Origin of the sequence: Salmonella sp. HY31 (assembly GCF_042604575.1) — a bacterium.
Classification (GTDB): Bacteria; Pseudomonadota; Gammaproteobacteria; order Enterobacterales; family Enterobacteriaceae; genus Salmonella; species Salmonella diarizonae.
Genome location: NZ_CP170479.1, coordinates 687,015 through 744,685, shown reverse-complemented (window position 1 = coordinate 744,685; position 57,671 = coordinate 687,015). Strand labels below are relative to the sequence as shown.

The window sequence follows — 57,671 nt, the reverse complement described above, 5'->3', positions numbered from 1 at the left end:
CTTCTTCTATCTGCCGGTGGGGATCTGCTGGTCGGCGGTGAAAAAAATGGGCGGTACGCCGATTCTCGGTATCGTCCTCGGCGTGACGCTGGTGTCGCCGCAGTTGATGAATGCGTATCTGCTGGGCCAGCAAACGCCGGACGTCTGGAACTTCGGCTTGTTTAGCATTGAGAAAGTGGGCTACCAGGCGCAGGTTATCCCGGCGCTACTGGCAGGGCTGGCGCTTGGGTTTATTGAAACACGGTTGAAGCGCATCGTGCCGAATTATCTCTACCTGGTCGTCGTCCCGGTCTGTTCGTTGATACTGGCCGTCTTTCTCGCCCATACCTTTATCGGTCCCTTTGGCCGTATGATCGGCGACGGCGTGGCCTTTGCGGTACGTTATCTGATGACCGGCAGTTTCGCCCCGATAGGCGCGGCGCTGTTCGGCTTCCTGTATGCCCCGTTGGTCATTACCGGCGTCCACCAGACAACGCTCGCTATCGATATGCAGATGGTCCAGAGCATGGGCGGTACGCCAGTCTGGCCGCTGATTGCGCTGTCGAATATCGCGCAGGCCTCCGCCGTGGTGGGCATCATCATCTCCAGCCGTAAACACAATGAACGCGAGATCTCCGTTCCTGCCGCCATTTCCGCTTATCTTGGCGTAACCGAACCGGCGATGTACGGTATCAACCTGAAGTATCGTTTTCCGATGCTGTGCGCGATGATAGGCTCTGGTCTGGCGGGACTGCTCTGCGGCCTGAACGGCGTCATCGCTAACGGTATCGGCGTGGGCGGCCTGCCGGGCATCCTGTCTATACCGCCGCGCTACTGGCAGGTGTACGGCATGGCGATGGTTATCGCGATCGTTATCCCGATGATTCTGACCACCTTTATCTATCAGCGTAAGCATCGTCAGGGCACATTACAAATTGTCTAATTCTTCTTCGGGGCGCAGTTGCGCCCCAACGCACTTGCAGGAAACTACAATGACTATTCCCCTCTGGTGGCAAAACGGCGTTATTTATCAGATCTACCCGAAAAGTTTTCAGGACACGACCGGCAGCGGCACCGGCGATTTACGCGGCGTCACGCAGCGCCTTGACTATCTACAGCGACTCGGCGTGGATGCCATCTGGCTCACGCCGTTTTATATCTCACCGCAGGTGGATAACGGTTATGACGTCGCAAATTATACGGCTATCGACCCGACCTACGGCACTCTGGATGATTTTGACGAGCTGGTCGCGCAGGCGAAAGCACGCGGTATTCGCATCATCCTGGATATGGTGTTTAACCATACTTCTACCCAGCATGCCTGGTTTCGCGACGCGCTGAACAAAGAGAGTCCATACCGTCAGTTTTACATCTGGCGCGATGGTACACCAGATGTCTGCCCGAATAACTGGCAATCCAAATTTGGTGGTAGCGCCTGGCGCTGGCATAGCCAGAGCGAACAGTATTATTTACACCTTTTCGCGCCTGAGCAGGCCGACCTGAACTGGGAAAACCCCGCCGTGCGCGCCGAGCTGAAAAAGGTCTGTGAATTCTGGGCCGATCGCGGCGTGGATGGCCTGCGTCTGGACGTAGTGAATCTGATCGCCAAAGATCAAGATTTTCCTGACGATCCGGCGGGCGACGGACGCCGTTTTTATACCGACGGACCGCGCGCGCATGCGTTTTTACGCGAAATGAACCGTGACGTTTTTACGCCGCGTAATCTGATGACGGTAGGCGAAATGTCCTCTACCACCCTGGAAAACTGCCAGCAATATGCCGCGCTTAGCGGCAACGAACTCTCGATGACCTTCAATTTTCATCATCTGAAGGTGGATTACCCCAATGGCGAAAAGTGGACGCTGGCAAAACCTGATTATGTGGCGCTGAAAGCGTTGTTCCGCCACTGGCAACAGGGGATGCATAACGTCGCCTGGAACGCGTTATTCTGGTGTAATCACGATCAGCCGCGCATCGTTTCCCGCTTTGGTGACGAGGGTGAATACCGGATTCCGGCCGCGAAAATGCTGGCGATGGCGCTGCACGGTATGCAAGGGACGCCTTATATCTATCAGGGCGAAGAAATCGGCATGACCAACCCGCGCTTTACCCGTATCACCGATTATCGCGACGTGGAAAGCCATAACATGTTTGCCGCGCTACGCGCCGCCGGGCGCGACCCCGACGAACTGCTGGCTATCCTGGCCAGTAAATCCCGCGACAACAGCCGCACGCCGATGCAGTGGGACAACGCTAAAAACGCCGGTTTCACCCAGGGCGAGCCGTGGATAAACCTGTGTGATAACTATGCGGAGGTTAATGTCGCGGCGGCATTGAGCGATGAAAACTCGGTGTTCTACACCTATCAAAAACTGATCTCGCTGCGTAAAACACAGCCTGTACTGATCTGGGGCGATTATCAGGATCTCCTCCCGGATAGCCCATCGGTATGGTGTTATCGCCGCCAATGGCAAGGGCAAACTCTGCTGGTCATTGCCAATCTGAGCGATCAGTGTCAGGAGTGGCATCCGCCGCATATCAAAGGACAGTGGCAGGCGCTACTGCACAATTATGGCGAGGTCGCCAGCCAGCCAGCCACGATGACGCTCCGCCCATTTGAAGCCATCTGGTGGTTACAACGCTAGCACGACGTCCCTATACGGATAAACGCCGCAGTCCTATTGACACGGACTGCGACATTGCTCCAACTTACCTTACTGTTTTTGTTGAATAATTAATCAGATTTTTCTTGCTATCCTTTACAAACGCTACAGTGCCCGCCATCTGTACGCTCTGATTTTTACCTTGTTCTACGTCAATAAAATTGCAAACATCCTTGATGCAAATCACTACATATAGACTTTAAAATGCACGCCGACCCAATATATTGTATTAATTGACTACAATTGCTACAACACCCGTTCACCCGATACAAGGTGAATTGTGGATAACCTGGGTCAGGATTGCGGGAAGTCATTGGAAAAGAGATGAATAAACCTGGTATGGCTTCCCCGGCCTCTGTGGATAACCTGTTCTTATAAATATGGAGTGATCATGACACCGCATGTGATGAAACGAGATGGCTGTAAAGTGCCATTCAAATCAGAGCGCATTAAAGAAGCCATTCTACGTGCAGCTAAAGCAGCGGGAGTCGATGACGCAGATTACTGTGCCACCGTCGCAGAAGTCGTTAGCAGCCAAATGAACGCGCGCAGTCAGGTCGATATTAACGAGATCCAGACTGCGGTTGAAAACCAACTGATGTCCGGCCCGTACAAACAGCTTGCCCGCGCCTACATCGAATACCGTCACGATCGCGACATCCAGCGTGAAAAGCGTGGTCGTCTGAACCAGGAGATTCGCGGCCTGGTCGAGCAAACTAACTCTGCGTTGCTCAATGAAAACGCCAACAAAGACAGTAAAGTCATTCCAACCCAGCGTGATTTGCTGGCCGGGATTGTCGCCAAACACTATGCCCGCCAGCACCTGCTGCCGCGTGACGTAGTGCAAGCGCATGAGCGCGGCGATATCCACTATCACGATCTCGACTATTCGCCGTTCTTCCCGATGTTCAACTGTATGTTGATCGACCTGAAAGGCATGTTGACCCAGGGCTTTAAGATGGGTAACGCCGAGATCGAACCGCCAAAATCTATCTCCACCGCCACTGCCGTTACCGCGCAGATTATCGCTCAGGTTGCCAGCCATATTTATGGCGGCACCACGATTAACCGGATTGATGAAGTACTGGCGCCGTTTGTTACCGCCAGCTTCAATAAACATCGTCAAACCGCCGCGGAGTGGCAGATTCCGGATGCCGAAGGGTATGCGCGCTCCCGTACCGAAAAAGAGTGCTACGACGCCTTCCAGTCGCTGGAGTACGAAGTTAACACGCTGCACACCGCTAACGGCCAGACGCCTTTCGTGACCTTTGGTTTTGGCCTCGGCACCAGTTGGGAGTCGCGTCTGATCCAGGCGTCTATTTTGCGTAACCGTATCGCCGGTCTGGGTAAAAATCGCAAAACCGCCGTGTTCCCGAAACTGGTCTTCGCCATCCGCGACGGTCTGAACCACAAGTTTGGCGATCCGAACTACGACATTAAACAACTGGCGCTGGAGTGCGCGAGCAAGCGCATGTATCCGGACATCCTCAACTACGATCAGGTGGTCAAAGTCACCGGTTCGTTCAAAACGCCAATGGGCTGCCGCAGCTTCCTCGGCGTGTGGGAAAACGAAAACGGCGAGCAGATCCACGACGGGCGTAACAACCTGGGCGTGATTAGCCTTAACCTGCCGCGCATCGCGCTGGAAGCAAAAGGCGACGAAACCGCATTCTGGAAACTGCTGGATGAGCGTCTGGCGCTGGCGCGGAAGGCGCTGATGACCCGTATCGCCCGCCTTGAAGGCGTGAAAGCCCGCGTCGCGCCTATCCTGTATATGGAAGGCGCCTGCGGCGTGCGGCTGAAAGCGGACGACGATGTATCTGAAATCTTTAAAAATGGTCGTGCGTCCATCTCTCTGGGCTACATTGGTATCCATGAAACCATTAACGCGCTGTTCGGCGGCGAACACCTGTACGACAGCGAGCAGCTTCGCGCTAAAGGCATCGCGATTGTGGAGCGTCTGCGCCAGGCCGTGGATCAGTGGAAAGAAGAGACCGGCTATGGCTTCAGCCTGTACAGCACGCCAAGCGAAAACCTCTGTGACCGCTTCTGTCGTCTGGATACCGCCGAGTTCGGCGTGGTGCCGGGCGTAACCGATAAAGGTTACTACACCAACAGCTTCCACCTCGACGTGGAGAAAAAGGTCAATCCGTACGACAAAATCGATTTCGAAGCACCGTATCCGCCGCTGGCGAACGGCGGTTTCATTTGCTACGGCGAATACCCGAACATTCAGCATAACCTGAAAGCGCTGGAAGATGTCTGGGATTACAGCTATCAGCACGTACCGTATTACGGCACCAACACGCCGATCGATGAATGCTACGAGTGCGGCTTTACCGGTGAGTTCGAGTGCACCAGTAAAGGCTTCACCTGCCCGAAATGCGGCAACCACGACGCGTCTCGCGTGTCGGTCACCCGCCGCGTGTGCGGTTATTTAGGCAGCCCGGATGCACGTCCGTTTAACGCCGGCAAACAGGAAGAAGTGAAGCGCCGCGTTAAGCATTTAGGCAACGGGCAGATAGGTTAATTTCGACAGTATTATTGCCTGGCGATGCGACGCTTTTCGGGCCATTTTTTCCGCAACGCAATTCACGTCATAGCAAGGCAGCAAATGAGTGGGTCCCGGGGAGCTTACATGAGTAAGTGACTCGGGCGCATGAATGCAGCTAACGCAGCTATGGCGCGAATTGATAAGCGGATGAGAAGCAAAAATGAGATTTCACCAATATTACCCCGTCGATATCGTTAACGGCCCCGGCACTCGCTGCACCCTGTTTGTGTCAGGATGCGTGCATGAATGCCCAGGCTGCTATAACAAAAGCACCTGGCGGCTTAATTCCGGCCAGCCGTTCACCAAAGAGATGGAAGATCGGATCATTCACGATCTGAACGATACACGGATTAAACGCCAGGGGATCTCGCTTTCCGGCGGCGATCCGCTCCATCCGCAAAACGTGCCGGATATCCTGACGCTGGTACAACGTATTCGCGCCGAGTGTCCCGGGAAGGATATCTGGGTATGGACTGGCTACAAGCTTGATGAACTCAACGCCGCGCAGATGCAGGTGGTAAATATTATCAACGTGCTGGTGGACGGTAAATTTGTCCAGGATCTGAAAGACCCTGCGCTTATCTGGCGCGGCAGCAGCAACCAGGTGGTGCATCACCTTCGTTAGTCCAGCGTTCTAAAGCCGTTTGTCTGCCTGGCGATAAACGGCCGATTTCTCTCTCTTGCCGATAGCAATCACCACCACCAATACCACGTCGTCCTGCACCTGATACACTAAACGATAGCCTGAGGTCTTCAGCTTGATTTTGTAGCAATCTGGCAGTTCACGCAGCCGCGCAGACTCAACCCGCGGATTTGACAACACGTCGACAAGTTTCTTGCGGAACTGTTTTTTTACCGTTTCACCCAGCTTTTGCCACTCTTTTAGCGCGCGTGGATCAAACTCCAGCTCATAGGTCATCCAGACTAACTCTGATTCCTTTCTGTGGGTTAGCCAGTCGTTCCCGGACTGTCTGTAGCAATGCGTCTTCGCTGTCGCTAATCGTAACGGTTTTAACAGGCATACGCCCGTTTTCCGCCACATATTGAAACAACAGCCGGACAGCTTCTGTGGGGGTAATATTGAGTTTTTCCAGCACGGCATAAGCCTCGTTTTTGAGTTTGTCATCCAAACGGACGTTAAGTGTGGCCATTATGTCTCCAGAGCATAATATTATTGTAATGCATTATAGCATTACATATGTATTACATTCGATTCTGGAAAACGCCTCTCAAAAGCGGCCTCACGCACTCCATCGCCACCGTTTTAAATTGCGTAAAATTCTGACATGCGCAGAGGCGCGTCATGGCGCGTTCGCGTAGAAACGTGACGAAAATATCGTAGATAGCCATCGCCTCTTCATATTCGCTTTTGCTGATGGCGAGTAAAAAAATAACGTGCGCCGTTTCGTCACCCCAGACAATTCCTTGCGGCGCGAGCACCGTATAAACCACCGTTTTCTTCGCCAACAGCCCCAGCGCGTGCGGCAAGGCAATCCCGTCGCCTAATAACGTACTGACAATAGCTTCACGTTCAATAACCGAATCGAGAAACGCCGCATCAACAAAGCCTTCCTCGTGTAACTGATCGCACAACGTTTTAAACAGCGTCTGTTGATCTATTTCCCCTTCCACGATGCGAAAATGCGAGGCATCGAAATATTTATCCAGCATCCACGGACGGGTTCTGTCCACCAGCACCAGCTTACCGATCTGTTCCAATTGATAGTCGGTGGGAAAAGGCGCGATCATAATGACCGGTTTATCTTTTTCGCCGATCCGCGCCGTGGAAATCACAAAATCCTCCACAATACTTTCCCGCGCCTCATAATCGCGTAGCGTCAGAGTGCGGGCAATCTCAATCTGCGGGTATTTCCGCGCCAGTACCGCTTCAATCATCCGCACCATCGCATTACCGGCGTCACACACCAGCAGTACCTGCGGCTGCCGCTGGTAGCCAATGTTGTAACTACGTTCCAGCCCAACGCCAATATGCAGCACCAGAAAACCGATTTCGTTTTCGCTAATGGTATACGGCGTGTATTTTCCCCAACTCGATATCGCCGCCAGCGTCATATCCCACGCCATCGGATAGTGCTGCTTAATATTTTCCAGTAGTGGGTTGGGGATCATGATCTGGTAGCGCACGCGGGTAATCATCGTTTTGATGTGGGTCAGCAAGTCCGCATGAAGCTGTTTATCATTCAACAGGTTATAGTTGTACTGGGTATTAATAAAATTGAGGATATAGTGCACCAGCGCCTCTTCATCATCGGCATTAATGGCGCTGGGGGCAATCTCCTGTACCTGGCGGGCGGCAATATGCACCTTCAGCCAGCTTACTTCCGGCTCCGACAGCGGCTTGTCGGCCAGTTGTTGTAGTAGCTCCGCAATCTCATGCGCCGCATAGCGCACCTTTTCATCCACTTCCTCCGCCACGCATTCCGATAACGGATAACCCTCGCCAATACGCCGTACCGCCACCGCGCAGTATAAACGCAGAAACAGCTCGCCCTCATCGGTCAGGCGAATTTGAAAATGAGAGAAAATATCCGGCAAAAGAGACCGCAGCCGTTGAGACACATCGGTGTTCAGCGTGGTATCAACGATTAACGGATGAGACGGCTCCTGCTGCGCCAGCGTCCATAAAAGATCGGTCAGGCAGGCGCGAATCGCCATCTCTCCGCCAAACAGTTTCATGCCATGACGCGGACGCGTTTCCAGCGTCAGATGATAACGCAGCAAATACTCGCGCACGTCCGCCATGTCGTTCTGCAGCGTCGCACGGCTGACGAACCATTCATCTGCTAAATCCTCCAGCTTCAGCGAGAAGGCGGAGGTTAAAAAACGCGCCAGCAAATAGTGTATCCGCTCCTGGCTGGTGCGCGGACCGCGCGCCAGCGCGGGAGATTGCTGCGTTTGCAGGGATTGATAACGTGCCGGATCATCAATTTTGAGCTGATACCCGTTGCCGCGGCTGAGAGTAAATTGCGCGCCATGCGGCGTCAGCAACATGTTCAGCGCGGCGATATCCGCCCGAACGGTCCGCGTGGAGACCGACAACCGCTGCGCCAGCTCGTCCTGCGGCAGCGTCTCGTTTTGCAGCATCGCAAATAGCTGCGCTAAACGTTGGTTGGGGAATCGCACGTCTCTCTCCTCATGATTAGCCGACACGCGACCGGACGATAGCGAGTAACTGACGCACATCGTCCGCACGGGTGTTGCCGCTCACCTTATCAATAATCGAACTATAAATGTGAGGAATGATTTTGCTTACACCGGCATCAAGGGCGATGTGCAGAATCTCGGCAATGTTTTCCAGATCGATACCGCCCGTCGGTTCCAGCCAGAAATCATGGCGGGCACAGGCGTCAGCCACCGCTTTATACTCGTCGCGACAGGTGAGACCTCCCATCGGAAAGTATTTAACGGAGCTGCCGCCCATGTCTTTGAGCAGCGCAATCGCCGTTTCTATGGGTACGATGCCGTCCGGCGCGCGACGGCTTAGTGGGCCGGTAGAGATCTTCACCAGCCCCGGCGTACCGGTCGGCGAGATCAGTCCGTTCACCACCGTCTCGTTTTGCCCAAGCAGCGCCCGGCTGGTCCCTACGCCGGTAAACACCTGGTTGACATGCTGCGGCTGTACCTGACGGGAGATTTCGCTCACCATCGCCGACTGGTGCGGATCGCCCGCCCCCAGTCCTATGGAGAGCGCATTATCGATAAGCCCCGCATATTCACGCATATCCGCGACTGCGCTTTCCACATCCGAATAGTTTTTGGAGAGCACGCCAACCAGCACATGACCTTCCGCCGCCGCGTAGATTTCCCGGGCGTTATCTTTCGAACCGGCCAGTACGTTCAGGCAAACGCGATCGCGGTAAAAGTTAGGGGTCAGTTTCATGCTTTTTTCTCCTGATTAATCACCTCGCCAATACGACGCGCCACAATTGCTAACTGCGCGCGATCGACGCTGCGGACATCCGCTTCAATAATCCCTTCGTTGGCTTTGTATCCGCGGAAGTAAATCGCATAGTCGCCCTGTTTGAGCGCCTCCACCAGGTCGCCAGTGGCGATGCCGGTAACGGCTTCATCAAACGTCATTTCCGCACGCGCGATATCGCGTCCGGCGCTGTCCCACACCACGCGGGCGCTGACGCCGTTAAACGTGTTCAACGTGTCGATAAAGGGCGCCATTTTTTCTACCATCTCCGCGCCGCTCTCTTTTTGCGCCCGCAGGTACAATTCAATGGCGCAGGTCAGGCCAACAATTCCCTCTTTGCCGACCTTCATCGCCCGGCCAATGCCCGCTGACTGACGTTTTACCCACTCAACATACTGCGTTTTACCAATCACCAGTCCGCTGGTCGGCCCTTCAATCGCTTTCGCGCCGCTGTAAATCACCAGACTCGCCCCGGAACGGTAGTAGCATTGCAAATCTTCCTCCGCCGCAGCATCCACAATAAGCGGCAGATGGTGTTTACGCGCCACAACGACTGCCTGTTCCACACTAAGCATACTTTTCTGTACGCAGTGGTGAGATTTGATATAGAGAATAGCCGCCGTGCGCGGCGTGATGGCCGCCGCCAACTGCGCGGCGGAACATTCGTTGGCGTAACCAGCTTCCACCAGTTTGCCGCCGCCCAGCGCCACCATCGTTCCCACCGGCGCGCCAAAGTTGACGTTGTGGCCCTTTGGCAGGACGATTTCGTTATTTTCAATCGGTGTAACGTGCAGGTTTTCCAGCAGCCAGTCGCTGTCCTGAACCAGTACCGCGGCAACCGACTGGGCAATGCCCGCACTAGCGCAGGAGACTACCGTTGCCCCTTCCACCTCCAGCAATTTCGCAATGTACTCGCCGGTTTTATTCACCAGATCTTTCATCTCGAAATACTGACTCATTCCGGCCATCGCCGCCTCTATCACTTCCGGGCGCGGCGTGGAGACGCCAAGCGCCGTCATACGTCCGGAGGCGTTAATCACCTGTTTTAATCGATACTTCTCAAAAATCGAAGGCATATTCCGCGCTCCCTTGTTCAGTCATATAGCCCTTGCCTGCGCGTATCGCGGCAAGCGGCGTCAGCAATTCCTCAGCCTGTAAGCTGTCGTTTTCCGTGTCTACCAGCACGGTGGGCTGGCGTTTAAGCGTAAAGAGGGTCAGGTCGGCATCCAGGCCGGGCTGAAGACGACCTTTGGTTTTCAGATTCAGGCTATCGGCGGCATTGGCCGTCACGCACGCAATGACCTGCGGCAGCGACATGCCGATGGCGAGGAATTTCGACATCACATTAGCCAGCGAATGCACCGGGCCGTTGATGCGGTTACGGCAGTAGATATCGGAACTGATGGTATGCGGTAAAATCCCCAGGCTAATGGCGCGTTTTGCCACCGCAAAGCTCAGGCTGGCGGTGCCATGTCCGACGTCCAGACGCACACCGCGCGCCAGCGCCCGTGTCACCGAGGCACGCAGCTCGCCGTCAGGCCGAAGAATACGGTTCGGCTTACCGTTGTAACAGTGGGTAATGATATCGCCCGCCGTCAGACGCTCCGCTATTTCGTCCAGATCCGGCGGGTTATTGCCAATATGTACCATCAGCGGCAGGTTGCCGTTTTCTTGCTGCATGGCTTTAGCGCGTTCCAGCGGCGTGATGCCGTTAACGCCTACCACGCTGCTGCTCATCCGCGCCTTGAGGCCGACGATAAAATCCGGGTGGCGTTTTACCGCCAGCGTTACCGCTCCGGCATCAATGTTGTTCATGTCCGCCAGTTCATTCTGAGCTATCAGCCCGACGCGGGAAATATTCAATAGCGCATAAACGTCGGTGGTCGCCTGACGGGTCAGGGCATAGAAATCATCAATGTCGTCTGCGCCGGTGCTGCCTGCATCAATCACCGTCGTCACCCCCGTCGCGATGCCGATACTATCCGGCTCATCGAAATAAATCGGCGATTTTGGGTAACAGTGGACGTGCGAATCAATCCAACCTGCGCTGACAAAACAGTTGCCGCGTAGATCGAGGGTTTTTACCGCCGGCGCGGAAATGTCGCCCAGCGCGGCAATTTTGCCGTTTTGTAGGGCGATATCGCAGACCGTATCGTCGACCAGCCGCGCACGGCGCAGGAGTAAATCAAACATAACGTTCTCCTGAAGAGGCGGGCGCCGGAGCGCCCGTAGGGATTAAAGGGCCACCGGGAACAGCCAACCTAAAATCATCGCGCCTAAAATCGCGCCGCCGGTAATCGGTTTCTGCCAGATATAAAACAGCAGCGCGCCCACCAGCGAACCCAGGCCAATCGGAATAGACGCCGTCATGGCGCTGAGGATAATCAGCGGTCCCAGAAAACGGCCTGAAGCGTTACCGGCCCCCATCATGACGTCCGCCCCGTACGTGGAGTCGCTCTGATTGATGGTGAACTTACGCGCCAGAATAATGATGTAGCCAATCGCCAGGCCAATCACCAGACCGGTTATCAGCGAGGCGATAAAGTTCGCCACCGGGAAGACAAAGCCAGCCCCCAGCAGTAACGCCGGAACCCCTAAGCCCACGCCGGTCTGAATTGCCCCGCCGATATCCAGAATCCCGACCAGCGAACCTTCGATAATGCGGGCAAATAAAAAGCTGGCGCCGAAAGCGGCGACCGCACCATAGACGCCGGTATCCATCCCCGCTTTCAGCATCGCCACAAAAGCGACTTCGTTAAATGCGCCGATACCGTACAGATAGTACATATGCGTCCCGGCGAAAACGCCGGATGAGAGCAGGCCAACAAAGATCGGGAACGACCAGTCGGCATACCAAAAACCTTTATTCTCTTCCATTGTGGCCTCCGTTATTTGCCGCTGAGCGAGTTGTGGATCAGTTCAAGCCAGTTCGGGACCGTCATGTTGAAAGACTCGATCATTTTCATGTCGAAGCCGCGGAAGAAGCCGCTCAATACAAACAGCAACACGATGGCAACCATCATCACTCTGGTGACATGGTTCCAGCCGCTCTCTTCTACGCCTTTACCGATCAATATACCCAGCACCAGCCCCGGTACGGCGTTCCCCATGATGAGCTGCGCCGCGCCGCCGAAAACGGTGGCCCAGAAGCCCGATTTTTTACCAGCGTCGATCGCTGCTAACCAGAAGATCACAGGCATGACGATGTTGACCAGCAGGTTTGCCGCTGGCACCAGCACCTTAACCGCCGTTACCTGTAGCGCTTCTGGTACGGATGAGGCGGTCAGGTTAAGGAACGTCACGACAATCATGCCGATGACGGCGCAGGCAATCGCCATTTTCTTCGGATCGTGCAGCGTCTCGCCGACGTTACGGTTTTTGATCATTAGCGCCGCCGCGCCCCAGTTCGGGATGATGCGGTGATCGACATCCTGGGTGAACGATCCGGCCGCTACGGACGACGCCCAGGCGTTAAAGAAGAAACCTAACCCAAAGGAGAAGTGAGATGCCGGGTCGCCTTCACAAGAGTTGAGTTCGCCCAGCGTACGGAACGCGCCCATCCCCTGCGTGGTTGGCGCGTGAAACATGCGTGCAGCCCCAGCGCCCACTCCTACGCCGACCAACGCGCCGATAATGAGCGATTTAATTAGTATTATCAGGAACATAACTATGCCTTTTTAACAAAAATCAGCGTTTCGCGACAAAATCCACCCTGTCGAGATTGATGGCGGTCACGTTGACGGTCACATCCAGCTCCACGCTGTAAGTGCGTCGTTCCCGGCGCAAAAAGAAAAACAGAAAGGCCTCTTTACGCACCGACTCATGCGCCTGAACAATCCGCACATCCTGTGGCTCAATACGCAGTAAGATATACGGCGACTTTCTCATCACCGTCGATTGAACATGGTTCAGCGCATCGGCAAAGGCGCGTGCTTTGGCGTCGCCCTTGCCTTTTACTCTCACCGTGGTGGTGAATTGCTCTTTCATCATCAGGCGCCGTATTTCTTTTGCCACGCCTGCACCAGGCGCTCACCGAGCTCTTCTTTATCCATAAAGCCGAAACCCAACACGTTGCAGCCCTCATTGATAGCGGTGACGCCTTCATCCACTGACCGCATCCCATATTTGGCTTTGTAGCCATGCTTGTTTTGCGCGGTGATAGCGCCCGCGCCGCCGCTGCCGCAAAATGAAATGCCGAAGGTGGCGTTTTCCGCTTTCATCACATCGCCCAGCTTCATGTCTGCCGCGACGCCCGGTACAACAACCGCACGTCCGCCCGCTTTTTCCACGCCTGCCGCCACTTTCTGGCCTTTACCCAGGCGATCGCCAATCACGACGGTAATCTGTTCCATTTTTTGCTCCTTAGAGGTTGTCTTTCGCGACTTCAAAATGTACCGATAATAGCCAGGCTTCTTCGTCAGGAAGGTTGCCAAACGCCGCTACGATTTCGCGGGCGAGCGCCATTGATTCGGCTGAGATTTCATCAAACAAGCTGGCATCGACCTCCGGTAAAGGCTCGCCGGTAATTGACCGGTGCGCCATGGCGCGAACGTGCGAGGTCAGCATTTGCGTCTGTACCGCATTGGGGACAATGTGATGCCGCCCCAGCAGGCCATCCACCTGTGTTAACACCTGTTCAGCCAGTTCGTTAATTCGCTCCCCGGCGTTGTGTTTTACTGCTCCGTTATCCACGCGTCTCACCCCGTTAATGGCAATGAGATAAAACTAGCGACAAGGGTTAAAAGTTTGTAGCGAGTCATTTTCCACCTCGAAGTGGAAAGGTGAGTGGGGAGGGTGATCTGCTGCACAGAAAAGGCGGCCTTGATGAGTTAGCGCCGGGAAAGTGTGAGGCGTATCGTGGCGTAAAGAGAAAATGGCGCGGCAGAAATCAACAACGGCGTGGTCGTATAAAGTGAGAAAGTGTGATGAGTATTACATTTTTCCGGATGGCGACCTACGGATAAAGCAAAGCCGCCATCCCACAAAAATTAACGATACTTCTTGTGATATGTATTGCGGGTGTTTTTTAGCGCTTCCGCCGCGGCTTTCGCTTCTTTGACGTTACCTTCGTTCGCCAGCTTCAGCGCGCCATCAATTTGGCCGACCAGAATGTCAAAACCGTGACGAAAATCCTTCATTTCCGGGCTATCCGGCGCTTTATCCTCCAGCTTCGGCGGAGTAGCTTTTTGAGCATCCAGCGCGGCCGCGCGCATTTTGGTTAACGCCGCTTTCAGTTCAGGGGCGTTATCCGTTTTCTCAACGACTTTCAGGTTATCATTGAGAATATCCATATTATCTTCAAGATCGGCAGCAAAAGCAGCCGAACCGAACACCAGAGATGACACAGCAAGAGCAGCTAACAGGCTTTTACGCATTGTTCACTTCCTTTTTATTATTAACGATAAGCTGAATACCCTAAATAATTCGAGTTGCAGGCAGCCGGTAAGCACGTGCCCCCGGTCACTTACATAAGTAAGTGGCCGGGGTAAACGGACGCAGCCAGCACACCCGCAGCTTGAAGTATGACGGGTATTATTGTCCGGCGATTTTCATCTCCGGTAACAGTACCGAACCACACTGTATATTACTACGCGTTTCAATATCGTCGCCGACGGTGACAATATTTCGCCACATCTCTTTTAAGTTGCCGGCAATGGTGATTTCACTCACCGGGTACTGGATTTCACCATTTTCAACCCAGAATCCGGCAGCGCCACGGGAGTAGTCGCCGGTAATACCGCTGACACCCTGGCCCATCAGTTCTGTCACCACCAGGCCGGTGCCCATCTCTTTAAGCAACTGCTCAAAGTTCAACCCCTGCCCGGCGATACGCCAGTTATGGATGCCGCCCGCATGACCAGTACTTTTCAGCCCCAGTTTGCGGGCAGAATAGTTGGTCAGTAACCATTGAGTCAGCACGCCATCCTTCACAATGTCACGGCGCTCCGTGCGCACGCCTTCGCCGTCGAACGGTGAAGACGCCAGCCCTTTTAGCAGATGCGGGTGTTCTTCGATGGTTAACCATTCCGGCAGAATTTGTTTGCCCAGCGAGTCAAGCAGAAAAGTGGATTTACGGTATACCGCGCCGCCGGCAATCGCCCCGACCAGGTGGCCAAATAACCCTGTCGCCACTTCATTGGCGAAAATCACCGGCGCTTTCATGGTGGAAAGCTTGCGCGGCGACAGACGGGATAACGTACGGCGCGCGCACTCGGCCCCGACCCATTCCGGCGCTTGCAGATCCGCCATCGCCCGACCAATGGTATAAGCGTAATCACGCTCCATATCGCCATTTTCTTCAGCAATGACACAGCTTGAGAGCGAATGGCGCGTGGAGCAATATCCTTGCAACATACCGTGGCTGTTGCCGAACACTTTAATGCCGTAATGGCTGTTAAAGCTACCGCCTTCGGTATTGGTAATGCGTTTATCCACCTTTAGAGAAGCCTGCTCCGCACGCGCGGCTAGTTCAATGGCTTCGTCTGGCGTAACCTCTGCCGGGTGGAACAAGTCCAGATCCGGCGCGTCAAACGCCAGCAGCTCTCTGTCCGCCACGCCTGCGCACGGGTCCGGCGACGTGTAACGAGCGATATCCAGCGCGGCCTGCACGGTGCGGGCAATCGCCTGCGGGCTTAAATCCGTCGAGGAAGCGCTGCCTTTGCGGTTCTGGTGATAAACGGTGATCCCCAGCGCGCCGTCGCTATTAAATTCGACATTCTCTACTTCACCATAACGGGTACTGACGCTAATGCCGGTGGTCTTGCTGACGGCCACTTCCGCCCCATCCGATTTGCCTGAGGCTAACTCCAGCGCTGTCGAAACTGCTTCTTCCAGAATCTTACGCTGCGCTTCAACTTGTGAGATTACTTTCATTGCAAATGCCATAATGTAGAGAGAGTTTCTCTGAAGTCTAACAGAGAACCGTTTTTCAGTGCGCATCTTAACTGGTAACATTAGCCTCTTTTTTTAAGGAGCCTGACATGACAAAGCAGCCCGAAGACTGGCTCGACGACGTTCCCGGTGATGACATCGAAGACGAAGACGATGAAATTATCTGGGTCAGTAAAAGTGAAATTAAACGCGATGCCGAGGAATTAAAACGCCTGGGCGCGGAACTGGTGGATCTGGGGAAAAACGCGCTGGATAAGATCCCGCTGGACGCCGATCTGCGCGACGCCATTGAACTGGCCCAGCGTATCAAAATGGAAGGACGTCGCCGCCAGTTGCAGCTTATCGGAAAGATGCTGCGCCAGCGCGACGTTGAACCTATTCGCCAGGCGCTGGACAAGCTAAAGAATCGCCATAATCAGCAGGTGGTGCTGTTTCACAAGCTTGAGCATCTGCGCGATCGTCTGATCGTCGAAGGCGATGACGCAGTAGCCGAAGTACTGATCCTGTGGCCTAACGCCGATCGTCAACAGCTTCGTTCATTGATCCGCAATGCGAAGAAAGAGAAAGAAGGCAACAAACCGCCGAAATCAGCGCGTCAGATCTTCCAGTATCTGCGTGAGCTGTCTGAGAACGAAGAGTAAAATGATACGCAAGGGCAACCTTGCGTATCCACTCAATAAAATGTAAAACTCCTCGCCTTTTTTATCCCGGTCAGAATCGAAAATACGTTGATGCAGAATGTACTTCCCTGACTCCTGCCGTGGGCGCTTGATAGCCTTTTACCGGTCCAGTTATTTATAAATACGCATTGCTGGCTTTCTGACGCTAAGGCACACGACACAAATCTTCTTATCCATCGACACTCCCGTGAATGAAAAAGCCGCCATGACGGCGGCCAGGTTTCTTCTGGAAAAGAATATAATACCGGGCGCGCAGGCTTGTACCGTCCATGGAAAATTTGAAAAGAGTTCCATCAGCGCCGGGTATGCAGGCATCATGCCTGAAGTCATTTGCATGAGCCAAGATAAAACGTAAATAACTGGCACAAATTAGCCCGTATATGCGGGCTAATTAACAGGTCAAACAGCAGAAATGTAAAAAAACGGTACACTGTACTGATTAAGGGAATAGCTCTGCGTGCAGATAATCACCTGTAATTTTTCCATTCTTTAAATAAATTACTCTGTCAAAAAATTGTAATAAATGTTTGCGATGCGTTGTCATGACGAGTGTTTTTCCTTATAAGGATAGTATCTATTTTACTGAAAAATTCGCTTTCACTTTTCTCGTCAAGAGAAGAAGTCGGCTCATCCCAAACAAAGATATTTGCTGAACCGCTGATACTTCTTGCCAGAAGCAATTTCTGTAATTGCCCCGATGAAAAACCCTCTTCCATATAGCTAACATGCCGTTTCATACCGCCAGGGTCATTAAGAATAAAATCACACCCAAGTAACTTTAAGGCATCTACAACCTTAGGCGGATTGGTGCTGTTCTTAAGCAAAAAATTGTATTCAAGGGTACCAGATAAAAAACCATCTTTAGGGTAAATACAGCTAATTTCTTTAAAGAAAAAATCAGAGGATAAATGATTCGAGCTAACACCATCATAAATTACTGCGCCCGAATGAGGCAATTTCATTCCACTAATGAGTGAAAGCAGAGTTGACTTACCGGCTCCACATTCCCCCACAATTGCAATTTTTTGTCCAATGGGTATTTCGAGATCGATTTCTCTTAAAACATCAGGTCCAACATCATCGTATTTCCAGGAAAGATTTTTAACCAGAATAGAATTTTTGGGTTTAATATAGGTTAACAAATTTGGAGAAGTACTTGTTGGTGAATCAAATAGCGCCCCCATGTCATGAGTAACTCTTCTTGCTGTTAGTACAGACATAAATAGTGAGGAAAATGAATTCATTATAGAAGACATACGCCCAACAATAATAACTGAAGAAATAATAGCGCCGGTTGTAATGCGTCCCTGCACGACCAAAAACCACGAGCACATCATTATCAACAGTTGATTTAAACCAGACATCGATGCCATAATATACTGATAGGTAGACATCATCCTTTTAATCTTCAATGAGGTAATTGAATTATCTTCTGACATAACTACCCAGTCAGTCAATAACCTTTCACTATTTATATTTTTGACCGAATCAAGAGAAAATAAAACTTCAGAAAACCACGAGTCTCGCGACTGATTTTTATTTTGCTGTTCTTTTCCTAGTTTATCCATGGATATGTTATGGTACCAGGAATATATTACCCCAACTATAGTCATCACTACCGGTACCAGCCCCACAAATCCGAGATTCATACAAATAATAGTAACATAGATTATGAATACAGGTAATTCAGCAACTTTTTGAATAAGCCCATAGAAAATAATAGACTTAACTCTCTGAAACTCGACCCAGAGGAAATAGAGCGTCGACACCATGTATGAATGGCTGTTCGTACGGATAACATTTTCCATAAAACTAATATCAAGAGTGACATCATCAGCTCGAGAAAGCAATGACTGACTAATATCACGCGAAGTCCGTAAAAACAATTCAAGTAGTATCATAATCACTACAATACCACATATCGAGAACAGCGAAGAAACAGACTCACTAGGTATTAACTTATCATAAAACACACTACTAAAAACAGGAATGGTTAGCGCAGTCAATGCTAACAGAAAAGAGGCCAAAAAATATCTACAGTAATAACTTTTGTTCTCAGAGATAAGTCTAAAAAGCATACGCTTTACTGATATTTTTTCTTTAAGGGTTTCATTCTGGGTAACATGAAATATTGTTTTACCATTATAAAAAGAATCATCAATGATGACATCCTGAAACTTTTTATCTAATCCAAGTACCGTGACCGCATTTTTCATCACTCTAACGACAACTAACCAACGGCCTTCACCAGCATGAATAATGAGGGGCATATTCTTTGCACTTATGTCATGAATACATCCCGCTAACACAGGCTTAGCCGTGATACCATAAGGTAACAATACACCATTAATCTTTACTTCTGAATCAGCAATTTCATCAACTTCTGGGGGGGAAGGCTCCGCCCTCCCCCAAAAACATGACAGTACAGTTATCAATTCGCCTGTTCGAATACATAAATCACTAACAATATTAAGCATTATTAACTCTATAAGAATAGATTAAATATGATGATTGGTATGAATACTATGATGATGTTCATCAGCATTATGTATATGTTCGTTATACGCGTGAGTAATAAAATGCCTTATAATATTAACCTGGTGATTACCAGATAATCCCCTATGTTCCCCTTCATGGTTCTTAGCAAAAGCGTCATTAAGCCCAGTGATTTTTTCGGATACGGAAGAATGATGCTCCATTTTATGCATAAATTGTGCAAACGCATCGATACTTGTATGCTCCAAAGGCGTATGTTCTGATCGGGTAACGCTAGCTGGAACTGAGTGTGAGTGAGACTCAGAGGCATGATGAAATATATCAGCCAACTTATGCTTATCGAAGCCTCCCGAATGTTCAACATGATGATCGACCATATGGGGTATCAAATCAGACACATGAGATAAGTCCTGATGAGAAGCACTTTTAGCCTGAGGAATATCGACCACAACAAACTCATTCATATACGAGGTGCTTCCGTCGGCATAATGGATTGCCAGATTAACCTCATAAACTCCATTCTCGTGAACGACATTACCAGGAATAGACCAGGAACCATCATCATCATGGACTAAAGCATATGTTTTTCCTTGCCATATAATATCAACAGAGCTAGCACTGTTGGGGATATCGGAAAAAACAACCGTATGGGTATCAGCATTAGTAATCAGCAAATGATTAATATTGTCTATAGAATCTGTGGGCCAGGTATTGGCGTCTGTTGAACCATTAACTGCAACTGCTGGGCTTTGGTTCCCAAAGCTATCTACAGAGTACACAGAATAATCTGTGCCTGAAGTATATTTTGCGGAAAGAGTCCATGAACCATCATCAGAAACCGTTGCTTGTGCAATGATATTTCCTGCACTATCAGTCAGATAAATAGTACTATCAGGCTCCCCCATACCAGAAAGAACAACAATACCTTGTTCATCAATATAAGAGGAATACTCAATATCAGGTGTTTGCGGTGGCATGGTATCTATAACAATGTCATGCGTATACTCCATTGTATTACCCGCAACATCCGTTTCTTCAATAGTAACGCTCCATGTTCCATCACTGACAGGTGATGATTCAGTACTCCACTGTCCATTGCTGTCAACAATACAAGACGCAACGATAACGCCACCTATCATTATAGAGACGGTTGCTCCAGCTTCTCCCGTCCCGCTAAAGTCTAACGATTCGGAATTTGATTTCCATACGACAGGAGAGTCTTCAGCACCAGAAGTATTGGCTATTGGATTATCAAGTTGTAATGTCAGACCATCAACTTGATTATCAACACGAATGGTGTAATCAACTTCTGAAGTGTTACCACCAACGTCTTCCGAAATAATTTGTACTGAGGCGTTCTCTTGTGGGGGAAATTTTCCAGAATCAATATCTGCCTGCCAGTTACCCGAATTATCGGCCAATACGGAGGCAACTTGTACCCCATCAATATAAATAGTGATTTTGCTATCGGCCTCCCCCTCACCGTTTAAAGAAATTGTCGCAGGATTATCTGTAATATATATCACATCGGTATTTGCAGTAACCTGTACTCCTTCAACAGAGGTCACCAGAAGCGTTGCATCATAGTGTGTATCGATTGTAAAATTTGTAACATCTGAAATACTGGTATTCCCTGCAACATCAGTGACTGAATATTGTAAGGTATGCACACCATCATCTAATGTTTGAGTATATTGCCAATTTTGCGATGATTGCGTTAAAACAATCGTATCGACCGGCTTACCATCCAGATAGATAATAACTGTCTCACCGACTTCGCCTGAAATTTTAAAACCGGGGTTATTATTGCCTGTGATATTATCGTTATTATAAAGCCCATCATCTGAAACCAGTGTTGGCGTATTAATTTGGGCAACCGTATCAATAGTCAGTGAAATTGTATCCGATGTGGCTCTATTTCCAGCAGCATCGTTAGCAACAACATAAATACTATGCGCCCCATCGCTTAAGGAATTAGAAAATTCATATGTCCAATTTCCTTGTGAATCAACCGTTGTCGTCGCATAGCTTTTACCATCCACATAAACGGTAATTGTGTCTCCTACTTCACCCTCGCCAGAGAAAGTAGGTTTAGAGACATTTGTAATCATGTCTGTTGGATCTGCCGAATCTTGCGATGCGGGAAATACAATAGTGGGAGTATCAATATGTGTATCAAGTGTTAAAGAGGCTGTTTTTGTCTCAGTGTTACCGGCGATGTCGGTGATAACAACGGAAACAGAATATACGCCATCAGGACCTAATGACAGATTAGTAGACCAGTTCCCGTTTGAATCAACGGCCAATTCATCAACATGTCTACCATCTACATAAACATCAATTGTAGACCCTGCCTCACCCTTTCCAGACAATGCGGGTGTAGTGTCATTCGTCAGAGAGCTCATACTAATAGAGAATTGACTGATATGAGTATCGACTGTGACAGAAATAGCCTCAGAGGTTGCCGTATTTCCTGCCACATCTGTTGTTACCAGCTGTACGGAGTATTCCCCATCAGGAAGAGATTTAAGCTCATAAGTAATAACCCCATCATCGCCAACCGATATGGTGTCAACTTTGACACCATTGACTATGATATCAACTGATGATCCAACTTCACCATTTGCTGTAATCACCGGAGACGAATTATTCGTAATAAGATCGGTTAATGCTCCACTATTTGTTTCATCAGTAATAGTCAAATTAGTAACAAATGTTGAAGTATCACAGTCAATATTTATTACAGTTTCCGAAATATTACCCGCTGCATCTTGTGATGTAATAGTGAAAATATTACTACCTTCTGGCAATGAATTTAATGTAACTTCCCAATGCCCTTCATTATCTGCAGTTGTAGTACTGACAGGTATTCCATTGCTATCATAAATAGTTATTATACTACCGGACTCAGCATTACCTGTCACGGAGACATTTTTATGCATTGTAATGCCATCAATACTGCTGCTTCCCGTATCATCTGATGAAAGTAAATTTGCCGTGACGGGTGAAATCGTTGTATCAATTCTGATATCAACGGGTACTGATGTTGCTGAATTACCAGCAATATCGGTCACAGTAACTGAAATCACATAAACGCCATCAGGAAGTTGCTGACCAACATTAAAAGACCAGGTTCCATCATCATTTTCTGATGCTGTTGAAGCGGATATCAACTCCCCATTATCATTGGTAATAGTGGCCTTAACCGATGCAGCATCAGGATCTATATTAGATATAGTTAACACGGGAGAGTTAATATTTGTCACACCATCGACATTACTTATTCCTGTATCATTATTTAGCGCAAGACTAATCTCAGGAACTGATACATGAGTGTCAATAGTAATATTGATACCTGATTTTTCCTGAGCACCGGATGGATATATTGTGGTTGCCTGAACGGAGTAGCTTCCATCAGGAAGATTTCTATCAATTATATATGAAAAATTACCTTAAGCGTCCGTTGTTGTTTCACCAACCACTACCCCATTAATTGAAATATAGACAATACTGTCCGCTTGCGATTTTCCTGCAACCATAGGGCAGATATCATTGGTAACATTATCACGTGCAATACCACTATCACTACTGTCAACCAACTCCAACGTGATAGAAGGCAAATTACCGCTGCTCGGTGTCTCAGGAGGAGCACTGACTGAGCTTGAGGGGTCTGATAAAACCATAAATTCGCGCTGCTCGACGTTGTCCATCTGCTCATCATACTCAAAATCAAAATCCTTCAAATGAACATCAGATTGTGGATTAGAAAAATCTTGCTGCCTGGCATCTTGCTGTAATATCTGATGCATTTCCTGAAGAAGGGAATGCTCAGAGTGTTGCTCCTGTTTGACATGTTCAGCAAGATGTTTGAGCTCCTCTTTTGTTTTCGCAAGTTCTTTTTCCAGTTCTTCTTTATCGATATTTTGAGTATGTTGATTATTGATGACATCCTGACTTAAATGCGTAAGATTGACATTCTGCAGATCAACTTTATCAAGAAGTGTTTTCCCCGCAACTGCAGTATCCGAAAATGTAACGACAATACCCGATCCATTTAGCGATGAATAAAGCGCACCATTTATAATATGGATCTCATTTGATTCAAATTTAATAACAAGATCTGACCCATTTATGGAAATTTTTGCATCAGCAAGCGAACCATACTTAGTCAAATCAACATTTGAATTATTGCTTACGTAATAATTTTCCATAATAAAACTCCTTATCGATGGTCAGAAGGTAACGGCTCTGAGAGCGCCCCTTTAAATGTTTTAGCAATAGGTGACATAAGATAATCAAGAATCGTATGCTTACCAGTTATAATATTTGCATCAACGATCATTCCCGGTTTAATATTTGATAAAGCACTGTCGGAAACATAAAACTCAACCATAACTTTATAATATTCTTTCAACCCGGTATTATCCTTAGATTCAATAATATCAGGGCTAATACTTTCAATTATTGCCGGATATGGTTGACGCCTGGAGTTTACAATTGACTCGATTGAAATTGTTGTTTTTTCACCAACAAAAATTTGATCGCGGTACTTCGGATTAATTTTCACCTCAGCCCTGATATGCTTATCAACAGGTTTAATCTCGAATAACATTTCTGTCGGTGAAATAACCCCACCAATAGTCATCGCATTTTTATTTACATTATATATAACGCCTTCAACAGGGGAGTGAACAATATTCTCAGAACGTTGTAAACCGATAATTTTTAGCTCAGCATTCAAGATTGACAAATCATTTTCACTATCTTGTAGTTTTTTTTGAATTGAGTGTAAATAGTCTTGCCTGATGGTCGAGATCTCGTTACCTTTAAGATCAATAAAGTTATTTTTACTAACAATTTGATTATTTATTTCTGAAATCTCAGATTGAAGACGAACAGCACTTTGTTTTTTAACTAATAAATTACTTAGTGGACTTATACCTTTTTTCACCAATGGTTCAATGATGTTTATTTCTTTAGCGCTCAGGTTATATTCTTCTTTTTTATTTTTTACTTCTTCCTCAAGACCATGAATTTCACTTTCAGCACCTTTACTTTCACTTTGCTTTGACTGTATTTGATCATTGATAGTCTTCGAATTACTAATTATTTCAGGATCGTCAACATTTGCATAATTAAAATAATCAATTACATTTAAATTATTTGAAATAAAATATGAAAGATCATTGATCTTTTTCTGAAGTTGCTTCGCTTTAACTTTCTTTTGTTCGAAATCCTTATCTATATCGTGGTTAATTATCTTTGCCAGTTCTTGTCCTTTATGAACATAATCGCCTTCATGGCAGTATAAATCCGCAATTACGCCCCCCTTACTCAGTGAAACTACCTGAGAGTTTGAACGGTTAACAACATTACCTTCCCCGTGAACAACCGCATTAATTTCAGCCGAGGAAGAAATGCCCAACAAAATAAGCAGAAAGACAATAAGCCACTGCATTATACGAACTGAGTGTATGGAGTCTACATCAACGGTATACATTTTCATTTTCATTAATAGTTTTTATTAGCATATCGCCTAATAACATTTGGTCCAAATTGGCTGTGTATACCTGATATTGGCTTTCAATAATTTCTGAGCATGCGCGAAAGAGTTCACTACGGCTAGTGACCAGATCAAGTAAGGATTTTTGACCAATTTTAAACTCCTGCTCATAAAGAGATGTCAAATCTCGGGCATTGCGACATGATTGATTTGCCAATTTTAAAGATTCAATACCAGATCGATACTGCGCGGCATTAGATTTTATTTTCAGCGTAACTTCTTTAAGTAAATCATCCCGGTCTGCGAGAGTCTTATTCAACATATCGCGTCTTTTGTTAGCATCAGAAACATCTTTAAACCCATTAAAAATATTCCAGCCAACTTTTACTCCAACTCGAAATTCATCTTTATAGTCATCAATATCAGAATCATTTGATGGTGTGTTGTCTGTATAGCCAGCCTGGAAGTCCACTGTTGGAAAGAATTTATCTTTTGATGCTATATACTCTGCTTTTGCAGCATCAATTTTTTTATCTGCACTAAGAACTTTAGAATTCTGCTTCAATATAAGTGATAAAAATGCTTCACCATCCATATTAAACCTGTATTTACTAATTGCCGATGGTACACTAGTCAGATTATTTCTGGATATCCGATCATTAGTATATATATTTAGCGTATTAAGTTCATCATCAAGCTTTTCGTTAACATTTATCTTTTGGACATTTAATGAATCAATTGAAGCCTGTATTTTTTTTAGATCTGACTCGGTCGACTCGCCAGATTTCACGAGATATTCAAAATCATGCAAGCGGTCATGATAGTAGCTCAATTCATTTTGGATAATATCCAGTAGTTCTTTTTGTTTATTCACGGTTAAGAAACTTTTCGTCACTTTCCCTGCAATTTCACTCTCACGATCCAGATATATATAATTTGCAGAACTCCATTCATTATTACTCTCATCGATTAACTGATCTCTTACACCAAAATCAAGTATGCGATAATTTAGCATGATCTGATTTTTTACATTGTCTTCAGTGGTGCGCGTAGAGCCTTTCTCATATGCACGAGCAACCTCTGATGTCATATCTAATGTCGGATATAATGATGACTTTGCGATATTAATATCTTCTCTTTTTGCTTCAGAACCCCATTTTGCTGAGGCCACAGAACTTGATGAAGTAATCCCATCCTTAATCAAAGTTGATAGCGCATAGATATTTTGCCCTGAAGAAAACGATGGCATTGAGAAAAGCGATGCAAAAGCAAATAATGCATAATTAACTTTAGATGTTGACATTATTTAGTAACCTTACTTGTTAAAGCTTTATGCATTTCTACTAATTTTTCAAACAAAGGATAAAATGTTGAATGACTTGACTCCATTTCTTTTAAGAGAATATCTGCATACATTTTATTTTCAGTTGCATTTTCTTTTAGCATGTCAAGGTGTTCAAGATGGTTTTTTTCTTGTTGCCCACTAATACTTTCTATTTCTGCCGCTATCGATAAATTTCCTTTGAGGATATCATTGCATTTATTGCTATATTCCTGGTGATTTTTCATCTGCAAACAAATACCTTCGCTAATCATTTTTTTTGCAGAATCAATACCAGACTTAAGGATAACCTGTTCCTGACTCAAAATTACCAAAACATCATTAATACTTGAAAGGCAAGAGTTGATACGGGACATATTCATATCAATCCCAGACAATACCTCAGCAGTAATATTATATTGTTTATCAGTTGTGTTATTTAGATTAATTACCTGTTCAAGAATACTATTAATACCCTTTGCAATAATTCTGCCTGTATTAACTTTGTTATTATTTAAATCTATTTGCTCATCATTTCTCTTAAGGTATTCAATTGACATCTCTCTTAAACAATAAAAAAGTGAATTGTAGGCGCTCCGACACATAATTGTCTGTACGCCTAAGAGGATGGCACTAACTACGCCATAAATAGAAGCCACAAAAGCAATATTCATCCCACGAAGTGGGGCAGAAAGGGATTTCATGATATTAACGATAACATCTAATATCTCGCTACTGTTTCCGCCCCCACCTCCAAGGCCTGATTTGTCTAATAAGACAACAACAGATGCAACCGTTACAGACAAACCAAAAAACGTGCCAAGCAGCCCCATCATGGTTGATGTATTCATACAAGTGTGAATCAATGACAACCTTTGCGTTTTTGTCTTAAAGGCGCTTTCATTGGCACTTGATATCAATGAACCTGCATTGGGGTATTCAGCGGAATAAAAAACCTTATTAAGATTAGAGATCAATCGACAGTTTTTATCTCCATCCCCACTACTTAAAATAAATCTGGCACGTCCAACTTCAACTATCGAGTAGAAACTAACAAAAGCACCAATGCTATAAATAGTAAGAATTGCAGTATTGAATATAGCACTCGCTCTGTATGTTGAGAATATATATCCTCTTAGATAAGGAGAAAATAAAAACATAGCGGGAATTAATGCAACGACCAAAGATAAAATTGGAATTATAAGTATGCTGAATTTATTCTTTATTGAAATCATTTCGTTCCCTTGTAGATTATTATTTGTCCATTACTGCTATTTGAGCCTGGTGCCACTTCAATTGAAAGCTTCAATTCATGTTTATTAATTTCAAGAGATTTTGCCAGCAAGACAGCTCTCTCATAGGCAATTTTAATTTCATCAGATACAGGCAAGTTATTGCCGTTTGTCGCCACAATGCTGACATGATCTTCACTACCAATCCAGTCAACTATCTGCTTTAGTTCATTTTCTGATATCTGCCACTTATTGGGATCATAACTAATAATGACTTTATCTTTACTAAAAATTAAAGATGAGTGATTAGTTGCGTCCTTAATAAAAACACCATCCTTTGAGACGCTATATTCTTTTTTATTTTCAACGCTTACAGTTTCAGACTGGCTGTTTTGCTGCACTTCAGCTTTAAACTGAGCATAAACTTTTTGTGAACTCTCATACATTACGACCATACTATTCAATATGAATAGAAGCGTCAGAAAAATAAAGATACTTAATACTGTCGAAAATGCATCAACAAATGTTGGCCATGGGTTGCTTTCTTCCATAAAAATGACCTTGCGTTAGAGTAAAATTAATAGCACTATCATCCATTGTGGGACTTATATGTTCAAGGAATGCAGAAGCTTGAAGTATCATTTTCAGAATAAATTAATATAAGAATGGGATGTTTAGAAGGGGTGCATTCACTAGGATTATGAATGGTGACGATATTTAAAATATATTAAGAGATCAACTTAAAAGGTATATTAAATAATATTACGCACTATAAAGATCACTTTATAGTGCGTAATATTGTTACAACAATGCCTTATTCGCCAGGCCATCCAACAATTTCTGATGGATGCCGCCGAAACCTCCATTGCTCATCACCAGAATATGATCGCCAGGCTGTGCAGTTTTCACTACCATATCCGCCAGAGTATCGACATCGCCATTCCAGTGAGCAGGCTGTACGCAGGCGTCCGCCACTTCCGAAACCTGCCACGGAATATGCGGCGGTTGAAGCAGGAAAACTTCATCCGCACGCCCTAACGACGGCGCCAGGTCATCCTTGCATAACCCCATCTTCATGGTGTTAGAACGCGGCTCAAGCACCGCAATGATACGCGCCGTACCGCCGACTTTACCGCGTAAGGCCGCCAGCGTTGCCAGAATCGCCGTCGGGTGATGGGCGAAATCGTCATAGACCGTTACGCCGTAAGCTTCCCCGCGCAGTTCCAGGCGGCGGCGGGCGTTAATAAATGACCCCAGCGCGCTGGCCGCTTCAGCGGGCGCGACGCCCACGTGGCGCGCGGCGGCAATCGCCATCAGCCCATTATGCATATTGTGCTCGCCCACCAGTCCCCATTTCACATCGCCGACTTTTTCGCCGTCCAGCCACACTTCCCACTCGGAAGCATCGGTAGTCAGCTTCTTCGCCTGCCAGTGCCCCTGCTCGCCCACCAGCTCCTGCTCGCTCCAGCAGCCCAGCGCCATGGTTTGTTTTAGATTGATATCGTTTTCGGGCCAAATGATCCGTCCCTGCCCTGGCACAATGCGCACCAGATGATGGAACTGCTTCTGGATCGCTTTCAGATCGTCGAAGATGTCGGCATGATCAAACTCAAGATTATTGAGGATCAACGTACGCGGGCAGTAATGCACAAATTTAGAACGTTTATCAAAGAACGCGCAGTCGTACTCATCCGCTTCGATAACAAAGAACGGACTTTCGCCCAGCCGCGCGGAAACCTCAAAGTTGCCCGGTACGCCGCCGATAACGAATCCCGGCTTGTACCCGCACGATTCCAGTATCCAGGTCGCCATGCCTGCGGTCGTGGTTTTACCGTGAGTACCGGCGACCGCCAGTACCCAGCGATCGCGCAACACAAAATCGTGCAGCCACTGTGGACCAGACATAAAGGGAATGTTTTTTTCCAGTACCGCTTCCACGCACGGATTCCCGCGCGTCATCGCATTGCCGATAATCACCAGATCCGGCTGAGGATCGAGCTGGCTGGCGTCATAACCCTGAATCAGATCAATCCCTTGCTTCTCAAGTAAAGTACTCATCGGCGGATACACATTGGCGTCCGACCCCGTTACTTCATGACCAAGCGAGCGAGCCAGCATCGCCAGTCCACCCATGAAAGTGCCACAAATTCCCAAAATATGAATGCGCATACGTCACTATCCTTTTTTTATCTGCGAGACATTTTACGCACATGTCTGGCAAGTGAGAAACGCATTTCAGGTAAATCTGTACTTTGCTGGCGCGATTCACCTGAGCGCATCATCTGAAATGTTTGTTAAGATTGTTACGGTCGCTTTACTCCAATCAATTGCAGGGAAAGTGTTATGAAAACGTTAGGTGAATTTATTGTCGAAAAGCAGCACGAGTTCTCTCAGGCTACCGGTGAGCTCACTGCTTTGCTGTCGGCAATAAAATTGGGCGCCAAGATCATCCACCGCGATATCAACAAGGCCGGTCTGGTCGATATCCTGGGTGCCAGCGGTGCTGAGAACGTACAGGGCGAAGTTCAGCAGAAACTCGATCTGTTCGCGAACGAGAAACTGAAAGCTGCACTAAAAGCGCGCGATATTGTAGCGGGCATCGCATCGGAAGAAGAGGACGAAATCGTCGTCTTTGAAGGCTGCGAACACGCGAAATATGTAGTGCTGATGGACCCTCTGGATGGCTCTTCTAACATCGACGTTAACGTCTCTGTCGGTACGATTTTCTCAATTTATCGTCGCGTGACGCCCGTTGGCACGCCGGTCACCGAAGAAGATTTCCTGCAACCCGGCAACAAGCAGGTCGCAGCGGGATATGTCGTGTATGGCTCTTCCACCATGCTGGTTTACACCACTGGCTGCGGCGTACACGCTTTCACCTACGATCCGTCGCTGGGCGTGTTCTGTCTGTGCCAGGAACGTATGCGTTTTCCGGAAAAGGGTAAAACCTACTCTATTAACGAAGGCAACTACATTAAGTTCCCGAATGGCGTGAAGAAGTACATCAAATTCTGCCAGGAAGAGGATAGTTCAACAAGCCGCCCTTATACCTCGCGTTACATTGGCTCTCTGGTGGCCGATTTTCACCGCAACCTGCTAAAAGGCGGCATCTATCTCTACCCGAGCACCGCCAGCCACCCGCAGGGAAAACTGCGTCTACTGTATGAGTGCAACCCGATGGCGTTCCTCGCGGAACAGGCCGGCGGCAAAGCGAGCGATGGTAAAGAGCGTATTCTGGATATCATCCCGGAAAGCCTGCACCAGCGCCGCTCATTCTTCGTCGGTAATCGCCATATGGTTGAAGATGTGGAACGCTTTATCCGGGAATTCCCGGACGCGTAATCCGTTCGGGCAAAGGTCCGCATGTAGGCCGGAGAAAAAGCGTGGCGTTGCCGATTGCCGGATGGCGGCTTCGCCTTATCCGGCCTACAATTTGTGGTTACGCCGTTTGCAGTTTAAACGTGGCAACAGCCTCCACTAATACGTGCGATTGTTCCTCCAGAGAGCGCGTTGCGGCGGATGATTGTTGTACCAACGCTGCGTTCTGCTGCGCCGTTTCATCCATCTGGCTGACGGCAATATTGACCTGCTCAATACCCCGGCTCTGCTCGCGGGACGCATTAGCGATTTCGCGCATCAATTTAGTCATGCGTAAAACTTCGGTCGCAATTTCATCCATGGTTTCGCCAGCCTGCTGCGCCAGCTCGCTTCCTTCGCCCACCTGTGTTTGCGAATCACTAATCAACGTGCGAATCTCTTTTGCCGCCTCGGCGCTACGGCTGGCTAAATGACGAACCTCTCCGGCAACCACGGCAAAGCCGCGCCCTTGTTCACCTGCGCGCGCCGCTTCTACTGACGCATTCAGCGCCAGGATGTTAGTCTGAAAAGCAATGCCGTCAATCACACTGAGAATATCGGCGATGCGATTAGAACTCCCTGATATATCGCGCATTTTTTCGATAACGTAGCACACCATTTCGCTGCCGCGATCGGCGGTATCAGACACGGTTTTCGCCAGTTGATGTGCTTGTTCCGCGTTTTCCGCATTCTGCTTCACCGTTGCCGTCAATTCTTCCATGCTGGCAGCAGTCTGTTCGAGCGATGTCGCGGTCGACTCGGTTCGCGTAGCAAGATGAACATTACCTGCCGTTAATTCCCGGCTACCGATGTCAATCTGTGAACTGGCATCACGCACGCGCCTCACGGAATTGCTCAGCGCGGCGCGCATATCCGCCATCGCGGTATTAAGGCGGTTAAACTCGACGCAGGCAGGTTGATAGTCAACAGGCGTTAAATCGCCGGTCGCCAACCGCTCTAGCTGTTCCACTACGTTATCCAACGGATACAGCAACTTATTACGCAGCATCAGCCACATCACCCATAACAGGCCCAGCGCAACCAACGTTGCGGCGCTCATCACGCCATAGTATGCCAGGAGGTGATAACACGCGCTGAAGCATAGAGTCCCATACTCCCCGTTAGCAATAAAAGCAGCGTCAGAGAAGACAATAACGCCAGCAAGCTGGCTCGAATAGAAAGGATTTTTGGCATTGTTATATTCCAGTTGTAGAGTTGAATTTGGCTTAACAAAACCTATCGACTACAACCGAAAAAAGTTTAGCTATTGTCGGTTATACGCCTCACCGGCGAACTCTGGCGATGCTCCCACAGTACCGTTAATCCTCGCTGTAGCGCGATAAAAATAAATAACAGAACGCCGATAGCGATTTTTGTCCACCAGGAACTTAGCGTACCGTCAAAGTTAATATAGGTCTGAATCAGCCCCTGGATAGCGACGCCAAATAACGTCCCCAGTACCGTACCTACCCCGCCGCTCAGCAGCGTGCCGCCGATCACCACCGACGTAATGGCGTCCAGTTCCACCCCGACGCCCGCCTGGGTATAAATGGAAAATACGATCCCGGCAGCGTCGCTAAACCGGTCGACAACATATAAATACGAATCATGACGCTTCGCATGGAGATTCCCATCAAATTCGCCGAGAACGATCGAGTAGAAAAACCGGGATCTCCGCATCCTTAGCCTCTTTGAGTACCGGCTCCCAGACAGTCGCCACTATCGGTGCAATGAAGATCGCATCTACGCCCTGGGCCACAAAAAAACGTACTGCTTTGATCTGATTTTCCTGCTTTTGCTGACCGTCGGCGATCTTCAGCGTAATGCCGCGTTTTTCAGCCTCGCTTTTCGCCACATTCGTTTCCGCAGTGCGCCAGCCGGATTCCGATCCAACTTGCGAAAATCCTATGGTTAAGGGAGCGGCGAACGCCATAGACGGCATGGCTGCCGAAACTGTTGTCACTAAAAGTAAGCGCTTCCACATAAGGGCATCCTCGTAGGGGAATTGTATTGGCGAAAAAACCATCGCGGGAAAAACCATAGACAATCACCCATGTAACAAATTGCGCTACATCACACCTCAAAAAAGCAAATGCAATGTTAATTAAATGTTTATATTTATTCCCATTTTCCTATTAAAAAAGCGGCTAAACTTATGGACTTTCTTGTCATAAAAATGACAAGCAACGCACGCGTGAAGAGAAGTGAAAACAAAAACAAGCGAAGACTTTCGGCGTGAGTTGGCTATAATACTCGCCACTTGTTTGTCATAAATTCAAAGGAAACAGACATGAGCTTACTCAACGTCCCGGCGGGTAAAGAACTGCCGGAAGATATCTACGTCGTTATTGAGATCCCGGCTAACGCAGATCCGATCAAATACGAAGTTGACAAAGAGAGCGGCGCGCTGTTCGTTGACCGCTTCATGTCCACCGCGATGTTCTATCCGTGCAACTACGGCTACATCAACCATACCCTGTCTCTGGACGGCGACCCGGTAGACGTTCTGGTCCCGACGCCGTACCCGCTGCAGCCAGGCGCCGTCATCCGTTGCCGTCCGGTTGGCGTACTGAAAATGACCGACGAATCCGGTGAAGATGCGAAACTGGTTGCCGTACCACACACCAAACTGAGCAAAGAGTACGATCACATTAAAGATGTGAACGACCTGCCGGAACTGCTGAAAGCGCAGATCACTCACTTCTTCGAGCACTATAAAGATCTCGAAAAAGGCAAATGGGTGAAAGTGGACGGATGGGACAACGCCGAAGCGGCTAAAGCGGAAATCGTTGCCTCCTTCGAGCGCGCAGCGAAGAAATAAGTCTTTGGTTGCGGAAGAACCCTGAGCGCCAGTTATCGGCGCGTCAGGGTTTTTTTATACCTGCCGGATAGCGTAGGCCTGATAAGCGTTAGCGCCATCAGCCTGGATGTAAAAAAACAACGCCACCCGAGGGTGGCGTGTTCAGTTCAGGGCTGGTTTCTGTCTAACCAGTCACCGCTTTCAATCAGAGTTAATCCATCCACAGGACGTTGGTATACATACATCCATGCGCTGCCGTACGGTGTCAGGATTAACTGGCGTGCGTATTCACCGCCCCTGGTGCGCAAAGCATCAAGTTCGGCCAGCGTGGCGTTATCAATTCGATAAACTTCGCCGTGTACCGATCCGTTTCCCGGAACAGCGCCTGGATAGTGGCCCAGACTATACAACTGGTAGTTATCGATACGGTAATCGCCAAGCAATTGGGCATTGGTCATCCAGTGACTGTTGCCTTGTTTCTGTCGTAAACTGCCATAGACAAATATTCGCATTGCTAAAACTCAAACTGATAGAGCAAATCAAGTGCCTGATCTACGCCAGACACTGCTTCCAGATATAGCTTAGGCATCAGGCGATAACGTAACGTGAGCGTCGCCAGAGAGTCAAATATCCCTACACCATACTTCACCTGTAGACCCGGCAGTACATAGCCGCTGACCACGACCTGAGACGAATCGCCCACCCCTTGCGTGTCCAGCGCCAAATTACTTACGCCAAATGTCTCTCCGATTTTACCCACAACCTGACCACTTTGCGCAACCCCCAGGCCAATAAGCATGGAGGTCATTGCCGCGCTATCGCTCTGATTGCTGTCCAACCCCTGCCCACGCAGCAGATAAGAAAGCGCTTCAGCCTGCGGCATCGCTGGATCGGAGAAGATTTCCGCCTTGGGTTCATCAGCAGTGCCTGTGACGCGCACGCCCGCAATGACATCGTCTTCGGTGGCGTCAGGGTTACGGATCGCTTCGATATTAAGCAGCGGCTGATCCGGCGGGCCGGAGAACAGCAGCTCGCCTTTACGGACAAGCAGGTCCTGGCCGTAGGCGCGGAATCGGCCGTCAGGAATATTGATTTGACCATTCAGCCCCAGCCCCTGCTTATCCTGCGCAACTTTCAAATCGCCGGTCAAACGCGCTTTAAGCCCGAAGGCGTCGATGCGCACGTTGTTGCCGACGTGTACCGTCAGATTACTGTTGATGGGAATAGACGCTGTCTGCGGCGTTTCTGGTTGCAGGTTATTGTTGAGCATAACCACATCGCTGGAGACGCCGACCGCGCTCTCCGGTAGGTCATGCACCACAATTCGCGCCCACGGAACGTCCACACGACCATCCAACGTGAACAGTGAGGGCGTCGCGTCAAAGACCACATCCGGCGAGACATCCAGGCGCACCATCGGCGGAACGGTAATCCGCACCCGACTGCCTTTCGCCGTCACCCGCGCGCGCCAGTTGTCAATCTGACTCCAGTCGGCGTTGCCGTTCAGGTTAATTTGCCCTTGTTGCGTTCGCACGATACCGGCGAGCGTCGAACGCGTACCGCTAAAGTTCATGGTGAACTGGCTCGGCTGCATCTCAAACGGCATAAAATTACCGTCAATATCCAGCGCGCTAAGCTGCAACTGACCAAACAACTGCGGGCTTTGCACATCACCGCCCAGGCGTAGTCTGGCGTTTAACATTCCCGCCGCTTTTTCGCCACGCGAAAAGATAGGGTTGACCATCGCCAGATTGATATTGCGCATGTTGACGTTACCGCCGAGATTGCGCCGCCCCTGAGGATCGGTTACCTGCACCTGGCCATCGAATTGACCATTGTTCGTCAGGCGAATCAGCCATCCCAGCTCGGCGCGATTATTGTGCAGATCGGCGTTGAGGTTCAGCGTCTCAAACGCGACCGGTAACGGCGCGTCATTGACGGTCTGCGTAACCTTCACGTTACGACCGGAAAGCGTGACCTTCCCCTGCGGCAATCCCTCTTTGGTGGTGTCCCACGACACGTCCGCTTTCCCGCTAAAGATCCCGCTGGCCTGAGTGGTATCAGGCATAAATGGCTTCAGCATCGCCAGATCAAAGCGGTTGAGATTGACCACCGCTCGTCCTGCGGCGCCCGCATCAATGGTTTGCGGTATGCACAGCTCGGCGTTCGGGTTCAGCCAACAATGTGGCCCGATACTGATTTTCTGTTCTTTATTGCGGTAGTCCAGCGCAATCGCGCGGGTCAACGACCATGGCCCCACTGGCGTCTGGAAGCGGGTGTCGCTTAACGTCCCTTTCCAGCGCGCCGCATCGCGATCGAAACTGCCACTCAGAGAGAGTTGGCCGGATACCGGCTCTCCCTGAACGCGGAGCTGTAGCTGATGCTGCTTCTCGCTGCCTTTGGCGTCAAGCGTCACCAGATTGATGTTAACATCGGGCTGCGAAATCCGCTCTACGCGAACGTTGAGATGGCCCGCTATCTGATCGGTGGATTTAATATCGCCCTCGATGCGCGCCTGGGCGATAGACAACGCCTGCCAACGCAGACCGCGGGCGGTGATATCCGCCAGCAACTGCGGCGCTTCTACCGTACCGCGGACTTTAACGATACCTTTTGCGGTGCCGCCCAGCCCTGGCAGCGCATTATCCAGCCCTGGCGCATCGATGGTGGCATCAAGATTCAGCTCCTTAACGCCAAGCTCGCCTTTTACATCGGCGCTGTTTGGGCCCAGCGCAAGGTGCAGCCCCGGGATCGTCCACTGCATGTAGCTGTTGCCCTTTAGCGTCCCGTTGACGTTAACGTTGTTCTGCTTCACATTGCCGGTCAGCTTGAGCTCCGGAACATCCATCTGCCAGGTACCGCCGTAGAGACTGCCTTTGGTTTTCATTACGCCGTTAAGCTTCGCGGGCCAGTCCGGGATCTCTTTGGCGGTATTGATGCCATTCAGCGTCAGTTCACCACGCCAGCTAATCGCCTGCTGCCAGTCTACCAGCGCTTTCAGTTCAGTTTTGCCTTCCAGAGCGGCGACGGTAAGTTTATCAAGATTAATCTGCCGCTCATTCCCTTTGGCATCCAGCGTGATGGTCGCAGGCGGAATATCTTGTCCTTTCATGGCGGTTCGCATCGACAACGTATAGTCGGTCATCTTACCGCTCAGTTTGAGCTTCAGATCGTCAGCCTGAAATTGGGTATCGCCCGTGAACGGCCAGGCAATACGTTGGCTGACGACTTCAAGATTGAGCGGTAAACCGGCCTCCGCCAGCCGCGTCTGGGCGCGAAGCGCGACATCCATCGGCCCGGAAAGGTTCACCCTAACCTCCAGTTGTTCGCGTAGCGCGCCGCCGACCTTAAGTTTTATCTTTTCACCCTTTAGCGGATCGATATTCAGCGTACTGTTGAGCGTAATATCGACCGGCCAGTTATTGGCGAGCTGCGCCGTACCGGAGGCTTTCACCGTGCCCTGGTTGGCGTCGATATCCAGAGTATCCAGCTTCATATTACCGTCGATACTGCTGACTTTAAGCAGCATCGTGCGCACCGTGAGATCGGTATCGCCGGTAACGCGTAGCTGCTCGCCGCGAAATGACTCGATATTCAGATTGAGCGGCAGGTGAACATCGGTCATCTCCGGCATTACCGGTTTTGCAAACAGATCTTTTAGCGTTTCGCCAAGCGGCTTTTCATCTGGTTGAGGTTTCTCGATTTTAGGTTCAACCACCTCTTCCTGCGCCACGTCGGCGACCTTCGGCAGCGCAATCAGCAACCCCTGAAGCCGCGTCGGTTTCAGGGTCAGGTTTTTCTCCTGCCATGTCAGCCCGGAGGTAAAATCCAGCACCGAAACGGTAGTGCCATCAATCTTGATATTGATGTTATTCAGCGCCACGCGCGACAGTGTGATGGGCCAGGGCGTGGAGAGGTTCAGCGGTCCGCTTTCTTCCTCTTCTTGCGCCGGTGCGGAAGGCGGCATTTTTTTGCTGTCGATAGCGACATTAATGTCTTTTAGCGCCAGATCATTGACGCACAGGCTACTGTGCCACAGGCAACCAAGCCCGACGGCCAGATGAATTTCGCCCGCATGTACCGCGACGCCCGGCTGCTCATAGCGGATATTTTTCAATGATAAATCCCGCCAGCCACCGGTGGCCTGCCCAATTTCCAGCCCCGGCACCCAGCGGTTCGCCGCACTGAACACCAGATGCAGCCCCGTCGTCGTCCCGACCAGAAACGCGACGCTCGCCAGTAACAGCACAATGAAAATCAACACCCCGAGGCTTATTTTCTTCCATAAACTCATAATTCAGGCCCCAGACCGATATAAAACTGTAAACCGTGTTCGTCTTTGTCGCCGAGCGGTATGGCAAAATCGAGTTTGACAGGCCCAACCGGCGACGCCCAGCGCACGCCGACCCCGGTCCCGGTTTTGAAATCGCTACGGCGAATATCACTCACCGCCTCGCCGCTATCGACAAATACCGCCCCCCACCATTTGCCGGTGACGTTATACTGGTACTCCAGCGATCCGGTTGCCAGTTTTGAGGCACCTTTAAGATTGCCGTCGCTGTCTTTAGGCGAAATAGATTTGTATTTATAGCCGCGAATACTGCGATCGCCCCCGGCGAAGAAACGCAAATCCGGCGGAACTTTGTCGAAGTCACCGGTTTCTATCCAGCCCAAATTGGCGCGCATCACAAAACGGTGGCGATCGTACAAAGTCCGAATCCAGACGTTTTGCGCCTGTAGCACGGAGAAATCCACGTCGGAACCCCAGGCCGTATTCGAATAGTCTACCGAGTAGCGCTGCGAATCGCCCCAGGTTGGCATCAGCCCCCCTCGCGAGCGGGTTCGGCTGATCATCACACCCGGGTAGAACAGCATGGTGGTATTGGTGACGTTCCCCTGGGTAAAGTGGTCGAAACTCCAGCGCAGGTTAATCGCCCGCTGCCAGCCGCTGGAAAGGTCCCAGTAACGCGAAACGGCAAGCGTGGTCGAATCCTGCTCCGTATCATTCAAATCGGTACGTTTAAAACCGCCTTGTACCAGATAGTATTGCTCCAGCGGATTTTTCAGCAGCGGCATTTTATAACTAAAATCCAGCACCTGTTCCGGCGCAGAAATACTGGTGCTGGTGGTCAGACTATGACCGTAAGAGTTCATCCACGGCTTTTTCCACGACGCTTTCACGCGCGGCCCGACGTCGGTGGAGTACCCCACCCCGGTTTCAATCGTGTTTTCGGTTCGCGGCGATACCACGCCTTTTAACGGCAGAATTTTTGTTTTACGGGATTTCTCAAATTCCGGCGCCACGACGACAGAATTAAACCATCCGGTAGCGGAAAGTCGGCGGTTTAGTTCCGCCAAATCTTTCGACTCGTACTCATCGCCCTCTTTAAACGGCAACAGATTTTGTAAATATTCATCACGAATCTGCGAACCTTCGAAGGTGACATGTCCGAAGCGATAGCGCTCACCGCTATCATAATCAATATCCCAAAACGCCTGATGACGGCCCAGAGCAATTCCCAACTGGCTTTTAACGAATTCGCTGTCGAAATAGCCTTTACGTAGCGACACGCTGGTTAACGACTTTTTAAAATTGTCATAGTCTCCCTGGTTCAGCACCGTACCGATTGCCGGACGCGTTTTCAGTAAGGCCAGATAATCTTTGTCCGTACGCGCGCCGCCGCGTAAAATGACTTCTGTACCGCCAATCAGCACCGGCTGGCCGGGCGTAACTTTGGCGATTAATACCTGCCGTCCTTTCGCAGGCGGCGGAAGCAAGTCGAAATTGATAGTGGGTTCGTAATAGCCTAACGCTTTAAGCCCTTCGCGAATCGCATCATCAACTCGAGCGCGAAAGCGCCGATCCGGCGTCACCTCGTCGCTTTGAATCGTAGAGAGCTGTGCGCGAACGTTTTTTTCCAGTTCTCCGGATAGCCCTTCGACTTTCAGACGAACATTTGCGGCTACCGCAGAACTGCTCAGGCACAGTAAGCTAACCCAACATAACTGACGGATATGTGGCACATTTTCTCCTGAATATCCCCTATTCCCACCCCTGGAAAAAATCACACTACCGCTCCGCGGCTTAACATAAAATCAACAATCGCGATTGAAAAGCAGACGACAGCCCAAATATTTCTTATGGTTAAATCCAGATACATTAATGTTGTTATTGTGTGCAAAGATGCGTCTCGTTACAACCTTAACGCCAATTAACGCTTTCGGGAGAATGGCTCATGAGTTTATTTGATAAAAAACATCTTGTTACTCAAGCAGATGCGTTACCAGGACGCAATACCCCGATGCCGATCGCCACTCTGCATGCGGTAAATGAACACTCTATGACCAATGTTCCTGCCGGGATGGAGATCGCCTACTTCGCTATGGGCTGTTTCTGGGGCGTAGAACGTTTATTCTGGCAATTGCCCGGCGTATATAGCACCGCGGCAGGGTATGCGGGCGGTTACACGCCTAATCCAACCTACCGGGAAGTCTGCTCCGGACAGACCGGTCATGCCGAAGCGGTACGGGTAGTGTACGATCCTGCCGTTATCAGTTATGAGCAACTTTTACAGGTCTTCTGGGAAAATCACGATCCGGCGCAGGGGATGCAACAAGGCAACGATCACGGTACGCAATACCGTTCTGCGATTTATCCCTTAACACCGGAACAGAGTACCGCCGCTCACGCCAGTCGCGAGCGCTTCCAGTCGGCAATGACCACCGCCGGAGACGATCGCCCAATTACCACGGAAATCGCCCATGCGACGCCGTTTTACTACGCCGAAGATGAACACCAACAGTATCTGCACAAAAATCCGTACGGTTACTGCGGGATTGGCGGGCTCGGCGTTTGCCTGCCGCCTGACGCGTGACGGCGCTGGCGTAGGGGGCGCTTGTCGGCGTTGAAAATGAACCCTCTGGCGACTTTACAGTAGCTTACGCTATACTAGCCCTGAACTTACCGGCTCACTGCTACGAGCCGGTTTTCATTAAACGTTACCACACGGATTTATAAACTTCCCTTCCGAGGATCTGGCGTTTCGCCGGATAAGATATGTTAAACAGTATATTCATTATATTCTGCCTGATCGCTGTAAGTGCGTTCTTCTCCATCTCCGAGATCTCGCTTGCCGCATCACGTAAGATTAAACTCAAGTTATTGGCTGATGAAGGCAGTATCAACGCACAACGCGTATTGAAAATGCAGGAAAATCCCGGCATGTTTTTCACCGTTGTGCAAATTGGCCTGAACGCCGTCGCTATTCTTGGCGGTATCGTCGGCGATGCGGCATTTTCGCCCGCCTTTTCCGCCCTTTTCTCGCACTATATGTCGCCAGAACTCTCCGAGCAGCTGAGCTTTATTCTCTCTTTCTCGCTGGTGACGGGGCTGTTTATCCTGTTCGCGGATTTAACCCCGAAACGCATCGGTATGATTGCGCCAGAAGCTGTGGCTTTGCGTATCATCAACCCGATGCGCTTCTGCCTGTTCGTTTTTCGCCCGCTGGTGTGGCTGTTTAACGGCATGGCAAACAACATCTTCCGCCTGTTCAAAATTCCAATGGTGCGGAAAGACGACATCACTTCTGATGATATTTACGCGGTGGTGGAAGCCGGCGCGCTGGCGGGCGTTTTGCGCAAGCAAGAGCACGAACTGATTGAAAACGTGTTTGAACTTGAATCCCGCACCGTACCGTCTTCTATGACGTCGCGCGAAAGTATCATCTGGTTTGATCTGCACGAAGACGAACAAAGCCTGAAGAAAAAGGTCGCCGAACATCCGCACTCAAAATTTTTAGTATGTAATGAAGATATCGACCACATCATCGGCTATGTAGACTCCAAAGATCTGCTGAATCGCGTGCTGGCGAACCAAAGTATGGCGCTGAATAGCGGCGTGCAAATTCGCAATACCTTGATTGTGCCGGATACGCTGACCCTTTCCGAGGCGCTGGAAAGTTTCAAAACGGCAGGCGAAGATTTCGCGGTCATTATGAATGAATACGCGCTGGTCGTCGGTATTATCACGCTGAACGATGTGATGACTACGCTGATGGGCGATCTGGTCGGCCAGGGACTGGAAGAACAAATTGTGGCGCGCGATGAGAATTCCTGGCTGGTTGACGGCGGCACGCCGATTGACGACGTCATGCGCGTGCTGGATATCGATGAGTTTCCGCAATCCGGCAACTATGAAACCATCGGCGGCTTTATGATGTTTATGCTGCGTAAGATCCCGAAACGTACCGATTCGGTGAAGCTGGCTGGCTACAAATTTGAAGTGGTGGATATCGACAACTACCGCATCGATCAGTTGCTGGTCACGCGTCTCGACAGTAAAACCAACGTTCCGGCACCGAAATTGCCAGATGCGAAAGGCAAAGAAGACGGCGCGGCCTGAAATCCGTTTACCAGAAACATTAACGGCTCCTGATCCAGGAGCCGTTTTTTTTTACTTTTTTAACCTACTGCATAGCACTTTTGGTTACGCCATCTCAGTTTGCAGACGCATAACCTGACGGTTAACTTCAGACATCACAGAAAAATGCTGCTTGTCTCTCACTTTTGGGATAAGAATCTTACCCTTATCGAACTCAAAAGCGCCAACATCCTTGATATATAACCGTCCACGGAACAGGATCTTCACGTACTTCGCCACCTGTAGCGGGTTGTAGCGTTGGAAAATTTTCATTGTTGTCTCCTGCTGAGTATTACGCCCTTGCGGTGCCACAATCGGCCCAACAGTTTTAAGGCGCAAATTTTAATGCCATATGACTATAGACCATATCTACGTCGTTTCCAGTGTGCATAAGTATATTTACCTTTTGATTACAGTTATTCAGAATTATCTAAACATCAGCTCATTTTTGTCAGTATATGCCTTCATTTTTCACAGGAAGTGTGCGCCCACCCGCAAACTGGCATCCCCTTTGCGGGAAAAAGCATCAATCGCACATATGATTAACTGTCGGCCCAAAGTGGTCGGATCACCTGCAAAAAATAAAGAAGGAATGACCATGACCCTACGTAAAATTCTGGCAATGTCGTGCCTGCTACTCCCTATAATGGCTTCCGCGCATAACCTTGAAGCTAACCAACGGGTGCCGCCGGTAGGCATTGCCGATCGTGGCGAACTGATGTTGAATAAAGATGAGTTTAGCTATAAAAACTGGAATAGCGCGCAACTGGCGGGAAAAGTGCGCGTCCTGCTACATATTGCCGGACGAACGTCAGCGAAGGAGAAAAACGCCACGCTGATTGAAGCGATTAAAGCCGCCAGGCTTCCGCACGACAGATACCAGACGACCACAATTGTGAATACCGATGATGCGATCCCAGGCTCCGGTATGTTCGTGCGTAGCAGTATAGAAAGTAATAAAAAGCTCTATCCGTGGTCGCAATTTATTGTCGACAGCAATGGCGTGGCGCGCAACGCCTGGCAATTAAAAGAAGAGGGGTCCGCCGTCATCGTGCTTGACAAAGACGGGCGGGTTCAATGGGTGAAAGATGGCGCGTTAACCCAACAAGAGGTACAACAGGTGGTCGACCTGCTGCATAAGCTCCTCAATAAATAGTCACCCGGAAGCCGGGGTTAAGGAACGATTCACGAGGGGTATAGTCCAGCGTTTTTCCCTGCCAGTCGTGAACGTGCGCCCCGGCTGCAACGGCAATAGCATGGCCTGCGGCAGTGTCCCAGACGCTGGTCGGCCCAAATCTGGGGTAAAGCTGCGCCTGGCCTTCCGCCACCAGACAGAATTTCAGCGAGGAACCAATAGAGGTTGTCTGATGTTCGCCAAGCTGTTGGAGATATTCGGTGAGTTCATCATCCGTATGCGAACGGCTAATCACTACCAGCGGCGGGCGGGCATCCCGGACCTGAATCTGCTTACGCACCCCGCACTCCTCTTTCCAGGCCTTACCCTCCGCCGCGTAGTACATCACTTTCAGCACCGGCGCATAGACAACGCCCAACACCGGCTTGCCCTGCTCAATCAGCGCAATATTGACCGTAAATTCTCCATTACGCTTGATGAATTCTTTGGTGCCGTCGAGCGGATCGACCAGCCAGTAACGCTGCCAGTGCTGGCGCACTTCCCAGGCGGGCGGATCTTCTTCTGAAAGCACAGGAATATCCGGCGTGAGCGTACGTAACCCTTCGAGAATCACGGTATGTGCGGCGATATCCGCCGCAGTGACTGGAGAATCGTCCTGCTTACGGGCGTACTCCATCGGTTTGGCTCCATCATAAACCTGCATAATGGCATCGCCCGCGTTCCGTGCAAGCTGGCATACTTGTTCTAACATTCTCCACCTCTTTATGGCAGGGGCGTTAACTCGTTGTTTTACTTATACCCGATCGTTAAGGGTTCCGCCAACTGTGATACCGTCTGCGGTTTTGATAATACCTTTCATGGCATGATTCACCATTCTGTGAACAATCGCAAAAAATCGGCCAGATGGGACGGTTTCGCCTTCTCCTGGCGACGGTCAGAGCGATTATCGGGTTTCACTGTTTGTCATCGCTATTTTTCACTATCCGGCTTTTGTATTGCGTTCTTAAAAGGTGCCTCTGATGATTAAGTTTAGTGCAACGCTTCTGGCTACGCTGATCGCTGCCAGCGTGAATGCGGCCACCGTCGATCTCCGGATCATGGAAACTACTGATTTACATAGCAACATGATGGATTTCGATTATTACAAGGATACCGCAACCGAAAAATTCGGATTGGTACGTACCGCAAGTTTGATTAATGCCGCCCGAAATGAAGTCAAAAATAGTGTGCTGGTGGATAACGGCGACCTGATTCAGGGGAGCCCTCTGGGCGATTATATGGCGGCAAAAGGACTCAAAGAAGGCGATATTCACCCGGTCTATAAAGCGCTCAATACTCTGGATTACGCGGTTGGAAACCTCGGCAACCATGAGTTTAATTATGGTCTGGACTATCTGCATAACGCGCTGGCCGGCGCGAAATTCCCTTACGTTAACGCCAATATTATCGACGTTAAAACCCAAAAGCCGCTCTTTACGCCTTATCTGATTAAAGAGACGAACGTTATTGATAAAGACGGCAACCCGCAAACCGTGAAAATCGGCTATATCGGCTTTGTGCCGCCGCAAATCATGATCTGGGATAAAGCGAATCTGAGCGGAAAAGTCACCGTAAATGACATCACGGAAACCGCCAGGAAATATGTGCCCGAAATGCGCGAGAAAGGTGCTGATATAGTGGTAGTAATTGCTCACTCTGGCCTTTCTGCCGATCCGTACCACAGCATGGCGGAAAACTCGGTTTATTACCTCAGTGAAGTTCCCGGCGTCGACGCTATTATGTTTGGCCACGCCCACGCCGTCTTCCCCGGTAAAGATTTTGCCGACATCAAAGGCGCGGATATCGCCAAAGGTACGCTTAACGGCATTCCTGCGGTGATGCCTGGCATGTGGGGCGACCATCTGGGAGTGGTCGATTTGGTGCTCAATAACGACAGCGGCAAATGGCAGGTTACGCAGGCGAAAGCGGAAGCGCGGCCCATTTACGACGCCGCCGCTAAAAAGTCGCTGGCGGCGGAAGACAGTAAGCTGGTCGGTATTCTGAAAGCCGACCACGATGCCACCCGCGAGTTTGTTAGCAAGCCCATTGGTAAATCCGCCGATAACATGTACAGCTATCTTGCTCTGGTGCAGGACGATCCTACCGTACAGGTGGTGAATAACGCGCAAAAAGCGTATGTGGAACACTTTATTCAGGGCGATCCGGATCTGGCGAAACTGCCGGTGCTTTCCGCCGCCGCGCCGTTTAAAGTCGGGGGGCGTAAGAACGATCCCGCCAGCTTTGTCGAAGTGGAAAAAGGCCAGTTGACCTTCCGTAACGCCGCCGATCTTTATCTCTATCCGAATACGCTGGTGGTGGTGAAAGCCAGCGGCAAGGAGGTAAAAGAGTGGCTGGAATGTTCTGCCGGACAGTTTAATCAGATTGATATTCACAGCAACAAACCGCAATCATTGATCAATTGGGATGGCTTTCGCACCTATAATTTCGATGTCATTGACGGCGTGAATTATCAAATCGATGTGTCACAGCCCGCCCGCTATGATGGCGAATGCCAGATGGTGAATCCGCAGGCGGAGCGTATTAAAAACCTGACCTTTAACGGTAAGCCTGTCGACCCGAGCGCTACGTTCCTGGTCGCCACGAATAACTATCGCGCTTACGGCGGCAAGTTTGCCGGCACTGGCGACAGCCATATCGCCTTTGCGTCTCCGGATGAAAATCGCGCCGTGCTGGCGGCATGGATTGGCGCAGAGTCAAAACGCGCAGGCGAAATCCATCCGGCGGCGGATAATAACTGGCGTCTGGCACCAATCCACAGCGATACGACGCTGGATATCCGCTTTGAAACATCGCCAGGCGATAAAGCCGCTGCCTTCATTAAAGAGAAAGGGCAGTATCCGATGAATAAGGTTGCTGTCGATGATATCGGTTTTGCCATTTATCAGGTGGATTTGAGCAAGTAACGTTAGTACCGTATGGCGCCGCGTTTATTCGGCCTGACTGGCAGGCCGAATAAAGCGCTAGCCGCCATCTGATATACGCTCCCGCTGCGCCAATACCTGCGACAAATTCAGTTCTACCCAGTCCGCCAGCGCGGCGACTTTATCGCTCACCTGCTCGCCAAGCGGCGTCAGGCTGTACTCCACATGCGGCGGAACAACGGGATATGACACCCGGTTGAGAAATCCGTCCTGTTCAAGCGCCTGTAACGACTGCGCCAGCATCTTTTCACTCACGCCTCCCATCTTGCGGCGCAGGTCGCTAAAACGGTGTGTACCGTCGCGTAACGCCACCAGGATCAGCACGCCCCAGCGACTGGTGACATGTTTTAACACCTCGCGGGACGGGCACTGTTCAGCAAAGAGATTGCCTTCACGCAACTGCCGGGAAAGAGAATGAGCATGCATTGATACTTACCTTTTTGTACGTACTTACTAAAAGTAAGTTTAGGTGGTAGCGTAATAAAACACAAGACCAATACTGAGGAGTTCACCATGATTGCTATCACCGGCGCAACGGGCCAACTGGGCCAACACGTTATTGAAAACCTGCTAAAAACGACGCCCGCCAGTCACCTCGTCGCGATTGTCCGTAACCCGAAAAAAGCCGCCCCGCTCAGTCAGCGCGGGATCGCCGTTCGCCTGGCGGATTACGCTAACGAAGCTGCACTGACCACCGCGTTACAGGGCGTTGATAAACTGCTGCTCATTTCATCCAGCGAAGTAGGACAACGCACCGCGCAGCATCGCAACGTCATTCAGGCCGCCATTACCGCGAAGGTGAAATTCATCGCCTATACTAGCCTGCTACATGCGGATAAATCGCCACTGGCGCTCGCTGATGAACATATTGAAACTGAAAAGATGCTGGCTGAGTCAGGTATTCCTCACACGCTATTACGTAACGGCTGGTATACGGAAAACTATCTGGCGAGCGTCCCTGCCGCGCTGAAGCATGGCGTCTTTATTGGCGCGGCGGGAGAAGGGAAAATCGCCTCCGCAATGCGCGCTGACTATGCCGCCGCCGCCGCGCGCGTCATCAGTGAAGAGGGTCACGCCGGGAATGTTTACGAGCTGGCAGGTGATGACGCCTGGACATTAAGCCAGTTGGTGGATGAACTTACTCATCAGAGCGGAAAAAAAATCGTCTACCAGAACCTGAGCGAAGTCGATTTTGCCGCCGCGCTGAAAGGCGCAGGCCTGCCTGACGGACTGGCGGATATGTTGGCTAATTCTGACGTTGGCGCAGCGAAAGGCGGCCTGTTTGATAACAGCCATACGTTGCGTAAACTCATTGGTCGCCCGACGACGATGCTCACAGAAAGCCTTCGCTCCGTATTGTAAGTGTTAAAATTTAGTTAATTTATGTAGCATCCTCATAGACCTTCTCTGATAATGACGGAACGGTTTATGAGGAGAATCTGATGATTAGCGGCGTGCTATACGCCCTGCTGGCAGGGCTAATGTGGGGATTGATTTTCGTCGGCCCGTTAATCGTGCCGGATTACCCGGCCCTCTTACAGTCAATGGGACGCTATCTGGCGCTGGGGCTGATTGCCCTGCCGGTTGCCTGGTTAGGCCGCACGCGGTTACGCCAGTTGACGCGCAAAGACTGGTCCACCGCCCTGTCACTGACTCTGATGGGCAACCTGATCTATTACACCTGCCTCGCCAGCGCCATTCAGCGAACCGGCGCGCCAGTTTCGACGATGATCATCGGGACGCTACCGGTCGTCATTCCGGTTTTCGCTAACGTTCTCTATAGCCAACGGGACGGCAGATTATCCTGGCTGCGCTTAGCGCCCGCGCTGGCGCTTATCGGTTTTGGCCTGCTGTGCGTCAATATTGCTGAACTTAGTCAAGGATTATCCGATGTTAGCGGCTGGCGCTATGGTTCAGGTATTGTGCTGGCGCTGATTTCTGTAGCGTGCTGGGCATGGTATGCGCTGCGCAACGCCCGCTGGCTGCGGGAAAATCCCGACAAACATCCCATGATGTGGGCAACGGCGCAGGCGCTGGTCACGCTGCCAGTCTCGTTAATCGGCTATGCGGCGGTTTGTCTGTGGCTGAGTATCCAGAAACCGACGTTTGCCCTGCCCTTTGGCCCACATCCCGCGCTGTTTATCGGCCTGATGATCGCCATCGCGGTGCTATGTTCCTGGGTGGGAGCGCTGTGCTGGAATATCGCCAGCCAAAAATTGCCAACCGTTATTTTAGGGCCGCTGATTGTTTTTGAGACGCTGGCGGGACTGCTCTATACCTTCATTCTACGCCAGGAAATTCCGCCATTCCTGACGTTAAGCGGCATTGCGCTCCTGGTGGCGGGCGTGGTCATCGCCGTGAGAGCGAAACCGGAAAAAGCGACCGTCGTTCCGGTCACGGAACGCTAGTCTCATGCTGGATTAAATTATACGCACCCCGAAAGAGTTATAGCCTCGCCCTAAAGATGTATTTAAAATACAACTTATACTATTGCAAATGAGGTAATGGCTATGGCTTATCGCGATCAACCCTTAGGCGAACTGGCGCTCTCTATTCCCCGCGCATCGGCGCTGTTTCGCCAGTACGATATGGATTACTGCTGCGGCGGAAAACAGACGCTGGCGCGCGCCGCCGCGCGTCACGACGTCGATATTGACATCATTGAAGCGCAACTCGCGCAGTTGGCTGAACAGCCCATCGAAAAAGACTGGCGCGCCGTTCCGCTGACGGACATTATTGACCATATCGTTGTGCGTTATCATGACCGACATCGCGAACAACTGCCGGAGCTTATCCTGCAGGCAACCAAAGTGGAACGCGTTCACGCGGATAAGCCAAACGTCCCGCGCGGCCTGACAAAATATCTCACCGCGCTGCATGAAGAGCTTTCCAGCCATATGATGAAAGAAGAACAGATCCTGTTCCCAATGATCAAACAGGGTATGGGTCGCCAGGCAACGGGCCCGATAAGCGTAATGGAAAGCGAGCATGACGAAGCGGGAGAGCTGGTGGACGTCATCAAACACGTCACCCAAAATGTAACACCGCCGCAAGAAGCCTGCACCACCTGGAAAGCGATGTATAACGGCATTAATGAGATGATTGATGATCTGATGGAGCACATCAGTCTGGAGAATAACGTGCTGTTCCCACGCGCGCTGGCCGGGGAATAATCGCCAGCGCCACCGGGCATTTTACCAGATGGCGGCAGTGAACTACGCCTTATCCGGCCTACAAATCAACGCTACACCGTAAGCCCGGTAAGCGCCAGCGCCACCGGGCAAAACAATTAACGCATTCCCGCCATCCGTTTCTTACCTATCAACAGCCAGCCCAGACCCAACGCAATAAACCACAGCGGCGTCACGATCAGCGCCTGACGCGTATCGTCTTCCAGCGTCAGCAATACCAGCACGAACGCAAAGAACGCCATGCAGACCCAGCACATCAGCTTACCGAGCGGCATCTTATAGATGGATTTTTCATGCAGGTGAGGACGCTGTTTGCGGTACACCAGGTATGAACACAGAATGATGGTCCAGACAAACATAAACAGAATGGCCGAAACCGTAGTGATCATGGTGAATGCGCCAATCACGCTCGGGTTGACCATCAGCATAACCACGCCGCCCAGCAGGCAGATACACGAGAAGGTTAGTCCTTTCGCCGGTACTGCGCGTTTTGACAGTTTAGCGAATGCTTTTGGCGCCACGCCTTCTTGCGCCAGACCAAACAGCATACGACTGGTCGAGAAGACGCCGCTGTTGGCGGAAGACGCCGCCGAGGTCAACACGACAAAGTTGATCACGCTCGCGGCAGCAGGCAGGCCCACCAGCACAAACAGCTCAACAAACGGGCTCTTATCCGGCACTACGGAACTCCACGGCGTCACCGACATAATAACAATCAGCGCAAAGACGTAGAACATAATGATACGGATCGGTATCGAGTTAATCGCGCGCGGCAGCGATTTTTCCGGATCTTTGGTTTCTGCGGCGGTGGTGCCGACCAGTTCAATCCCTACGAAGGCGAACACCGCAATCTGGAAACCGGCAAAGAACCCGCTAATACCTTTCGGGAACCAGCCGCCGTCATTCCACAGATGCGCGAAAGACGCTTCAACGCCGATTGGCGATTTAAAGTGCATCGCAATCATGACCAGCCCGACCACAATCAACGCCACGATGGCGACGATTTTGACCATAGCAAACCAAAATTCCATTTCACCAAACATTTTAACGGTGGCGAGGTTGAGGCTTAGCAGCAGGATCACTATCACCAGCGAGGCCACCCAATCGGAAAGGCCAGGGAACCAGAACTGCGCGTAGGCGGTAATCGCCACCACGTCAGCCATACCGGTCACTACCCAGCAAAACCAGTACGTCCAGCCGGTGAAATATCCCGCCCAGGGACCAAGCAGGTCGGAAGCAAAATCACTAAACGATTTGTATTCCAGATTCGAGAGCAGCAACTCCCCCATGGCGCGCATCACGAAGAAAAGCATAAAACCGATGATCATATACACAAAAATGATCGACGGTCCGGCGAGACTGATCGTTTTACCCGATCCCATAAACAGACCGGTACCAATAGCGCCGCCGATGGCGATAAGCTGTATATGACGGTTTGTAAGATTGCGCCGTAGCGACTGTTCAGCCGGAGCCTGTTCGTCGGCTGCGACTTTTACCTGATCTACCATGTTTTTTCTTCCTGTACCTGTCTGTGTTGTGCGGGCTCTACGGCCTTTGGTCTATGATACGACGATCCTGTTATCAGGACTCATCGATATTAGGTAAGAATCGGCGGGATGAATACTAAGATTTAAATATAATGTTAATTTTATGTTTAAAGTGAGTGTTATATCACTTTGATAATGCGAATTATCTCACAAAAATACACGTAGCGATTCCATTTGCAAAATAAAATATCGACATCTACTGAATTCAAGGATTGCCGGATGGCGGCTTCGCCTTATCCGGCAAATCCACGGCGCTTACAGGATTTCCAGCAACTCTACCTCAAACACCAGGGTACTGAATGGCGGAATAGATGCCCCGGCCCCACGCTCACCATAGGCTAGCTCCTGTGGTATAGTCAGCTCCCATTTGGAACCTACTGGCATCAGAGTCAGCGCTTCAATCCAGCCGGCGATCACGCCATTTACCGGAAATTCAGCCGGTTCGCCGCGTGCGACGGAGCTGTCAAATACGGTGCCATCAATAAGCTTACCAGTATAATGCACTCGTACGCGGTCGGTACGCGCTGGAATCGCACCTTCGCCTTGCGTCAGAACGCGGAACTGCAAACCGGATTCAGTACTGTTCACACCGTCTTTTTCGCGGTTTTCTTCCAGATATTTCACGCCCTCGGCCGCCATCGCTTTAAAACGCTCACGACGCACCGCGTCCGCACGTTCATGAATTTCACGCAGCGCACGATGCACCACATCAACAGGAACCGCCGGCTGTTTACCTTCCAGCGCATCAGCAATGCCTGCAACCAGCGCTTCAGGCAACAGTCCTTCAAGACCGGATTCGCTGAGCTGCTGCCCTACCTGCAAACCAATGCCGTAGCTCGCTTGCGCTTCGATAGTGTCAAAATTCGGGGTGGCCATTATTTTTCCTTCATCGGATATCAAAAAAAGTAGCGGGCAGCATAACAGCCACGCTTCTTCTGGTAAAACTTTGTCTCAGGGAGGATGACAAATCGCAGGGAAAAAGAAACAATAGATTATCCGTATTGACGTCACGAAAGCGGATAGCACTACCAGTATCATAGCGTTAGCCATCTATACTCTATGATTAAGGAACGAGATGCGGAGCAGGAGGTAAACCATGCCCGGGCGCTTTGAACTAAAACCAACCCTGGCGAAAATCTGGCACGCGCCGGATAATTTTCGCCTCATGGAGCCACTGCCGCCGATGCATCGTCGTGGCATTATCATTGCCGCTATCGTGCTGGTGATTGGTTTCCTGCTGCCCGCCAGCGAGACCAGCGACGCGCCTGTCGTCACGCGGGAAGCGCAATTGGATCTGCAATCGCCCTCCCGGGCGCCTGACGAAGCGCAGATTCAGGCGCAACTGGTCGCACCGCAAAACGATCCGGATCAGGTGGCGCCCGTTGCGCCTGAACCTATCCAGGAAGGCCAACCGGAAGAACCAGGCCAAGCGCAAACTCAGCCTTTCCAGCAGGATAGCGGCATCGGTCAACAGTGGCGCTCGTACCGGGTGGAACCGGGTAAAACTCTGGCGCAACTGTTCCGCGATCACGGACTGCCCCCGACAGACGTTTATGCAATGGCGCAGGTAGAAGGCGCTGGCAAACCGCTGAGTAATCTCAAAAATGGTCAAATGATTAAAATTCGCCAGAATGCCAGCGGCGTGGTGACAGGTTTAACGATAGATGGCGATAATGGTCAGCAGGTGCTGTTTACGCGTCAGCCTGACGGCAGTTTTATTCGCGCACAGTAACGCCGGCTGCGCCTTACCCCACCTACACCGCATTCGTTCAGGTGAAGCATTACCGCTTCACCTGATTTACCCACCAGATCCCTGAACATACCAGCACCAGCGCAACCATGTATTTCCACTCCAGAATATTCTCGCCGAGAAAAACAGCCGAGAGTACCGCGCCGGAAACCGGGATCAGAAAGTTAAACGGCGCAATCATCCCCACGCGATTATATTTGAGTAAAATGCTCCATAGCGCAAAAGCGACCGACGAGAGCAGCGTCAGGTAGCCCAAAATCGCCACCGACGAGAAGCCATGTATCGTCAGCGTACCGCCAAAAACGTAACCGCCAATGACCAGTACCAGACCGCCAATCCCCAATTGATAGCCAGTCATGACCATCGGATCGACCGTCTGCGAGAGACGTTTACCATACAACGTGGCCGCAGAAAGAATAAACGCCGCCAGTACTACGGAGCCCTCCCCCGGCAGATTAAAGCTGAAATCCAGACCGCTACTGACGTTCACCGCCATGACGCCCGCAAAGCCCAGAATACAGCCGAGCGTTTTGTTGTAGCTCAGTCGGTCGTTCTGATAAATAAAGTGCGCCAGCAATACGCTGAAGAATGTGCCCGTGGCGTTCATGATTGAGCCTTTCACGCCAGTGGTGAACGCGAGGCCGATATAGAAAAAGAGATATTGCAGCGACGTCTGGGTCAGCCCCAGTAACGTCAACTGACCAAACTGGCGCGGGCGAAACCGACCAATCGGTTTACGCTGAAGCAGCGCGAACAGTAGCAGCAACCCACCCGCAAACAAAAAACGATAACCAGCAAAAACAATTTTAGAAGGGATATCGTCGGTGGCTATCTGAAAGAGGTCATAACCGCTTTTGATGGCCGGATAGGCGCTGCCCCACAGCAGGCAACAAAATGCGGCACACAAATAAACGACGTTTTTGCGGGCAAACGGAGAGGCCTGGCGTTGGGTATCCATTCTGTCACCAAGAAATTAAAATAATGTTTTATTTTTTGATTATCGCGAAAAGAGGGGGAGATAGCCAGTCGAAAAACGATAGGGTAAAAAAAGCAAAACGCCGGCGCTGGGCCGACGTTTCGTTGCTAGCAAAAACGAGAATGACTGATTACTCAGCAACCACGTTGATGATAACTTTAGCGAATACTTCGCTGTGAACCTGGAAGTTCACTTCGTGTTCACCAGTGGTACGCAGAACGCCGTTCGGCAGACGAACTTCGCTCTTAGCCACGTCAACGCCAGCCGCAGTAACAGCGTCAGCGATGTCGCGAGTACCGATGGAACCGAACAGTTTACCTTCGTCGCCTGCTTTAGACGCGATAGTAACGGTTTCCAGGGCGTTGATTTTCTCTGCGCGTGCATTTGCAGCAGCCAGAACGTCAGCCAGTTTAGCTTCCAGTTCAGCGCGACGTGCTTCGAAGTATTCAACGTTTTTCTTGGTAGCCGGAACAGCTTTACCCTGTGGTACCAGGAAGTTACGAGCATAGCCCGCTTTAACGTTAACCTGATCACCCAGGCTACCCAGGTTTGCTACTTTATCAAGCAGAATAACTTGCATTACCTTATCCTCTCAAAGTCGTATTAATGGACCGTGACCGATTACTGATGGCGATCAGTGTACGGCAGCAGAGACAGGTAGCGAGCGCGTTTGATAGCGCGAGCCAGCTGACGCTGGTATTTTGCACGGGTACCGGTGATACGGCTTGGGACAATCTTACCGCTTTCGGTGATGTAGTTTTTCAGCGTAGCGATATCTTTATAGTCGATCTCTTGAACGCCTTCCGCGGTGAAACGGCAGAACTTGCGACGACGGAAATAACGTGCCATATGGCTAGTCTCCAGAATCTATCAATTCAATCTGCTCGGCATGCAGAACCATTTTGCTCAGACCGTTCTTTGCCTTGTGGCAAGAGATAAACCCCTGAACGGTTATGCGACTGCCGACCGTTATACTGTGAGTAATGGCCTGGTTTTCGTGTCCGCTAACAATAACGGGCATTTGGCACCACGCCTGCCGGTGAAAACCGGCTTCCTCTTGCACAGAACGATGCTCAAGCACGAACTGGCAATGCGGAATTCCTGATGGACTGACCTTACGAAGGGGCATCCTGCACACGGTGCCGGACAACGCCAGACGGTTGGTCATCAGAAATTACTCTTCAGAATCCCCAGCTTCAGCATCATCTGCGGTTTCGTTAGCGAAATCATCGCGACGCTCACGGCGCTCGTCTTTCGCTTTAACCATCGGAGATGCTTCGGTAACAGCGTGCTTAGTACGCATAACCATGCTGCGGATAACGGCATCGTTGAAGCGGAAGGTAGTTTCCAGCTCATCGATCACTTCCTGCGGCGCTTCAACGTTCATCAGAACATAGTGCGCTTTGTGCAGTTTGTTGATCGGGTAAGCCAGCTGACGGCGGCCCCAGTCTTCCAGACGGTGGATCTTGCCTTCTGCGCCAGTGATGGCGGCAGAGTAACGCTCGATCATGCCCGGAACCTGTTCGCTCTGGTCAGGATGGACCATAAAAACGATTTCGTAATGACGCATCGAATTGCTCCTTACGGATTATTCAGCCTCCTGTCTGGGTCAGCCGCGGCCCATGGAGGCAAGGAACGTGTTAAAGGTCGGCTGAAAAATGACGCATTATAATACTGGCGCCTGCGGGCAAACTCAAGGTGATTGTACGATTATTTATCGTGCCGGACACAATACCTATCCCGTCGCATTTTGATACCTATGCTTTTCCCTTATTATCATAAAGTTAACTTTATATCGCACTCCACTATAAACAGCCTGTTCCGGCCGAGAAATTGACGATGTGGTAAGCGCACTGATTTGCCATACAGGTTTTCTTAAACATCGCGGCATACGTCAACGAGTTGTTAATCAGGCAAAAAACGACAATGCGATAATTTTTTGAACAACATCATCAGAAAAGGTCGCCATCTCTGCGGCGGGTTATGGTTAAAATTAAACCAGAAGCGATTCACTGACGGGAGATAGCGCCAACCAGACCGCGCTGTTGAGGAGGTACACCATGCGAGCCTGGATAATGCTATTTCTGGCTGCGCTCTTGCTTAGCATAACAGCAACAGCAGCTACCAGAATAAATAATCGCCTGGCCAAAAATATGGATGATGTGCACAGCTTAGGCGTGATCTACATCAACCATAACTTCGCCACGGAAAGTGAAGCCAATCTGGCGCTGAATGAAGAGGCTGAGGCACGAAACGCAATCTATTATCACGTCATACTTATCCGGGAACCGGGTAGCAACGGCAATATACACGCCAGCGCGGATATTTATCGCTAGCATCAGGAAAACCAACAAAAAAGCCATAGTTTGATTTGCCCCCTGAACAGGGGGCTTTTTTCTCTGAAAGATGGCTCCGGAATTAGACCTGTGACATCCCGATAATATTCACATTACGGAGCACACATTTCACTTTTGCCCGTAATACGCATCCGGGCCATGCTTACGCATGAAGTGCTTATTCATCAGATAATCGTCAATGGGGTTGAGGCCAGGGTTAATACCGCGGGCAATCCACGCCATTCGCGCAACTTCCTCCATGACTACTGCGTTATGTACCGCATCATGCGCATCTTTCCCCCAGGCGAACGGTCCGTGTTGATACACCACAATACCTGGCGAGTGCAGCGGTTCCACGTCACCCAGCGTTTCGATAATCACCTTGCCGGTGTTTAGCTCATATTCGCCCTGCACTTCCTCTTCGCTTAACGCCCGGGTACAAGGAATATCGCCAAAGAAGTAGTCAGCATGGGTCGTGCCCAGCGCTGGAATCGCCTTCCCTGCCTGCGCCCATGCCGTGGCATGGGTTGAATGGGTATGAACGACGCCGCCAAGCGATGGATAACGTTGATACAACGCCAGATGGGTAGCGGTATCGGAAGAAGGACGATAACGCCCTTCCACCACTTTGCCATCCATATTCACCACCACCATGTCATCTACTTTCATGGTTTCATAGGCGACACCGCTTGGCTTAATCGCCACCAGCCCGCGTTCGCGATCAATAGCGCTGACGTTGCCCCAGGTAAACGTCACCAGTCCGTAACGGGGCAAATCCATGTTAGCGTCAAATACCTGCTGCTTGAGTTTTTGCATTAAGCTGCCTCCACCAGGCCGGCGCTGGCCATGCGCGCTTTCACCCAGTCGCGCGCTTTCGCGACTTCAAGCGCCGGATCGTCTGCCGTTTCGCTCCACATCTCAATCAGGTATGGCCCGCAATACCCACTCTGCCTGAGCGTTGCAAAACAGCGTTCGAAATCGACAACGCCTTCGCCAAACGGCACATTCTTGAACACGCCGGGTTTAGTATCTTTGACGTGTACCGCGACGATATGGCCTATTCCGGCCTGCAGTTCCATCTGTACATCGTTATCCCATGCCGACAAATTGCCGATATCCGGATAAAGCTGGAACCAGGGGTTATTCAGATAATGAGCGTAACCCAATGCTTTACTGATGGAATTCATCAGCGGGTAATCCATGATCTCCATCGCCAGCGTGACCTGGGCGCGGCTGGCCATATCAACGCTCTCTTTTAATCCATCGCGGAAGCGACGGCGCGTTTCGTCATTGGCCTGCTGATAGTAAACGTCGTACCCCGCCAGTTGAATGACGCGAATCCCGACGTCCTGCGCAAACTGAATTGCTTTACGCATAATCTCCAGCCCCTGCGCCCGCACCGCGTCATCTTCGCTACCGAGCGGAAAACGACGATGCGCGCTCAGGCACATGGACGGTACGCGCACGCCGGTTTCAGCAACCGCATTTACCAGCGCCAGACGCTGCTCGCGACTCCAGTCGAGCCGCGCCAGCCGGGCGTCGGTCTCATCCACCGACATTTCGACGAAGTCAAAACCCAGCGTTTTCGCCAACCGCAGGCGCGCCAGCCAGCACTCCCCGGCAGGGAGCGCTTTTTCATAGATGCCGAGCGGAATTTGTTTCGACAGCATAGCCCCTCCTTAGCCCCACAACTGGGCAATGGAGCGTTTGAACTGACGTGCGGCTTCTACCGGCGATTCGGCATCGCGAATGCTACGGCCTGCGATAAAGACATGGATCGGAATGCCTTTGAACAGCGGCAGGTCTTCCAGCGCCAGGCCGCCGGTCACGGTCACTTTAAAGCCCATATCGGACAGACGTTTGATGGCGGTGATATCCGCCTCGCCCCACGCTACGCCCGCGGCCTGCGCATCGCGACTA

Annotated in this window: 54 protein-coding genes and 4 pseudogenes (2 of these 58 cut by a window edge); 17 read left to right on the top strand and 41 right to left on the bottom strand. The window is 50.2% G+C overall.

Going from position 1 to position 57,671, the window contains the following annotated elements:
- The 4 genes from treB to nrdG form a co-directional block, all read left to right on the top strand.
- Positions 1-922, top strand: partial view of a PTS trehalose transporter subunit IIBC gene (gene treB, locus ACE15A_RS03470; RefSeq protein ID WP_053507661.1) — the 3' portion only. It extends 497 nt beyond the left edge of the window; 922 of the gene's 1,419 nt are visible here — the last part of the coding sequence; its start codon lies off the left edge, out of view; it ends in the stop codon at positions 920-922.
- 49 nt (positions 923-971) lie between these two features.
- Positions 972-2,624: an alpha,alpha-phosphotrehalase gene (gene treC / locus ACE15A_RS03465; protein WP_053507662.1), complete on the top strand. Its 1,653-nt coding sequence runs from the start codon at positions 972-974 to the stop codon at positions 2,622-2,624.
- Between the two features lie 409 nt (positions 2,625-3,033).
- Positions 3,034-5,172, top strand: a complete 2,139-nt coding sequence (gene nrdD / locus ACE15A_RS03460; protein ID WP_053507663.1) for an anaerobic ribonucleoside-triphosphate reductase — start codon at positions 3,034-3,036, stop codon at positions 5,170-5,172.
- A gap of 184 nt (positions 5,173-5,356) precedes the next feature.
- Positions 5,357-5,821 carry an anaerobic ribonucleoside-triphosphate reductase-activating protein gene (gene nrdG, locus ACE15A_RS03455; protein ID WP_023248625.1) on the top strand — a complete coding sequence of 155 codons (465 nt, stop codon included), beginning with the start codon at positions 5,357-5,359 and terminating at the stop codon, positions 5,819-5,821.
- Positions 5,822-5,830: 9 nt separating this feature from the next.
- Here the strand turns inward: nrdG and ACE15A_RS03450 are convergent, their stop codons facing one another.
- From ACE15A_RS03450 to pmbA, 13 genes are all read right to left on the bottom strand, one after another.
- Positions 5,831-6,115, bottom strand: coding sequence for a type II toxin-antitoxin system RelE/ParE family toxin (locus ACE15A_RS03450; protein WP_000220584.1), 285 nt, complete (start codon positions 6,113-6,115; stop codon positions 5,831-5,833).
- The gene (locus ACE15A_RS03445; protein ID WP_023182636.1) at positions 6,105-6,347 is read right to left on the bottom strand and encodes a type II toxin-antitoxin system RelB/DinJ family antitoxin; all 243 of its coding nucleotides are present in this window, start codon (positions 6,345-6,347) and stop codon (positions 6,105-6,107) included. Before ACE15A_RS03445 ends, ACE15A_RS03450 begins: the two co-directional genes overlap by 11 nt.
- Before the next feature lie 52 nt (positions 6,348-6,399).
- A complete protein-coding gene (locus ACE15A_RS03440) occupies positions 6,400-8,340 on the bottom strand; it encodes a BglG family transcription antiterminator (protein ID WP_053507664.1) in 1,941 nt (646 codons plus the stop codon).
- Between the two features lie 16 nt (positions 8,341-8,356).
- Positions 8,357-9,097: a KDGP aldolase family protein gene (locus ACE15A_RS03435; RefSeq protein ID WP_023248627.1), complete on the bottom strand. Its 741-nt coding sequence runs from the start codon at positions 9,095-9,097 to the stop codon at positions 8,357-8,359.
- The gene (locus tag ACE15A_RS03430) at positions 9,094-10,212 is read right to left on the bottom strand and encodes a DgaE family pyridoxal phosphate-dependent ammonia lyase (RefSeq protein ID WP_053507665.1); all 1,119 of its coding nucleotides are present in this window, start codon (positions 10,210-10,212) and stop codon (positions 9,094-9,096) included. The genes ACE15A_RS03435 and ACE15A_RS03430 overlap by 4 nt, the downstream gene beginning before the upstream one ends.
- Positions 10,196-11,329, bottom strand: a complete 1,134-nt coding sequence (locus tag ACE15A_RS03425; protein ID WP_053507666.1) for an amidohydrolase/deacetylase family metallohydrolase — start codon at positions 11,327-11,329, stop codon at positions 10,196-10,198. The genes ACE15A_RS03430 and ACE15A_RS03425 overlap by 17 nt, the downstream gene beginning before the upstream one ends.
- 42 nt (positions 11,330-11,371) lie before the next feature.
- Positions 11,372-12,013, bottom strand: coding sequence for a DUF4310 family protein (locus tag ACE15A_RS03420; RefSeq protein WP_000392124.1), 642 nt, complete (start codon positions 12,011-12,013; stop codon positions 11,372-11,374).
- An 11-nt stretch (positions 12,014-12,024) separates the two neighbouring features.
- The gene (locus tag ACE15A_RS03415; RefSeq protein ID WP_023182642.1) at positions 12,025-12,801 is read right to left on the bottom strand and encodes a DUF4311 domain-containing protein; all 777 of its coding nucleotides are present in this window, start codon (positions 12,799-12,801) and stop codon (positions 12,025-12,027) included.
- A 22-nt stretch (positions 12,802-12,823) separates the two neighbouring features.
- Positions 12,824-13,126, bottom strand: coding sequence for a DUF4312 family protein (locus ACE15A_RS03410; RefSeq protein ID WP_072158618.1), 303 nt, complete (start codon positions 13,124-13,126; stop codon positions 12,824-12,826).
- Positions 13,126-13,488, bottom strand: coding sequence for an SFCGS family glycine-rich protein (locus ACE15A_RS03405; protein ID WP_000435389.1), 363 nt, complete (start codon positions 13,486-13,488; stop codon positions 13,126-13,128). Before ACE15A_RS03405 ends, ACE15A_RS03410 begins: the two co-directional genes overlap by 1 nt.
- A gap of 10 nt (positions 13,489-13,498) precedes the next feature.
- Complete coding sequence (locus ACE15A_RS03400) at positions 13,499-13,837, bottom strand: glycine dehydrogenase (protein WP_072094726.1); 339 nt, start codon at positions 13,835-13,837, stop codon at positions 13,499-13,501.
- 287 nt (positions 13,838-14,124) lie between these two features.
- Complete coding sequence (cybC, locus tag ACE15A_RS03395; protein ID WP_023248632.1) at positions 14,125-14,511, bottom strand: cytochrome b562; 387 nt, start codon at positions 14,509-14,511, stop codon at positions 14,125-14,127.
- Positions 14,512-14,668: 157 nt separating this feature from the next.
- The gene (gene pmbA, locus ACE15A_RS03390; RefSeq protein ID WP_044136437.1) at positions 14,669-16,021 is read right to left on the bottom strand and encodes a metalloprotease PmbA; all 1,353 of its coding nucleotides are present in this window, start codon (positions 16,019-16,021) and stop codon (positions 14,669-14,671) included.
- A gap of 95 nt (positions 16,022-16,116) precedes the next feature.
- Here pmbA and yjgA point away from each other — a divergent pair, with 95 nt between their 5' ends.
- Positions 16,117-16,668 (top strand): ribosome biogenesis factor YjgA, encoded by a 552-nt coding sequence (gene yjgA / locus ACE15A_RS03385; protein WP_023248634.1) that lies wholly within the window; start codon positions 16,117-16,119, stop codon positions 16,666-16,668.
- Between the two features lie 42 nt (positions 16,669-16,710).
- Here yjgA and ACE15A_RS03380 read toward each other — a convergent pair.
- A pseudogene (locus tag ACE15A_RS03380) lies at positions 16,711-16,947 on the bottom strand (hypothetical protein); the annotation flags it as partial.
- Between ACE15A_RS03380 and ACE15A_RS03375 the strand changes: the two are divergent.
- Positions 16,895-17,062 carry a hypothetical protein gene (locus ACE15A_RS03375; protein ID WP_154707533.1) on the top strand — a complete coding sequence of 56 codons (168 nt, stop codon included), beginning with the start codon at positions 16,895-16,897 and terminating at the stop codon, positions 17,060-17,062. The pseudogene ACE15A_RS03380 and the gene ACE15A_RS03375 sit on opposite strands and share 53 nt — an antisense overlap.
- Before the next feature lie 151 nt (positions 17,063-17,213).
- Here ACE15A_RS03375 and ACE15A_RS03370 read toward each other — a convergent pair whose 3' ends face one another.
- The 8 genes from ACE15A_RS03370 to mpl all read right to left on the bottom strand — a co-directional run bounded on the left by ACE15A_RS03370 (position 17,214) and on the right by mpl (position 29,428).
- Positions 17,214-19,184: an ATP-binding cassette domain-containing protein gene (locus ACE15A_RS03370; protein ID WP_249928958.1), complete on the bottom strand. Its 1,971-nt coding sequence runs from the start codon at positions 19,182-19,184 to the stop codon at positions 17,214-17,216.
- A 21-nt stretch (positions 19,185-19,205) separates the two neighbouring features.
- Complete coding sequence (locus tag ACE15A_RS03365) at positions 19,206-22,487, bottom strand: Ig-like domain-containing protein (RefSeq protein ID WP_249273530.1); 3,282 nt, start codon at positions 22,485-22,487, stop codon at positions 19,206-19,208.
- 168 nt (positions 22,488-22,655) lie between these two features.
- Positions 22,656-23,414 (bottom strand): hypothetical protein, encoded by a 759-nt coding sequence (locus tag ACE15A_RS03360; RefSeq protein WP_226998536.1) that lies wholly within the window; start codon positions 23,412-23,414, stop codon positions 22,656-22,658.
- Between the two features lie 11 nt (positions 23,415-23,425).
- Positions 23,426-24,703: an HlyD family type I secretion periplasmic adaptor subunit gene (locus tag ACE15A_RS03355; protein WP_072158619.1), complete on the bottom strand. Its 1,278-nt coding sequence runs from the start codon at positions 24,701-24,703 to the stop codon at positions 23,426-23,428.
- Complete coding sequence (locus tag ACE15A_RS03350) at positions 24,690-26,009, bottom strand: TolC family protein (protein ID WP_023248637.1); 1,320 nt, start codon at positions 26,007-26,009, stop codon at positions 24,690-24,692. The genes ACE15A_RS03355 and ACE15A_RS03350 overlap by 14 nt, the downstream gene beginning before the upstream one ends.
- Positions 26,009-27,262, bottom strand: coding sequence for a hypothetical protein (locus ACE15A_RS03345; protein WP_053507669.1), 1,254 nt, complete (start codon positions 27,260-27,262; stop codon positions 26,009-26,011). The genes ACE15A_RS03350 and ACE15A_RS03345 overlap by 1 nt, the downstream gene beginning before the upstream one ends.
- Positions 27,259-27,810, bottom strand: a complete 552-nt coding sequence (locus tag ACE15A_RS03340) for a hypothetical protein (protein WP_023248639.1) — start codon at positions 27,808-27,810, stop codon at positions 27,259-27,261. The genes ACE15A_RS03345 and ACE15A_RS03340 overlap by 4 nt, the downstream gene beginning before the upstream one ends.
- A gap of 250 nt (positions 27,811-28,060) precedes the next feature.
- Complete coding sequence (gene mpl / locus ACE15A_RS03335; protein WP_053507671.1) at positions 28,061-29,428, bottom strand: UDP-N-acetylmuramate:L-alanyl-gamma-D-glutamyl-meso-diaminopimelate ligase; 1,368 nt, start codon at positions 29,426-29,428, stop codon at positions 28,061-28,063.
- 174 nt (positions 29,429-29,602) lie between these two features.
- Here mpl and fbp point away from each other — a divergent pair, with 174 nt between their 5' ends.
- Positions 29,603-30,601, top strand: a complete 999-nt coding sequence (gene fbp / locus ACE15A_RS03330) for a class 1 fructose-bisphosphatase (protein WP_023248641.1) — start codon at positions 29,603-29,605, stop codon at positions 30,599-30,601.
- A gap of 97 nt (positions 30,602-30,698) precedes the next feature.
- Here the strand turns inward: fbp and ACE15A_RS03325 are convergent.
- From ACE15A_RS03325 to ACE15A_RS03315, 3 pseudogenes are all read right to left on the bottom strand, one after another.
- A pseudogene (locus ACE15A_RS03325) lies at positions 30,699-31,810 on the bottom strand (methyl-accepting chemotaxis protein).
- 66 nt (positions 31,811-31,876) lie between these two features.
- Positions 31,877-32,262, bottom strand: a pseudogene (locus ACE15A_RS03320) (sugar ABC transporter permease YjfF); the annotation flags it as partial.
- Positions 32,262-32,600 (bottom strand): annotated as a pseudogene (locus ACE15A_RS03315) (substrate-binding domain-containing protein); the annotation flags it as partial. The pseudogenes ACE15A_RS03315 and ACE15A_RS03320, both read right to left, overlap by 1 nt.
- Positions 32,601-32,906: 306 nt before the next feature.
- Here ACE15A_RS03315 and ppa point away from each other — a divergent pair.
- Positions 32,907-33,437 carry an inorganic diphosphatase gene (gene ppa, locus ACE15A_RS03310; protein WP_000055079.1) on the top strand — a complete coding sequence of 177 codons (531 nt, stop codon included), beginning with the start codon at positions 32,907-32,909 and terminating at the stop codon, positions 33,435-33,437.
- Between the two features lie 146 nt (positions 33,438-33,583).
- Here the strand turns inward: ppa and ACE15A_RS03305 are convergent, their stop codons facing one another.
- From ACE15A_RS03305 to tamA, 3 genes are read right to left on the bottom strand one after another with little or no spacing between them, the layout of a single operon-like run.
- Positions 33,584-33,928, bottom strand: coding sequence for a gamma-glutamylcyclotransferase (locus tag ACE15A_RS03305; RefSeq protein ID WP_053507672.1), 345 nt, complete (start codon positions 33,926-33,928; stop codon positions 33,584-33,586).
- 2 nt (positions 33,929-33,930) lie between these two features.
- Positions 33,931-37,710 (bottom strand): autotransporter assembly complex protein TamB, encoded by a 3,780-nt coding sequence (gene tamB / locus ACE15A_RS03300; RefSeq protein WP_053507673.1) that lies wholly within the window; start codon positions 37,708-37,710, stop codon positions 33,931-33,933.
- Entirely contained in the window at positions 37,707-39,440 is a 1,734-nt protein-coding gene (tamA, locus tag ACE15A_RS03295; RefSeq protein ID WP_053507674.1) for an autotransporter assembly complex protein TamA, read from the bottom strand. The genes tamB and tamA overlap by 4 nt, the downstream gene beginning before the upstream one ends.
- A gap of 212 nt (positions 39,441-39,652) precedes the next feature.
- On the opposite strand from tamA, the gene msrA reads away from it, so the two are divergent.
- Both msrA and ACE15A_RS03285 read left to right on the top strand, forming a co-directional pair.
- Complete coding sequence (msrA, locus tag ACE15A_RS03290) at positions 39,653-40,291, top strand: peptide-methionine (S)-S-oxide reductase MsrA (protein WP_053507675.1); 639 nt, start codon at positions 39,653-39,655, stop codon at positions 40,289-40,291.
- Between the two features lie 182 nt (positions 40,292-40,473).
- Positions 40,474-41,817, top strand: a complete 1,344-nt coding sequence (locus ACE15A_RS03285; RefSeq protein ID WP_023248649.1) for a hemolysin family protein — start codon at positions 40,474-40,476, stop codon at positions 41,815-41,817.
- An 84-nt stretch (positions 41,818-41,901) separates the two neighbouring features.
- Here the strand turns inward: ACE15A_RS03285 and ACE15A_RS03280 are convergent, their stop codons facing one another.
- Positions 41,902-42,108, bottom strand: coding sequence for a DUF1107 domain-containing protein (locus tag ACE15A_RS03280; RefSeq protein ID WP_023248650.1), 207 nt, complete (start codon positions 42,106-42,108; stop codon positions 41,902-41,904).
- Positions 42,109-42,433: 325 nt separating this feature from the next.
- Between ACE15A_RS03280 and ACE15A_RS03275 the strand changes: the two genes are divergently transcribed.
- Positions 42,434-42,991 carry a YtfJ family protein gene (locus ACE15A_RS03275; RefSeq protein WP_053507676.1) on the top strand — a complete coding sequence of 186 codons (558 nt, stop codon included), beginning with the start codon at positions 42,434-42,436 and terminating at the stop codon, positions 42,989-42,991.
- Here the strand turns inward: ACE15A_RS03275 and cysQ are convergent.
- Positions 42,981-43,721, bottom strand: coding sequence for a 3'(2'),5'-bisphosphate nucleotidase CysQ (cysQ, locus tag ACE15A_RS03270; RefSeq protein ID WP_000893398.1), 741 nt, complete (start codon positions 43,719-43,721; stop codon positions 42,981-42,983). The two genes, ACE15A_RS03275 and cysQ, sit on opposite strands and share 11 nt — an antisense overlap.
- 268 nt (positions 43,722-43,989) lie before the next feature.
- On the opposite strand from cysQ, the gene ACE15A_RS03265 reads away from it, so the two are divergent.
- Complete coding sequence (locus ACE15A_RS03265; protein ID WP_023248652.1) at positions 43,990-45,933, top strand: bifunctional 2',3'-cyclic-nucleotide 2'-phosphodiesterase/3'-nucleotidase; 1,944 nt, start codon at positions 43,990-43,992, stop codon at positions 45,931-45,933.
- Positions 45,934-45,990: 57 nt separating this feature from the next.
- On the opposite strand, the gene ACE15A_RS03260 is transcribed toward ACE15A_RS03265, so the two are convergent.
- Entirely contained in the window at positions 45,991-46,377 is a 387-nt protein-coding gene (locus ACE15A_RS03260) for a helix-turn-helix domain-containing protein (RefSeq protein WP_023248653.1), read from the bottom strand.
- Positions 46,378-46,464: 87 nt separating this feature from the next.
- Between ACE15A_RS03260 and ACE15A_RS03255 the strand changes: the two genes are divergently transcribed.
- From ACE15A_RS03255 to ytfE, 3 genes are all read left to right on the top strand, one after another.
- The gene (locus ACE15A_RS03255) at positions 46,465-47,313 is read left to right on the top strand and encodes an SDR family oxidoreductase (protein WP_023248654.1); all 849 of its coding nucleotides are present in this window, start codon (positions 46,465-46,467) and stop codon (positions 47,311-47,313) included.
- A gap of 80 nt (positions 47,314-47,393) precedes the next feature.
- Positions 47,394-48,359 carry a DMT family transporter gene (locus tag ACE15A_RS03250; protein WP_023248655.1) on the top strand — a complete coding sequence of 322 codons (966 nt, stop codon included), beginning with the start codon at positions 47,394-47,396 and terminating at the stop codon, positions 48,357-48,359.
- Positions 48,360-48,461: 102 nt separating this feature from the next.
- Complete coding sequence (gene ytfE / locus ACE15A_RS03245) at positions 48,462-49,124, top strand: iron-sulfur cluster repair protein YtfE (protein ID WP_053507677.1); 663 nt, start codon at positions 48,462-48,464, stop codon at positions 49,122-49,124.
- Positions 49,125-49,240: 116 nt separating this feature from the next.
- Here the strand turns inward: ytfE and cycA are convergent, their stop codons facing one another.
- Positions 49,241-50,650 (bottom strand): D-serine/D-alanine/glycine transporter, encoded by a 1,410-nt coding sequence (gene cycA / locus ACE15A_RS03240; RefSeq protein WP_129382359.1) that lies wholly within the window; start codon positions 50,648-50,650, stop codon positions 49,241-49,243.
- A 294-nt stretch (positions 50,651-50,944) separates the two neighbouring features.
- A complete protein-coding gene (gene fklB / locus ACE15A_RS03235) occupies positions 50,945-51,565 on the bottom strand; it encodes an FKBP-type peptidyl-prolyl cis-trans isomerase (RefSeq protein ID WP_023248658.1) in 621 nt (206 codons plus the stop codon).
- 220 nt (positions 51,566-51,785) lie between these two features.
- Here fklB and ACE15A_RS03230 point away from each other — a divergent pair, with 220 nt between their 5' ends.
- The gene (locus tag ACE15A_RS03230; protein ID WP_023248659.1) at positions 51,786-52,421 is read left to right on the top strand and encodes a LysM-like peptidoglycan-binding domain-containing protein; all 636 of its coding nucleotides are present in this window, start codon (positions 51,786-51,788) and stop codon (positions 52,419-52,421) included.
- Between the two features lie 49 nt (positions 52,422-52,470).
- On the opposite strand, the gene ACE15A_RS03225 is transcribed toward ACE15A_RS03230, so the two are convergent.
- From ACE15A_RS03225 to rpsF, 5 genes are all read right to left on the bottom strand, one after another.
- Positions 52,471-53,397, bottom strand: a complete 927-nt coding sequence (locus ACE15A_RS03225) for a DMT family transporter (RefSeq protein ID WP_023248660.1) — start codon at positions 53,395-53,397, stop codon at positions 52,471-52,473.
- 148 nt (positions 53,398-53,545) lie between these two features.
- Positions 53,546-53,995, bottom strand: coding sequence for a 50S ribosomal protein L9 (gene rplI / locus ACE15A_RS03220; protein ID WP_001196065.1), 450 nt, complete (start codon positions 53,993-53,995; stop codon positions 53,546-53,548).
- A 41-nt stretch (positions 53,996-54,036) separates the two neighbouring features.
- Complete coding sequence (gene rpsR, locus ACE15A_RS03215) at positions 54,037-54,264, bottom strand: 30S ribosomal protein S18 (RefSeq protein WP_000135199.1); 228 nt, start codon at positions 54,262-54,264, stop codon at positions 54,037-54,039.
- Between the two features lie 4 nt (positions 54,265-54,268).
- A complete protein-coding gene (gene priB / locus ACE15A_RS03210) occupies positions 54,269-54,583 on the bottom strand; it encodes a primosomal replication protein N (RefSeq protein WP_012134407.1) in 315 nt (104 codons plus the stop codon).
- A gap of 6 nt (positions 54,584-54,589) precedes the next feature.
- Positions 54,590-54,985, bottom strand: coding sequence for a 30S ribosomal protein S6 (rpsF, locus tag ACE15A_RS03205; protein ID WP_001216673.1), 396 nt, complete (start codon positions 54,983-54,985; stop codon positions 54,590-54,592).
- Between the two features lie 490 nt (positions 54,986-55,475).
- On the opposite strand from rpsF, the gene yjfY reads away from it, so the two are divergent.
- Positions 55,476-55,751, top strand: coding sequence for a DUF1471 family protein YjfY (gene yjfY, locus ACE15A_RS03200; protein WP_053507678.1), 276 nt, complete (start codon positions 55,476-55,478; stop codon positions 55,749-55,751).
- A gap of 129 nt (positions 55,752-55,880) precedes the next feature.
- Here yjfY and ACE15A_RS03195 read toward each other — a convergent pair whose 3' ends face one another.
- The 3 genes in view from ACE15A_RS03195 to ulaD are tightly spaced (at most 9 nt apart) and all read right to left on the bottom strand, a layout consistent with a single transcriptional unit that may run on beyond the window.
- Positions 55,881-56,567: an L-ribulose-5-phosphate 4-epimerase gene (locus ACE15A_RS03195; protein WP_053507679.1), complete on the bottom strand. Its 687-nt coding sequence runs from the start codon at positions 56,565-56,567 to the stop codon at positions 55,881-55,883.
- On the bottom strand, positions 56,567-57,421 hold the full coding sequence (gene ulaE, locus ACE15A_RS03190; protein WP_053507680.1) for an L-ribulose-5-phosphate 3-epimerase UlaE: 855 nt from the start codon (positions 57,419-57,421) through the stop codon (positions 56,567-56,569). Before ulaE ends, ACE15A_RS03195 begins: the two co-directional genes overlap by 1 nt.
- A 9-nt stretch (positions 57,422-57,430) precedes the next feature.
- Positions 57,431-57,671, bottom strand: partial view of a 3-keto-L-gulonate-6-phosphate decarboxylase UlaD gene (gene ulaD / locus ACE15A_RS03185; protein ID WP_000056750.1) — the 3' portion only. It continues 410 nt past the right edge of the window; only the last 241 of its 651 coding nucleotides appear in the window; its start codon lies beyond the right edge, outside the window; it ends in the stop codon at positions 57,431-57,433.

What these genes read in the sequence shown, in the direction of transcription:
- treC (WP_053507662.1), top strand. Translation starts at nt 972, where the DNA reads ATGACTATTCCCCTCTGGTGGCAAAACGGCGTTATTTATCAGATCTAC.
- nrdD (WP_053507663.1), top strand. Translation starts at nt 3,034, where the DNA reads ATGACACCGCATGTGATGAAACGAGATGGCTGTAAAGTGCCATTCAAA.
- nrdG (WP_023248625.1), top strand. Translation starts at nt 5,357, where the DNA reads ATGAGATTTCACCAATATTACCCCGTCGATATCGTTAACGGCCCCGGC.
- ACE15A_RS03450 (WP_000220584.1), bottom strand. Translation starts at nt 6,115, where the DNA reads ATGACCTATGAGCTGGAGTTTGATCCACGCGCGCTAAAAGAGTGGCAA.
- ACE15A_RS03445 (WP_023182636.1), bottom strand. Translation starts at nt 6,347, where the DNA reads ATGGCCACACTTAACGTCCGTTTGGATGACAAACTCAAAAACGAGGCT.
- ACE15A_RS03435 (WP_023248627.1), bottom strand. Translation starts at nt 9,097, where the DNA reads ATGAAACTGACCCCTAACTTTTACCGCGATCGCGTTTGCCTGAACGTA.
- ACE15A_RS03430 (WP_053507665.1), bottom strand. Translation starts at nt 10,212, where the DNA reads ATGCCTTCGATTTTTGAGAAGTATCGATTAAAACAGGTGATTAACGCC.
- ACE15A_RS03425 (WP_053507666.1), bottom strand. Translation starts at nt 11,329, where the DNA reads ATGTTTGATTTACTCCTGCGCCGTGCGCGGCTGGTCGACGATACGGTC.
- ACE15A_RS03420 (WP_000392124.1), bottom strand. Translation starts at nt 12,013, where the DNA reads ATGGAAGAGAATAAAGGTTTTTGGTATGCCGACTGGTCGTTCCCGATC.
- ACE15A_RS03415 (WP_023182642.1), bottom strand. Translation starts at nt 12,801, where the DNA reads ATGTTCCTGATAATACTAATTAAATCGCTCATTATCGGCGCGTTGGTC.
- ACE15A_RS03410 (WP_072158618.1), bottom strand. Translation starts at nt 13,126, where the DNA reads ATGATGAAAGAGCAATTCACCACCACGGTGAGAGTAAAAGGCAAGGGC.
- ACE15A_RS03405 (WP_000435389.1), bottom strand. Translation starts at nt 13,488, where the DNA reads ATGGAACAGATTACCGTCGTGATTGGCGATCGCCTGGGTAAAGGCCAG.
- cybC (WP_023248632.1), bottom strand. Translation starts at nt 14,511, where the DNA reads ATGCGTAAAAGCCTGTTAGCTGCTCTTGCTGTGTCATCTCTGGTGTTC.
- pmbA (WP_044136437.1), bottom strand. Translation starts at nt 16,021, where the DNA reads ATGGCATTTGCAATGAAAGTAATCTCACAAGTTGAAGCGCAGCGTAAG.
- yjgA (WP_023248634.1), top strand. Translation starts at nt 16,117, where the DNA reads ATGACAAAGCAGCCCGAAGACTGGCTCGACGACGTTCCCGGTGATGAC.
- ACE15A_RS03370 (WP_249928958.1), bottom strand. Translation starts at nt 19,184, where the DNA reads ATGCTTAATATTGTTAGTGATTTATGTATTCGAACAGGCGAATTGATA.
- ACE15A_RS03360 (WP_226998536.1), bottom strand. Translation starts at nt 23,414, where the DNA reads ATGGAAAATTATTACGTAAGCAATAATTCAAATGTTGATTTGACTAAG.
- ACE15A_RS03355 (WP_072158619.1), bottom strand. Translation starts at nt 24,703, where the DNA reads ATGTATACCGTTGATGTAGACTCCATACACTCAGTTCGTATAATGCAG.
- ACE15A_RS03350 (WP_023248637.1), bottom strand. Translation starts at nt 26,009, where the DNA reads ATGTCAACATCTAAAGTTAATTATGCATTATTTGCTTTTGCATCGCTT.
- ACE15A_RS03345 (WP_053507669.1), bottom strand. Translation starts at nt 27,262, where the DNA reads ATGATTTCAATAAAGAATAAATTCAGCATACTTATAATTCCAATTTTA.
- ACE15A_RS03340 (WP_023248639.1), bottom strand. Translation starts at nt 27,810, where the DNA reads ATGGAAGAAAGCAACCCATGGCCAACATTTGTTGATGCATTTTCGACA.
- mpl (WP_053507671.1), bottom strand. Translation starts at nt 29,428, where the DNA reads ATGCGCATTCATATTTTGGGAATTTGTGGCACTTTCATGGGTGGACTG.
- fbp (WP_023248641.1), top strand. Translation starts at nt 29,603, where the DNA reads ATGAAAACGTTAGGTGAATTTATTGTCGAAAAGCAGCACGAGTTCTCT.
- ppa (WP_000055079.1), top strand. Translation starts at nt 32,907, where the DNA reads ATGAGCTTACTCAACGTCCCGGCGGGTAAAGAACTGCCGGAAGATATC.
- ACE15A_RS03305 (WP_053507672.1), bottom strand. Translation starts at nt 33,928, where the DNA reads ATGCGAATATTTGTCTATGGCAGTTTACGACAGAAACAAGGCAACAGT.
- tamB (WP_053507673.1), bottom strand. Translation starts at nt 37,710, where the DNA reads ATGAGTTTATGGAAGAAAATAAGCCTCGGGGTGTTGATTTTCATTGTG.
- msrA (WP_053507675.1), top strand. Translation starts at nt 39,653, where the DNA reads ATGAGTTTATTTGATAAAAAACATCTTGTTACTCAAGCAGATGCGTTA.
- ACE15A_RS03285 (WP_023248649.1), top strand. Translation starts at nt 40,474, where the DNA reads ATGTTAAACAGTATATTCATTATATTCTGCCTGATCGCTGTAAGTGCG.
- ACE15A_RS03280 (WP_023248650.1), bottom strand. Translation starts at nt 42,108, where the DNA reads ATGAAAATTTTCCAACGCTACAACCCGCTACAGGTGGCGAAGTACGTG.
- ACE15A_RS03275 (WP_053507676.1), top strand. Translation starts at nt 42,434, where the DNA reads ATGACCCTACGTAAAATTCTGGCAATGTCGTGCCTGCTACTCCCTATA.
- cysQ (WP_000893398.1), bottom strand. Translation starts at nt 43,721, where the DNA reads ATGTTAGAACAAGTATGCCAGCTTGCACGGAACGCGGGCGATGCCATT.
- ACE15A_RS03265 (WP_023248652.1), top strand. Translation starts at nt 43,990, where the DNA reads ATGATTAAGTTTAGTGCAACGCTTCTGGCTACGCTGATCGCTGCCAGC.
- ACE15A_RS03260 (WP_023248653.1), bottom strand. Translation starts at nt 46,377, where the DNA reads ATGCATGCTCATTCTCTTTCCCGGCAGTTGCGTGAAGGCAATCTCTTT.
- ACE15A_RS03255 (WP_023248654.1), top strand. Translation starts at nt 46,465, where the DNA reads ATGATTGCTATCACCGGCGCAACGGGCCAACTGGGCCAACACGTTATT.
- ACE15A_RS03250 (WP_023248655.1), top strand. Translation starts at nt 47,394, where the DNA reads ATGATTAGCGGCGTGCTATACGCCCTGCTGGCAGGGCTAATGTGGGGA.
- ytfE (WP_053507677.1), top strand. Translation starts at nt 48,462, where the DNA reads ATGGCTTATCGCGATCAACCCTTAGGCGAACTGGCGCTCTCTATTCCC.
- cycA (WP_129382359.1), bottom strand. Translation starts at nt 50,650, where the DNA reads ATGGTAGATCAGGTAAAAGTCGCAGCCGACGAACAGGCTCCGGCTGAA.
- fklB (WP_023248658.1), bottom strand. Translation starts at nt 51,565, where the DNA reads ATGGCCACCCCGAATTTTGACACTATCGAAGCGCAAGCGAGCTACGGC.
- ACE15A_RS03230 (WP_023248659.1), top strand. Translation starts at nt 51,786, where the DNA reads ATGCCCGGGCGCTTTGAACTAAAACCAACCCTGGCGAAAATCTGGCAC.
- ACE15A_RS03225 (WP_023248660.1), bottom strand. Translation starts at nt 53,397, where the DNA reads ATGGATACCCAACGCCAGGCCTCTCCGTTTGCCCGCAAAAACGTCGTT.
- rplI (WP_001196065.1), bottom strand. Translation starts at nt 53,995, where the DNA reads ATGCAAGTTATTCTGCTTGATAAAGTAGCAAACCTGGGTAGCCTGGGT.
- rpsR (WP_000135199.1), bottom strand. Translation starts at nt 54,264, where the DNA reads ATGGCACGTTATTTCCGTCGTCGCAAGTTCTGCCGTTTCACCGCGGAA.
- priB (WP_012134407.1), bottom strand. Translation starts at nt 54,583, where the DNA reads ATGACCAACCGTCTGGCGTTGTCCGGCACCGTGTGCAGGATGCCCCTT.
- rpsF (WP_001216673.1), bottom strand. Translation starts at nt 54,985, where the DNA reads ATGCGTCATTACGAAATCGTTTTTATGGTCCATCCTGACCAGAGCGAA.
- yjfY (WP_053507678.1), top strand. Translation starts at nt 55,476, where the DNA reads ATGCGAGCCTGGATAATGCTATTTCTGGCTGCGCTCTTGCTTAGCATA.
- ACE15A_RS03195 (WP_053507679.1), bottom strand. Translation starts at nt 56,567, where the DNA reads ATGCAAAAACTCAAGCAGCAGGTATTTGACGCTAACATGGATTTGCCC.
- ulaE (WP_053507680.1), bottom strand. Translation starts at nt 57,421, where the DNA reads ATGCTGTCGAAACAAATTCCGCTCGGCATCTATGAAAAAGCGCTCCCT.